We start from the raw sequence: 57671 nt of genomic DNA on the forward strand, positions 1-57671 counted from the left end.
TACGTCCATTACCAAACTCTCTGCTCCCGCTTTGCCATCCATATACGTTTGCAGGTTCGCCAGCTGGGTGCGCGCATCAAGCAGCTGAGCCAGCGGCTCGACTTTTTGTGCAATTCGGTCCGGTGAAAAATCATCCATGCTCTCGAAAGTGATATCCACCATTAATTGACCTTCACCGGTCAATGTATTTGGCACGGCGAAAGCAACACGCGGCTTCATTGCTTTCATACGTTCGTCAAAATTATCAATATCGATAATTAAAAACTTTCTGTCTGCAACAGGCGGTAACGGCTCCAGCGCTTTTCCGGATAAGTCAGCCAACACTCCCATAACGAAAGGCAATTCTATTTTCTTTTCGCTACCATAGATTTCGACATCATATTCAATTTGAACACGAGGCGCACGGTTCCTCGCAATAAATTTTTGCGCACTTCTTTTACTCGTAAGCATGGGTCACTCTTTTATAACATCAGTTTGAGAAACACAATGATTTATATCATTGCGATCCTATAAGGCTCAGGGATGTTTTCCAGAACCTTAATGCCGGGAATTAGCTTTCCTTGAGTTTTATTCATAAATTAGGTCAATTTCAGCCTGAGTCTCAACCTCACCCGCCGTTGCTTTTAAATTTCCATTTGCATAATAGCTGGCCGTATAACTGTGTTTAACCGTTTCACCAGAAGCGGATATATTATAACGCTGCATCGTCTCTAATTTATCAACTTTTATTACAGAAGCGTCTTGTTTTCTTAAACGGATCTGCACGTTTTTAGCATAGTCACTGCCCTGACTATTTAATAAGTTGCCAGTTCTGGCATCTGAACCTGCAGATCCTGTTTTAAAATATAAGGCAACCGTTCTGCTATAAGGGCAATTACTTAAACTTACCGAAAAGGGTGTGTGACCTGCTTCGTCACCATCATTGTTCAATGAGGAAGTCAGTATCGTTGGCAGGGTAATCGTATCTTCATTACCATTGCCGTTAATATCTACCTCGCAAGTTTCCTCAAGGTATTTCCCTGAAAAGTTAACGATGACATTACATTGATCGTCTTTGCATTTTGTTTCTGACCATACAGGATTCAGGTTTAGTGCCAGAAAAAAAGCGCAGCAGTAATTAAATCTTTTTCTTACCATGTCTGTCAGTGAACACATATTGCCTCCAACTGAGAAACGATTTGAGCATTGGCTTTTAGCTTACCAGCAAGCGTTTTATTTGCAGGGATGTAGCAAATATTTTGGTCATTATTACCTTTCGCGTAGAGATTCTCTTCCGCTGCATTCCAGCCACGCAGGAAGGCCATACCACTCTGTCCTACAATACTTTTCTCTACGCCGTCTTTATCGAACAAACGCGTGCTTATCGGCAGATATGTTCCTTTTTCATCACGAATGGTCAGCATAACCGGCGCACCAACTATCGTTTTCATTTTTACATAAAGTGAAGAACCTGCGCGTGGCACAACCATATGCTGACTTTCCAGGATATCGACATTATTCGATTCGCTAAAATTGCTTACGCTGACGCTATTTTCCCGATAAGGTGTAAGAGAAGGCATAATGGCATAGCCGTTCCAGTCAAATTGTGTTCCATAACCGTTCAATAGCTTCGCGCCTGCAGCGCCTTTGGCCTCAACAATGGCGAATGGCGCTTCACCAACCTGCGGGCCAAGGGTAATGCCGCCACGATGCGCAACCGCACTGCCGCTGGCAGCCAATGAGAACTGTCTGGCAGCGTGATTGTCCGCCGATGCCGTCATGCTATAGTTGCCGATCGGCGTGCGATAATTGATGTTGCCTGAGACTGTTTCCTGCGATTTTCCATGTCGGTATTTGGCGGCGGACGTTCCGACAGAATAGTTCAGCTCGTTTTGTTCGCCCTGGCTACCTGAAGCGTTAATATTGAATGCCGTTGAGTTCGTTGTGTCATGAACCAACGAGGTATAAATCGAACTGAATGCGGGCTGACTGTGCATTTGTCTGCCTAGCGGAATGCTCACCGATAAAAGCACGGTATTTACCGCTTTTTCGAACCGGTTAAATTCACGTTGCGCCGTGATCGAGTAAGAAAAATATCTCAACGGATGCATGAACGTAACCGCAAACTGTTTTGCTGCAGGCCGGTCGTCCCAGTAATCATAAAGACTCGCAGAGAAATTGAGCCGGGCTTTATCCCAAAGGCGCTGCCCCAGGTTCAACGTTAGCCTGTTGCGTACCCGATGCCCCATGATTTCTGACGTGTCCTGACGGCCGTATCGCTCAAGGCTGGCTTCCGGCAGCGTTAAGTAGCCTCTGGTGGAATAGCGATAGGCCGCTAACACCAGGTCCGTATCTGTCGGTGCGATATATTTTGAATAAGCGACGCTAAAGCTGTTGCCTTTGCTTTTTTTGCTTTCTTTAAGTTCACTCTGTGCATGAGTGACATCAACAGAAATGCCGCCTAACAACGTGTTGAACGCAGTACCCACAGCAGCTGCGCGATAATGTTCAGCAACCTGGAACCCGGTATAGGGCGTGATGATATTTGAAAGCCCATACTGGTAGATACCTTGTATCACTTTCGGTTTTTTTCTGAGCCTGTTATCACGAAGCTCACCTGCCGCTATGCCAAACTGAGAAATGCCTTTATGTAATAGCATCGGCGGCGCCGAGAACGGGATATTTTGTATACGCTCTCTGCCATCAGCTTCAGTGATAACCATTTGCAGGTTACCGCCATATCCCATAGCGCCAATATCATCAATTTCAAACTCGCCTGGCGGTACAATGGTTTCGTAAATAATTCTGTCGCGCTGGATGATTTTGACTTTAGCGTTGGTCTCAGCAATGCCGCGCAGTACAGGAACAAAGTTACGATAGCCCTCTGGCAACATTTTATCTTCAGACTGTAACTGCATACCGCGCAGGGAAAAACCATCAAAAACGATACCGCGCGTAGTGCTGTCGCCCAACGTTAAGCGACTTTTCAGCGCATCGATATCCGTTTCCGCATAGGTATAAAGGTTTTGACCAGGTGAACGCGTATTATTCATCCATGCCATGCTGGAACGTTTCCGGATACGCCAGCTGCCAACGTTAACGCCTGCCAGCCATCCCAGATAAGTATTATCGGAGTTGTATCTTCTTCCCCCGCCGCGCGTAGAGTTGTAGTAATTGACGTTGTAGTCCACGAATGCTGATGTCGCGCCGCTGTTCCAGAGAGAAGGATCAACATAGCCGCGCGGTTTTTTAATCAGATTTATTTGGGGAACAGCGATATCCAATTCAAAATCATTGCTGTTATAACTGGTGCTGCCGCCTTTAACGAAATTTTCAATGAAAAAACAGCTATCTTTGCTGGCAAGATTTTCATTATCAGGTTTGATGCCGATCCGTTGCAGCTCAGCTGCGGTAAAACAGGCTCGAGCATTACCCCCATTCTTTTCTGCAACAAACTTCACTCTGTAATGACCCTGGCTGGCCTGATTCAGCCTGACCAGCACAGGATACGTACCGGGATCAACCGGATTACCTTGTGAAAAGCGAGAAAGGTCAATATCAACACCACGAATAAAGCTGGCGTTGTATTCAACCGCGGTTTCGCTTGAAGGTTTGCCATTGCTGGCTGGCATATCAGCAAGTTCATTATTCTCACGGGCATAAAGTGAAGTGCATACCATGCTCGCTGTGATGCCGATAACGACTGTAGCCAGCTTTGAAAGCGTAAATTCCCTTCCAGCTACCTGATGCTTTCCTCTTCCTGAAATAAGCACACTAGCCTCCTGCTATGAATCAGAACCATCCCCTAAAACCAGGCAGTTTTCATCAATAAAATGCCTGAACATTCATGGAAAACGTTAATCGGCTTTATTTTCGGCTGACTCAACAACCGGCTTGTTATTATAATATTTTAATACAATGTCTTTAGCTGCACCGTAATCATTAATCAAATGCAAATGAATTTCCGCTGTTGCCTCTATTCCTCCCCCTTTTTTTTCTGGCGTAAATACTCTACTGGAGAAAGGTGGGATCATTTCTGTTTTTAATTCATTTTTATTATTTCCTTTGATGACATAACCACTTTCAAAGGAAAAATAATAGGGAGTAGGATTACCTACCGTTATTCCCTTCCCTTGTTTATAGATTTCCCATGTCAGTTTTTTAAATTCATCAGAGCTGCTACTGAACAGGCTTTGCGGGCGGTAGAAAATTTTGATTCTGGTGTTAAATGCCAGTTCCAGACGGGGCTTATCTTCTGAGCTTTTATTAACCGTGGGAATCTCCATCATATTGAACCAAAATACGGACTCCCGATCTTGCGGTAGCGTCATGCCGTTGTAAATCAGGCGAACGCTCTGCCCTTTACCCGGTTCTACGCGGTAAACCGGCGGCGTAGCCAGAAAAGGCACTTTCATTTCATTAATATTTTTATTGGTGGTGCCATCATCAACCCATACCTGCACCAGCGCAGGTTTGCTTCCCTTATTATTGGTACGGACAACCTGTTCTTTTTGATTGCCGGGAAAGATAATACGTGTGCCGCTGATGGTCATTGCCGCATTAACAGCATCAGACATTAATAAAAGGCCAATAAGCGCCAAAGTTTTTATGATATTCATGTCTGCTCCGGTGAAAAAAACAGCTTAATAAATTTCTCGAATTAAATTTTATAGAGAAATAAGAGCCGCCAGAAATGGCTGACGACTCTTAAAGCTTCAGCTTATTTATTACTGGTAGCTAAGCGTAAACTTCGCTACAGCCTTCACAAGACCTGCGGTAGTTGCTCCCGTTGCGTAGTAGCCGCCGTAGTAAGTCATTGTTGCCTTTTTATCGACAACATCATACAGAGTACCGGTTGAACCCAACGGCAGGTGCGCCTGATTGGCATCGTACAGGCGTACTTCAACATTGTTTGCTGGATTAGTTATTGCTGAGTCATTTTTAATATTGCCGGTAACTGAATTCAGGCCGGATGCGCCAATTGCCTCAAAATGAGCAGCAACTTTACTGATACCCGTCTCGCAATCTTTAACTTTAATGTCGAATTTTTTCGATCCCGCTTCAGTACCGGCTACAGCCAGGGATTTTGTACTCATAGTCGGCAAAGTAACGGTAATATCGACAGAATCGTCTTCCAGAGTACAGGTTTCAGCGATCAGCTTTCCGTTAAAAGTAACGGTTCCTTTACCATCCGTTGCAGCCGCATGTACTGGAGACACTGCCGCCATACCCAGAGCCGCAGCCACACACATAACCAACCTCAATTGTTTCATAATCGTTCCTTAATTTAATTCAGAAAATTTCACGTTAAGCAGAACGTTAATAAACGTCTGCGCTATCCTTATTTCACTTCCCGATTTTTCCTTTTATACACCCTCCCTTTTTGAGAGAACCTGTATTCCTTTTTCGCCCTCTCGGCAAAGTTTGATAACCTGGTTAGCTTCTGGTGACATGTTGCTTAACACGCAGCGACTTATTGCAGGTAAAATATTCTGTTCGATATAACGAATCAGCACTCTGGCGCCGGTTTCTGCAACCGCGCACTGGCTCACAATATATTCCACGACGTTATCGGCATATTCCAGCCTGAGCTGGTGATGCTGACTGAGCCTTTTAGCAATACGATCCAGATGCAAACGTACAATATAACCCAGAGAATCGTCCTGTAGCGGGTAATAGGGCACGATGCTTACGCGTCCCAAAAAAGCCGCAGGGAAAGTTTTCAACAGTTCGTTTTGCAGTGTCCTGCTTAATGCTTCTGCTTCCGGCGTGGTTTCCGGATCGCTGCACAGATTCGTGATCAGATCGCTGCTGGCATTACTGGTTAACAGAATAATGGTGTTTTTGAAGTCGATATAGCGCCCTTCGCCATCTTCCATCCAGCCTTTATCAAAGACCTGATAAAACAGCTCATGCACATCCGGATGCGCTTTTTCTACTTCATCCAGCAACACCACGCTGTAAGGCCTGCGGCGTACTGCCTCAGTGAGTACGCCTCCTTCCCCATATCCCACATAACCTGGCGGAGATCCTTTCAGGGAGGAAACGGTATGCGCTTCCTGATACTCACTCATATTAATGGTAATCAGGTTCTGCTCGCCGCCGTAAAGCTGGCTGGCGATCGCCAGCGCGGTTTCCGTTTTACCTACGCCAGAAGGCCCTACCAGCATAAATACGCCGGTTGGCTTATTAGGGTCGGCAAGACCTGCCCGCGCGGTTTGTATGCTTTCGCTGATCAACTGCAGTGCATGTTGTTGACCGATAACGCGTTCGGCAAGATGCTGAGGCAGTTCCATCACGGAACGGGTTTCATCCTTCAGCATCTGTCCGACCGGAATGCCTGTCCAGTCAGCCACAATGCTGGCGATGACCTCAGCATTCACCTCAGCCTGAATCAGTGGCTGCTCAGCGCGAATAGCATTTAACCGGGACTCCAGTTCCGCCAGCCGTTGGCGTTGCTCCTGGATAGCGCCTGAATCAGCAGCGTCCGCAATTATCGTCTTATCCAGCGCCTGGCGCGTCGCCACCAGCGCAGCCACTATTTCACGCTCTTCCTGCCAGCGCTGGCTTAATACATCAGCCTGGCGGGTATTTTCAGCGATATGGCTGTCCAATTTTTCCAGCCGCTCGCCCTCTCCCTTACCGAAATTGATCGCTTTCGCGACCAATGCACGTTCCGTTGCCGCCGTCTGCGTTTTGAATTTAATCTGCTGCAGCTCTGCCGGCAGTGCGAACTGCGCTACAGCCACGCGGGCGCATGCCGTATCCAACAGACTAATCGCCTTATCAGGCAACTGGCGTGCAGGAATATAACGATGGGAAAGTCTGACAGCAGCCTGCAGAGCTTCATCCATGATCCAGACGCCATGATGTTTTTCCAGCATTGGCACCAGACCACGCAGCATGGAGGTCGCCACCTCTTCAGAAGGTTCATGAACCTGAAGAACCTGGAAACGGCGCGTTAGTGCAGGATCTTTTTCGATATGACGCTTGAACTCGCTCCATGTCGTGGCGCCAATGGTGCGTAATTGTCCTCGCGCCAGCATGGGTTTTAACAGGTTCGCCGCATCGCCTGTGCCAGCGGCGCCGCCTGCGCCGACCAGCGTGTGCACCTCGTCGATAAACAGAATTACCGGTTCGGGCGAGGCGAGTGCTTCTTCCAGCACGTTTTTCAGACGCGCCTCGAACTCGCCCTTCATGCTTGCCCCAGCGGAGAGCGCAACAACATCCAATGTCAATAAACGCACGGAAGCGAGCGCTGGCGGTACGTCGCCAGCCACGATGGCAAGCGCCAGTCCTTCTACAACCGCGGTTTTACCGACGCCCGCTTCACCGGTTAACAAAGGATTGTTCTGTCGGCGACGCAGCAAAATATCGATCATGGTGCTGATTTCAGTTTCACGGCCGATAACAGGATCGATTTTCCCTTCACGCGCCAGCGCAGTCAGGTCAGTGGAATATTGCGCCAGCCCCGCCTGCTTGTTGCCCATGTTCAACGCCCCGCTCGCTTCGCCAGGCAACGCTTCGACAAGCGCGCTGCCGTCTGAAGCCATTTCATGCGCCTCTGGCGATTCGCGGGTAATGTATTGAAAATTCTTGGTTAGTTGCTCGAGCGCAATGCGCTCGAAAGCCGAAGAGATGGCAAAAAGCGCGCGACGCAGCTCCATCGTGGTGAGCATAGCCATTAACAAATGGCCGCTGCGAATACGACTTTCCGAACATTCGAGACTGGTATAAATCCAGGCGCGCTCGATAGCCAGTTCGATATGGTATGAAAAATCGGAGATACTGCTGGCGCCTGTCGGCAAGCGAGCCAAAGCCTGCGCCAGGCCGCGCTCCATAACATCGATATCAACTTCGAAAAAGCGCAAAATTTGTTTAAAATCACTGTCGCCCTGATGCCAGAGCTGGTTTATCCAATGAACCAGCTCTACGTAAGGGTTGCCACGCAATTTGCAGAAGGTGGTAGCGCTTTCGATGCTTTTGAAAAGCGTAACGTCCAGCTTTCCGAAAAGGTTTTTTCGACTAAAAGCCATATTTATACCAAATCCCTTTAATAAAGGTCGTAATGATCCGGTTACGACAGATAAATCCATTCAAAGCAACAACGGTGATTAAATCACTTAGCGAATTACATCCCTAAAACTAAAAAAGCAACGTGCTGTCACCGAAGAATAATAAATTCTCTTTTGTAAAAAGCAATACTTTTTTCAATCATTTCATTTATAGATTTCTAAAAAAACAACCCACCCAATTTATTATTAATTTTATTAAACAATAAGGAAAGTATAGATATTTAAAATAACTTATAAAAACAAAATAATTAAAATTCAAATTATTTAACTTTACCCGTTGGCTGTTTTTATTAAAAAACGCGCAAGAAAAAGAATTAGCAACTCCACCCAACTTTATAACAAAATGGTCGGGGCATAATGGCGATTATAAAGAGAGCATCTCAGCAGGCGGAACATAAAACCGTGCCTGAGTAACTATTGTCTGAGCAGGTTGAGCATGATATAAGAGAAAAGTTTGCTATTGTTTTCGCCTGAGTGTCAGAACAAAAAGCGAAAACCAATAGATTTTCTAAACATTCCAGAGGATAAATCTGGCTTCTTTTTTCCGCCTGGACTTTTCCCTCCGGTTGAATCCTGTTGTCAATGCCGGCCAAACCCGGAAATCAACAATGTACTCATTAAATATAATAAACAAAATAATTTATCCTTATGCTGAAAAAAATATTCAGGTAAACTCACAAAACCGATCATTATTTGACTAAGTGAAATTTAAAAAACAGCGTATTTTTTAATTTATTGTAAAGGTAACGTAAGCACAAATTTGCAGTCCAGGCTGGACCAGCAGTATTACAAGGGAACGTAAGTGGATCAGAAATTTCTTGATATTTATAATCAGGAACTCACCTTTATGCGGGAAATGGCCGGTGAGTTTGCGCAAAAACATCCAAAAATAGCCAGCCGACTTGGAATGCAGGGAATAGAAGTTGCTGACCCCTATGTCGAACGCTTAATTGAGGCTTTCTGCTTCATGGCTGCCCGTACGCAACTAAAGCTGGATGCCGAGTTCCCTCGCTTTACGCAACGTTTGCTGGACATTGTCTATCCCAATTATAACGCGCCGACGCCGTCAATGGGTGTGGTCCAACTTATACCGAATATGAATGAAGGGGATTTAACCCAGGGCTATGCTATCCCTCGCGACAGCGCTTTCTTTTCACGCATCCCACCCGGAGAAATGTCGCGCTGTGAATTCCGCAACAGCAATGAGGTGACGCTCTGGCCCATGGAAATCACCGAAGCGCGGCTGACCTCTGTTCCGCCAGATATTCCTAATCTGGAAAAGCATCGCATATCCTATTCGCGCCTGAAGGGCGCTCTACGTCTGAAGCTCAAACTTCAGGGCGATAAATCTTTTTCCCAGCTTGAAAGACTGGACAGGCTACCTCTCTATATTAATGGTGAAGAGAGCGTTGTTTCCCATATTTTTGAACTGATTCATAGCGGTCATGTCGCGATGATTATTCGCCATGTTCAGCAGGAAAAAACGGTTGATGAGATCATTAGCCGGGATGCCGTCAGTTATGAAGGTTTTCAGCCTGACCAATCCCTGTTGCCTCTGGAGTGGAATATGTTTCATGGCCATAATCTGGTTCATGAGTATTTTTCCTGCCGCCAGCGCTTTTACTTTTTCACGCTAAATCAGCTGAACAGAGGCACCAGGAATAATCCCGGTTCGGAAATGGAAATCATCCTGTTACTGGATCGCCTACCACAAAATTTGATTGGTCACGTTGACGCTAACAGGTTCCTGCTTTTCTGCACGCCCGTCATTAATCTGTTCCCGAAGCGGGTGGATAAAATCGAGATCAATCGTGCGCAAAATGATTTTCATGTCGTGCCCGATCGCAGTCGTCCGGTGGATTATGAGGTGTTCGCCATCCGCAAGGTAATGGGACAACAGGCGGAGAAAAGCGAAGAAGTGCTTTTTAACCCGCTCTTTCAGATGAAACACAGCGATATCGGTAATGCTGGCCGCTACTTTTCTGTTAAAAGAGAACCCAGAATTAAGCAGAACAATCGTCGTAAATATGACACCCGTACGCCTTATCTGGGAACGGAAATGTTTGTTTCTCTGGTTGATCAGAACGAAGCGCCATGGAGTGAGAATATTCGCTATCTTTCCGTTGAGGCGCTGGTTACTAATCGGGATCTGCCACGCTTGCTTATGCATAACGGCATGCCAGATCTGATCATGTCGGATGCCGTTCCCATTCATGCTGCGACCTTTCTTAGCCAGCCCAGCGCCCCGCGCCCTCCTTTTGCAACAGGTGAAGCTGCCTGGCGTTTGATTCGTCAACTCAGCTTTAACTATTTGCCTCTGTCTGATATGGAGCATAAGTCGGGCGGCGAGTCGCTGCGCAACATGCTGCGTCTGTTTATTAATGCTGCGGATCACGTTTCGTTATCGCAGGTAAACAGCCTTGTAGGATGTAAAACAGAGCCGGTGATTCGACGCCTGCCTGGAAAAGGGTTGCTGGTTTATGGCCGTGGCGTGCGCTGTGTATTGACTGTAGATGAAGAAGGTTTTTCTGGCATAAGCCCTTACCTGTTTGGCCTGGTTCTGGAAAACTATTTTTCACGCCACGCTGCGATCAATATTTTTACCGAAACGGCGCTGCAGTCCATGCAGCGAGGGTTAGTCGGGCGCTGGAATGCGCGCCCGGGAAAAAGAGGTTGTCTGTAATGGATCAGCAGCCCACGAATTCGATACCGTCAAACCGTCAGGATGTCTCTTTGTTTTCCGACTGGTATCAGCAAAATTTCCCCTGGGAAACCAGCTTTGTCAGCCTGATGCGCGCCATGGCCGCCCGTATGCCGGATATGCCCGCGCCAGGCAAAGCGATCCGTCCTTTCCAGGAACCTTTTCGCCTGGGTCAGATTGCGCAATTGGCTTTCGCGCCGCGTGAAATTGCCCGTATCAGGGAAACGGAAGGCAAGCTGGAAGTTGATCTGTTCAGTCTGGGGATATGGGGGCCGCAAGGGGCGATGCCCCTGCATTTTTCTGAACAAGCCTATGCCTGGTCGGAACATCAGGATCGAACGTTGACGAATTTCGTTAACATTTTCCACCATCGTGCGCTGTCTCTGTTTTACCGGGCATGGTTTATTTCTCAGGATACGGCTTCGCTCGACAGAAAGTCGGATGAACGCTTCGCCTTTTATACGGGTAGCCTGGCCGGCCTGGATCCAAAAGATATTGCCGACTCGTTGCTGCCTGTTCACCCTCGTCTTGCATCAACCTCGCATTTAATCCGTGAAGCACGTAACCCGGAAGGGCTGGCAGGCGCGCTCACTTACTATTTCGATATCCCGGTGAGGATAGAGGAATACGTTGAACAATGGATCTATTTAGACAAGAACGAGCAGAGCAGCCTGGGCGATTTTTCCTCTGCCGCGCTGCTGGGCGACGACGCTATTCTGGGCAATGCGATTCAGGACAAGCAGCACAAATTCAGGCTGGTGCTGGGTCCATTGAATTTCAGACAGTATGTTCTGTTCAGCCCCTGGGGGAATGATTTACCTGTTTTGCGCGAATGGGTGCGTAACTTTATCGGTTTGGAATATGCATGGGATGTACAGCTGGTTCTGGCCGCTGACGAGATTCCTGAAGCGACCCTGGATGGCACGCATCAACTGGGCTATGCGGCATGGCTTGAGAGAGATGAAAACAAAACGCCGGTAAAAGGGATGAGTTTCGAACCGGAATATTACCAATAGCATTTGAATTGCATTGCGCATTGGAAGCGCGTCAGAAAAGAAACAAGGAAACGATGATGCAAAAAAACGGATATTTTGATGCTGCGCTGCAGCCGCTCCCAGGGGACGCGCCCTGTGGACAGCCGCTTGATTACGAAGCGGACTTTATTCTTTTACAGTCCAGGCTACAACCCCGGCAGGAAATCGAATATGGCAACTTTGTTGAGGCGCCGGAACCGCTTAACTGGCGTGAAATCGAAAGCGACTGTTTAAAACTTATCGGCCGCAGTAAAGATATCAGGTTAATTATCGCGCTGATGCGATGTCGGCTACGCCAGGTTGGGCTTATTGCTGTTGAGGAAGGTCTGATCACGCTGCTGCGACTGTTGAAGCAGTTTCCCGACGATCTCTACCCTCAGCTCATTGATGAAGGAGAATTTGAACCCGTTATCCGCGCCAATGCGTTAGCTGAACTGGAAGATAACCAGGGATTTCTTGCTGACCTGCGTCAAAAAGAGCTTCCCCGAGCACTGGGGATGCAGATCACGATAAAAGCGCTGGAAAAATCCAAACTGACGCAGCATGAAGGAAGTGAATTTTCCGACGCGCAAATTAACGCCATGCTTGATGAATGGCAAAAACGCAACGATCGGGAAATTGCTGCATTACAGCAAGCTGGCTACTGCCTTAAAGAACTGAAAGCGATGCTGAATGAGATGCTGGGTGAACAAGCCCCAACGTTCTCAGCTTTAGAAAACATTTTAAAAATTTTTACAGGCGCTAAGTCCATACAACAGGCGAAAGAGGATCCGGCAATCTGTATTACCGATGAATCAATGCCACAGCCAGCCCCTGAACAAGATCCATATCAAGCCAAAGAAACGGAAAATGATACCGTCGTAACCAGCACCACAGACGAAGCCTGTCACGTTACCCCTGAATATAGCGATGCGCCGCAGCCTGAAATAATGGCGGCGCAGCGGGTGCAACCATTAGCTACTCGCGCCGACGCCCTTTCTCGCCTGCAGGAAGTGAGGGCCTGGTTTATCAGCAAAGAACCCAGTAGTCCGGTTATTTTATTGCTGGAGTTTACTGAAAAAATGATTGGAATGCGCTTTACGGAATTAGTTAAACATTTACCTTCAGAAATGATCGCCAGGCTGGAAGGAAACGATCATCAAAGCAACGAGGAGTAATCACCATGTCAGGAAGAAATCTTATATTGCTTATTTGTTTATTTTTCGCCCATCATGTACAGGCTATCTGCTATTTAGATCCTGCGTATGCAGGAAACCAAACGATGACGCTGCCGCCGATAACGCTTAAAATAGATGCGGATGCTGCTGCGGATATGTCTGTGCCGTTTTATAAAGCAGAAACACCGAGGTTAGGTACAAAAGTCAGCTGGATTAACTGTGAAAAAGGTTATAAAGTTGGGAGAGACGTTTATTATTTAACCGGCTTCGATCCCCAAAATAACTCCTATGCCACATCGGTTCCCGGAATAAGAGTCAGGCCTGTATTTTCAAACGGCGTCGCATATGGCTATTTCCCAAGAGAACAAGATGGCCCCTGTGATGTCACTGAGCCAACCATGAAATGCAGGATAAACGTTCCCGAGGCATCCCTTTTTGGGCTAGAATTTTACAAGAGTAATGAAAATTTGAAGTTATCTGATAAAAGCGGAAATATCGTGCTGTCTGCGGGCGATTTGCTTTATTACTGGATTGAATATAAAACCCCCGCTAACCAGACTTTAAAACTTTATATTAATGATATAAAAATAGTCAGCACGCCAGTCTGTAACGTCAGCGAAACCATCAACATTGATTATGGTCACGTGACTTCGCGTACGCTGACCACAGAGGGAATAGAAAAGCCGCTAGATTTTTATATAAACTGTAAAACCGATTACGGCACTTACTCAGCTTCTGCTCATATTAATACCGATACGCCCTCCTCCGATTCGAAGTATATCAAAGTCCAGGATGCGTCAGGATCCATCAACGCTCTGGGAATAAAAATTCAGGACAGCAAGGGAAAAGAACTGTTGTTAAACAGAGCGGATTCATTTGAGATAAAAAGCAATACTGCATCGGGTTCGCAAGCAAAATTCAACTGGAAAGCGATTTTATTCCCGGTAATGCCTGGCGTTCGTCCTGTTAGCGGCGCTTTCAAAGCACAAGCGCAGATTACGTTTACCATTAATTAAACAAAAGGGATTTTAGTCAGATATGTTTCGGATATTTGCCAGCATCGCCAGCTATCGGGACCCGGAATTAGTCCCGACGATAAAAAACCTGGTTAGCCAGGCTGCTTCGCCAGAAAAGTTACATGTTGCCGTATGCTGGCAAAACAATGAAAGTACAGAGATATTTCTGCAGGCAGGCATGAAGCTAATCAATACATCCATGCTGAATGACTTTGAACTGCTGGAATACAAACTTAACGGGGCGCGCATTGACATTATTAATGTGAGATATCACCGTAGCCAGGGTGCCTGTTGGGCCAGAAACATGGCGGAAAAGTGTTACGACAATGAAGCGTATTTTTTACAGATTGATTCTCACTGTCGCTTTATAGAGAGTTGGGATAGTGAAATGATCGTATTGTTGACAAGCTTGAAAGAAAAAAGCGCTAAGCCGGTGCTTTCGCATTATCCGACAGGTTATGACCCGGCTAATGAAGAGGAGAGGCTTAAAATTGATCAGATCAGCAGAATAGCCTTTCTGAAGTTCAATGATGACAGTATCCCTATCACTTTCCCTGTGTCATATAGCAGTGATACCCCTGTGCGCAGCATGTATCTCGCAGGCGGATTTATCTTTGCTGAAGGCTCGTTTGTAAAAGAAGTGCCAAACGACCCGCAAATATTTTTTTGCGGCGAAGAAATTATGATGTCTGCCAGAGCTTTTACCCATGGTTATGATATTTATACGCCACACAGAATTTTGTTGTGGCATTATTACAATCGTAAGAATGTAAAGGTTTGGGATGACCATAATAAGGAGGCTAAAAAAAATGGTCAAGTTGAGATGATCTGGTGGGAGAGGAACTGCCTTTCAAACAAAAGACTGCGTCATTTTTTTGATATAAAAAAAGATAACAATTGCGAGCTGGGTATTTATGCGCCAGGGTCAGTGCGTTCTCTGCGTGAATTTGAATATGCCAGCGGAATAAGCTTTAAAAAGCACGCAGTTCAGCCTGAAGTAATTAGTGAAGAACGTATTAATTTCTTCTCCACCCCACCGGTTAACAAAGAAAAATGGGAGGAAAGGCTTGTCTCACCCTATCAGAAAAAAATTATTATTGATAAAGACAAGCTTCTGTTCTCACCTGAACAGATCGAACACTGGCATGTTACGGTATTCAACAGCAGAAAACATCTAATTGATGAGCTGGTATTTACAGCAGAAGAACTCAAACAAAAGTTCGACTCCGCAGTGGAAGGTAAAGTGACATTAGAAATTAAATTCACTACTTACCCCTGCTATATCCCTGAAATTATCAGGATGATCCCCTGTTTTCCAGATTCCAGCTGGGGAGAGGCGGTAGAGATAAAATGGTAAACAGTGATTTTTATATAAAAAAAATCATCAGCATCAATACGCTTCTTTCTTTTAACGGAATTATTCCCTCTTTTTCTGCTTTTCAGCAGAAAATGGTGCGGCTGATAAGGCAACTTCAGATTTGCCTGCACAAAGAATGCGTTGCAGATGCAGATGTTCAACGGCTTTGCTGGCTTATTACGCTCTGGTTAGATAAACACACCGAGACCCGACTGGATCGCAAATTCTTTAGCTGGGGTGATTATTCGCTGGAGCATGCGCTGTATGGACATAAGAGCGGCGAAGATCATTTTGCCGTGGTTTTTACTGAAATGCTGGAGAATGCTTGCCAGCCTGCAAAGCGCTACGCCTGCCGCATCGCTCTGCTTTATTCTACGCTGGCTCCACAGGATAAAGCGTTAATAGCAGCACTGGCCAACGTTCCGGCCCATTTAGCACCGGATTCAGGCCCGGTTAAATCGACGCCAGTATTGCCGCATTCAATAATTGAGCCATCTGAGCCGTTATCAGCGCTGCCTGTTTCTGCGCCACTGCGCCATCGTATTGCGCTGCCTGAAGGTGCAGGCCTGCTCGCTGCTTTAATTATGTTATGGATACTGAGCATTTTTTATCTGGGAAGCTTGTTGTGATGGTTATTAAAGATAAAAAAATCAAAGCTGCCACGCTGGCGATTTTCTTGCTCGCCTCTCTTAGTCTTACTGCCATCTTTATTTTATCCCGGTCAGTTCTCCCCTGGTGGCTCTTTATCATTCCGTTATTTATGCTGCTTATGCCGCTAAAATCCAGCTTTGCCAGTGATAAACCAGAAGCCAGGGTAGAGCCTCCGTCTGAACAGCTAATAACGGTTCTGCCTAAAATCGTCATTCTGATTACGGGTCCCTGGGCTGCGCGCTGGTTTGATAAACAACCAGCTACTCTCGGCAGTCGTTTCGATCACCAAATCACCTGGCTGCTGACGCCCTCGGCCACAGATATCGCGTACCGTCTGGAAAAATTACACGAAACCGGGCAGCCCCTTGAGGTTTCGCTCTATTTTCCCTTTTTACCGGATGGTTTTGATAATGAATCCATTATAATTTCTCAACTTACGGCCTGGAAAAATTCGCTGTTTTGTCTGAACGTCGCTGAAAAACTTCCCTGTATTTTGGCGATCTACGCCCGGCTGAGCCATGAGAGGAAATCCCATAATCCTGACTATGTCTTTTGGTCAGGTAACATCGATCTGTCACAACGAACGGAAATGCGGGTAACCGATGCTATAGAGACAATGATGCATGACGCCCAACTCAGCCACAACGGCGAGCCCTGCCATGTTGAACAACGCAACGCCATGATGACCCTGCTATTTTCATGGATGAATGAAACGAAAATCATTGCCAGCCTGCAGACTTTTTTCGACGCGACAGGGCCGCTGAAGCTGAGCCGCATATTGGTTGCCGATCACGGGTATGGATTTAGCCGACATGGCGCCTGGTCTAACTGGATATGTGATAAATACGGGCTATTGCCGGGCCTGTCCTCCTCCGTTTCACGTCCGCCATTGCCTGGTTTACTGCTTCCAGCGAAACGGCAGCAGGAGCCGAAAACCATCGTGCCGCTAACAACAGCGTCAAAGGCAGCTAATCCCTGGTTTATCGGAAGCTATGCAGCAGCAATATTTCTCGCATTCTTGCTGCTTTTTAGCGTATGGAGACAGAGTGAAAGAATCTCAAAAGCACGGGAAAACCTTTATCAGTTCGAAAACCTCAATGTCGCTGCTATGGCTGAAAAAACTGCCAGGATGACGGCCATTAAACAGGACAAAACTCACTTAGTGGCCTGTGTAGAAAATTCTCTGTTGAATCTGATTTTATTTACCCGATCAACCTGTGAAAAACTATTAACTGATACTGAAAACGAAATAGCAAAATTTTATGCCGTCCCCCTTTATCAGTCGATCTCCCTGTTCGCCAGGGGCAGCGCCGTCCTGACGCCAGATAGTGAAAAGACCTTAACCGAATTAATTCCCTTAATCAGAAAAAATCCAGAGGTCCGATTTTTGATCACCGGACACTCTGATAATACCGGGACACCTGAGCTCAACCAGCAGCTATCACTGGACAGGGCTATAGCCGTACGCGATTGGTTAATCAAAGAAACGCATTCATCTGAAAACCAATTTATTACCAAAGGGGCTGCTGATGCCCGCCCTGTTGCGACAAACTTCACTGAAGATGGCCGGAAGCTCAACCGACGCGTTGAAATAAGACCTTTACCTTAAACACTATAAAAGCAGAAGAGTAGTTTCGTATGAGTATAAAAAATTTAACTTATACCCTTTATGAAGGGACCTTTATAACTGATGCGCCCGCACTGGAGGAAAGTGTCAATATTTTAAGGTATCGCGATCCAGACCAAAAAGAATACAACATCGTCATCAATCGTGCTTTTCTGGACGATGAGCAAACAGCCGAACAATATTGTGAACAAGAGATGGATGCGCTGCGCGACAGGCTGCCTGCCTTTGAGATGGAAGGGAAAATGCTGAAAAATGAAATCGGCCCCCTGAAATTACCGGTGATTCAGGTTGCTAATAAATATCTCTATGAGGGCGAATGGAACAGGCAGGTACAGTCGATTATCCAGCTTCCCTACCATAAAATAACTAATCCGAACAGCAATCACATCATTGTTTTTACACTTAATACCACTAATGAATTTACAGAATATCAACGTAAGCACTACGTAAAGATTATTAATTCCTTCAAGCCTTTTACCTCACCACTGAAGGTTGATATTTAGCAAACTTGCCCGGCAAATGAATGATAATTTTCCGGGCAGATTTTTGAATTTTATTACTTTTTAATAATGCTGTCGCAGCCGGAGAAGTATAATTCAGAAAGGTTACGCACTTATCTCATGGCAGGAAAGGATTTTCTAACCCTGTAAGCATGGCATTAAATTTTAAGAAAGCGTTATAAATTAAATCTGAATGCAAAACGCCAAGAAAATTCTTACAATGCTGCTGTTGTGTGTTTGCCTCTCATTTTCCGGAGTGAAAAGATGGCCAGTCATTTTGTACGATGGATGTGTAACCCGGAGATGCTGGCCGGGGATTTGACTCTGCCTCAGGAGGTAGTGGACAGCGCCCGGCAGCTTAGCGATAAACGCCGCGATCGTTTTATTGCTGCACGCCTGATGCTGGCTGAACTGCTGCGTCGGGTATATGGCATTACTACCTTGCCCGCCCTCATTACCAGCGCCAGCGGACGTCCCTGTTTTGCCGATCCCGAGCTGCCCGACTTCAATATCGCCTATGCAGGCAACATGGTGGGCGTCCTGCTGGCTGAAGAAGGCGAGCGCGCCGGGCTGGATATGGAAATCGTGCGCGCCCACAGCCGTCAGACACAAGAAAATTTGTTGCAGGGACTCTCTTCCGCAGAAAAAACCTGGATCAACGCGCAGCAGGACTTTATGGAAGCCGTTACGCAGATTTGGACGCTGCGTCAGAGCGTTTGCAAGCTGATCGGTGAAACGGAAAACGATGAAAATTCACTGCGTTTGCATCCCGCCTGGGGGCGCCTGCGCTCGACGCGTTATTCCGATATCCAGGCAATATGCGATACCGAACCGACATTAGTCTGGTCATGTGCCTTATCGCCCGCTACCGAGCGTCTGCATCTCTGGGAAATCGATCGCTATCATGAATGGAAGGTACTGCGCGAGCTGGAGCTGAATAAGCCGAACATGGGTCCACGCACCTTAAGGCTGACCAGCTTGCCAGGCGAGCGCGCTATGCCGCAGGAAGTCGACTATTAATTATCAGGCGAGCCGATGACGGCCCGCCCGATTGTTAATCAGTGTGCGTCAACAAAGGCAATTTTGAGCACGAAGAGTAGCGCAACCACCACAACGCACGGGCTGATTTCACGCCAGCGGCCGGTGCCCAGCTTCATCACGCAATAAGCAATAAAGCCCAGCGCAATGCCTTCGGTAATGGAGAAGCTGAACGGCATCATGGCCGCCGTCACGAAGGCGGGCACCGCTTCGGTCAGATCGTCCCAGCATACGCGTGACAGGCTGGCGGTCATCAGGACGCCAACGTAAATCAATGCGCCAGCCGCCGCATAGCCCGGCACCATCGCCGCCAGCGGCGAGAGGAAGATCACCAGCAGGAACAGAATGCCGGTGACCACCGCCATCAGGCCGGTGCGTCCGCCAATCGCCACGCCGGAAGAGCTTTCAATATAGGCGGTGACGGAAGAGGTGCCGACCAGTGCGCCGGTTACCGAGCTGATGCTGTCAACGTAGAGCGCCTGCTGCATGCGCGGGAAGGTGCCTTTCTCATCCGTCAGGCCCGCTTTATCGGTCACGCCAATCAGGGTGCCAGAGGAGTCGAACAGGTTAACCAGCATAAAGGAGAAAATCACACCCGCCATGCCGATATTCAGCGCGCCTTTCAAATCCACCTGACCCACAACCGCCGTGATCGATGGCGGTGCAGAAAAGACCCCGGTGAACTTTACGTCGCCCAGTAGCAGGCCAATCGCGGTCGTCACCACAATCGATACCAGTACCGCAGCATGTATATTGCGCGAGGCCAAAACGGCGATAATAAAGAAACCCAGCGCCCCCAACAGCACGCTGTGCGAGGTGAGATCGCCCACAGAGACCAGCGTATCGGCATTGGGCACGATGATGCCGGCATTTTTCAATCCCATCATCGCGATAAACAGACCAATACCCGCAGTAATACCCACACGCAGGCTGAGCGGAATATTGGCGATCATCCAGTAGCGCACGCGCAACAGCGTCAGGATTAACAGACCGAGCGCTCCCCAAAAGATGGCGCCCATACCGACCTGCCAGGAATAGCCCATCGCCCCTACCACTACGAAGGCGAAAAAGGCATTCAGCCCCATCGCCGGCGCTAAAGCGACCGGCAGATTGGCAACCAGTCCCATCAGGATACTGCCGAAGGCGGCGATCAGGCAGGTAGTGACAAATACCGCCTGGGTATCCATACCGGCCGCGCCCAGAATCTGCGGGTTAACGAAAACGATATAGACCATGGTGAGAAAAGTGGTGAAGCCTGCAATCACCTCTGTCCGCACCGTCGTGCCGTGTTCCTGTAGCCTGAACACACGCTGTAAAAGGGCCTGTTTACTCATGACATCTATCCAAAAGAAAAACTTATCGCCGCGTATCCTATAGATTTTGCGCCTGCTGCACACTGATTTTTCGCCATCGGTTGCCGGGGTCGCATTCCACGTGTATTGCGTTACAGTGTGGTAAAGCCCATAACCAACAGGATTGCGTCTGATGACCGTGAAATGTCTGTTTTTTGATTGCGACGGCACGCTGGTAGACAGCGAAATGCTCTGCACCCAGGCTTACGTCAATACCTTCGCCCTTTATGGTATCGAATGCTCGCTGCAGGAAATGTTTGAAAAATATAAAGGCGTGAAGCTGTACGACATCATAGACGACGTAGGCGAGACGCATCAGGCTGACTTACCGCAACAGGAAGTGGAAAGCGCCTACCGCCAGGAGGTGGCCCGTCTGTTTGATCTTCATTTGCAACCCATTAAGGGCGCAAAAACGCTGCTGGAGCAGGTAAAAGTGCCGATGTGCGTGGTTTCCAACGGCACGGTGAAGAAGATGCAGCACTCGCTGGGCCTGACGAAAATGCTGAGCTTTTTTGATGACCGGTTATTCAGCGGCTATGATATTGCGCGCTGGAAACCCGATCCGGCGCTGATGTATCACGCCGCGGAAAAGATGCAGGTTTCCATTGAGCACTGCGTTTTGATTGATGATTCTGAAGCAGGCGCGCGCGCGGGCATCGCCGCCGGTATTCCGGTTTTCTACTACTGCGCCGATACGCATAATCCGCCTATCGAACACCCTCTGGTAACCCGCTTCGATGATATGGCGCAGCTGCCCGCGCTGTGGCGCGAGCGAGGCTGGGCTATTGCCTGAAGCGTGCTGTTTGCCGCCGGAAAGGGAAAGCTTCTGCGGTTTCCCTTTCTAGCCGATCGCGCCCAATGTATCTTCTTTGCTCTGCTTCTTTGGTAGCAGGAACAGCGTAGCGACAATATCCAGCAAATAGATCAGCGCTAACAGCGTAATCGCCGCAACGAAAGAGAGTTTTGCTGCCAGCAGACCGATAACCAGCGGACCGAATCCCCCGACGCCGCGCCCCAGGTTAAACAATACGTTTTGCGCGGTAGCCCGCGCCTGCGGCGGAAAAGTATCAGAGATCAGCGCACCGTAGCCGCCAATCATACCGTTCACAAACATTCCCATCAGCGCGCCGGTAAACAGCATCACTGTGGGATCGCGGAGCTGCGCGTAGATGATTACCATCACCACGGCCCCGAACTGATAGATCAGGAAAATTTTCCAGCGGGCAAAGCGATCGGCCAGCACGCCAAACAGCCCGATGCCAAAGGTCATGCCCACAACCGTCACGGCTGTCCAGAGGCCAGATTTCGTCAGGCTGAAGCCAAAGCTGGACGACAGATAGCCAGGCATCCAGATCATCAATCCGTAATAGCCAAAGTTTTGCACCGAACAGAGAATGAGAATCCCGAGGCTCGCTTTACTGGTGGCGCGATCGCGGAACAGAAGCTTCAGGCGCGCCGGGAACGAAAGTAGGGGAACATGACGTACCTGTCGCGTATAGCCTTCCGGTTCGCCCATGCTGCGACGAATGAAGAAAGAGACGATGGCAGGCATCAAGCCAACCAAAAACATGCCGCGCCAGCCAATCATATTCAGCAGCGGCGGCGTAATAAAGGCCGCCAGCAGCACGCCGAGCTGCCAGCCGATTCCTACCCAGGCCGATGCACGATTGCGCTTTTCCACTGGCCAGGCTTCGGCAATCAATGCCATACCAATACCAAATTCACCGCCAAGCCCTACGCCCGCCAGTGTCCGGTAAGCCAGTAGATCCCAATACCCCTGCGCCACAGCGCAGAGGCCGGTAAAGACAGAAAACATCAAGATGGTGATGGTCAACACGCGAATACGGCCAAAACGATCGCTGAGATGTCCAAAGACGATGCCGCCCACTACCGCGCCAATCAATGTCCAGGTAACCAGCGATCCGGCCTGCGCGGGATCAAGCGCCAGTGACAGGCTGATGGCAGGCAGCATAAAGCCGAGGATGAGCAGATCGAAACCATCCATGGCGTAGCCGCTGATGGCCGCCAACATGGCTCTGCCAGGCGTCACGCTCCGCTTGCTGCTTGTAGAAATTGACATCGATCAGCACCTGATACGAGAAAAGTGCGTCAAGTATAAAGAGGGGGTGTCGGACAATCCAGACAGCAATCATCAGGTAGAGCCGTGATTCTGCGTTAACAGGATCACGGCAAAACCAGCATCAGGCGGGCTTGCTGCCGCCATCTTCTCCCGCCAGCAGCTGATCCAGCTTATCGCCGCCAACGTGACGGAAATCCTGACCCTTAACGAAATAGAAGATGATTTCGCAGATGTTCTGGCAGCGGTCACCGATACGCTCGATGGCGCGCGCGCAAAACAGCGCAGTCAACACGCTGGGAATGGTGCGCGGATCTTCCATCATGTAAGTCATCAGCTGACGGACAATACCCTCATACTCCTGATCGACTTTCTTATCTTCGCGATAAATCTCGATCGCCGCGTTGAGATCCATGCGGGCAAAAGCATCCAGCACATCATGCAGCATTTGTACGGTGTGGCGGCCCAGCGACTCAAGGCTCACCAGCAACGGCTGATGCTGCTGACCAAACTTCTCCAGCGCGGTGCGGCTGATCTTCTCCGCTACGTCGCCGATACGCTCCAGCTCAGAAATGGTTTTGATGATCGCCATCACCAGACGTAAATCGCTGGCGGTAGGCTGGCGCTTGGCGATGATGCGTACGCATGACTCATCAATCTCCACTTCCATCATGTTGACCTTCTGGTCGCCGTCGATCACGCGCTGCGCCAGTTCGCCATCCATATTGTGCATGGCGGTAATCGCGTCGGTGAGCTGCTGCTCCACCAGCCCACCCATGATCATCACCTGGGTGCGGATATGTTCCAGCTCAGCGTTGAACTGACCGGAGATGTGTTTATTCAGATTCAGGTTATCCATGTGTCTCTCCCGTCAAATCAGCCGTAACGGCCGGTGATGTAATCTTCAGTCTGTTTCTGGTGCGGCTTGGTGAACAGCGTATCCGTGTCGCTGTATTCGATTAACTCGCCCAGATACATAAAGGCGGTATGATCGGAACAGCGCGCCGCCTGCTGCATATTGTGCGTCACAATCACCACGGTGTAGTCCTGCTTCAGCTCGGTGATCAGCTCTTCGATGCGACCGGTGGAGATCGGGTCGAGGGCAGAGCAAGGCTCATCAAGCAGCAATACTTCCGGGCGGATAGCGATGCCGCGCGCAATGCAAAGACGCTGCTGCTGGCCGCCGGAAAGGCTGTAACCGCTCTGGTGCAGCTTGTCTTTGGTCTCTGTCCACAGGGCCGCTTTGGTCAACGCCCACTGCACGCGTTCGTCCATATCGGCGCGGGAAAGCTTTTCAAACAGGCGTACGCCAAAGGCGATGTTGTCATAAATCGACATCGGAAACGGCGTCGGCTTCTGAAACACCATGCCGACGCGGGCGCGCAGCAGGGCGATATCCTGATGAGAAGCCAGAATATTATCACCATCCAACAAAATCTCCCCTTCAGCACGCTGATCGGGGTAGAGGTTATACATTTTGTTGAAGGTACGCAGCAGCGTCGATTTGCCGCAGCCGGAAGGTCCGATAAATGCCGTCACCTGGTTTTTGGCAATCTCCAGGTTGATGTTTTTCAGGGCATGGAATTTCCCGTAATAGAAGTTCAAATCACGAACCTGAATTTTTCCGGGAGTTGAATTTACCATACTCATTGCTCATCTCTCTTGTGCAGCGCCGCCACTGGCCGCGCCGGAAATAAATTAGTGTTTGCCTTTGGCGAAAATCACGCGCGCTACAATATTCAGCAGCAGCACGCACAGGGTAATAATCAACACGCCCGCCCAGGCCAGGCTCTGCCACTCGGCAAAAGGACTCATAGCGAATTTGAAGATGGTGACCGGCAGGTTCGCCAGCGGCTGCATCATGTCGGTGCTCCAGAACTGATTCGAGAGCGACGTAAACAGCAGCGGGGCGGTTTCGCCGGCAATACGGGCAATAGCCAGCAGCACGCCGGTGATAATGCCCGACACGGAAGCTTTCAGCGTAATGGCGGAAATCATCTTCCACTTCGGCGTGCCCAGCGCATAGGCCGCTTCGCGCATGCTATCCGGCACCAGACGCAGCATGTTTTCGGTGGTACGGATGACGATCGGCACCTGCAACAGCGCCAGCGCAATCACGCCCGCCCAGCCGGAAAAGTGCTGCATTTTCGCTACCACCAGGGTGTAGACAAACAGACCGACCACAATTGACGGTGCTGACAGCAGGATATCGTTAATAAAACGAATCACCTCGGCCAGCCAGGATTTACGGCCATATTCAGCCAGATAGATGCCAGCCATAATGCCCAGCGGGGTGCCAATCACCGTTGACCAAACAATAAGCAGTCCGCTGCCCGCCAGCGCATTCGCCAGCCCGCCGCCCGCGGTATTCGGCGGCGGCGTCGATTCGGTAAACAGCGACAGCGACAAACCATCGATGCCGCGCGCCAGCGTGGTATAGAGGATCCAGACCAGCCAGAACAGGCCAAACGCCATGGTCAGCAGCGACAGCGTCAGGGCAATTTTGTTCTTGACGCTGCGCCAGGATTGCATTTTACGGCGTGACGCCTGCAATTCAGCACGCGCCTGCATTTCTATCGTCGTCATGAACGCGCTCCTTCACTTTTCGCCAGGCGCAGAATCATCAGCTTGGAAATCGCCAGCACGATAAAAGTAATCACAAACAGGATCAGCCCCAGCTCCATCAGCGCCGCCACATGAACGCCCGATTCCGCTTCGGCAAATTCGTTCGCCAGCGCCGAGGTAATGCTGTTGCCCGGCATAAACAGCGAGGCGTTATCGAGCTGGTAGGTATTACCGATGATAAAGGTCACCGCCATGGTTTCACCCAGCGCGCGACCCAGCCCCAGCATTACGCCGCCAATCACCCCGTTTTTGGTAAAGGGCAGCACGATGCGCCAGATCACTTCCCAGGTGGTGCAGCCGATGCCATAGGCCGACTCTTTCATCATCACCGGCGTCTGTTCGAAAACATCGCGCATCACCGAAGCGATATAAGGGATGATCATAATAGCGAGGATCACGCCCGCCGCGAGAATGCCGATGCCGAAGGCGGGGCCGGAGAACAGCTCGCCGATAATCGGAATATTGGCCATCACATCGCCGACCGGCGTCTGAAAATATTCAGCAAACAGCGGGGCGAAGATAAACAGTCCCCACATGCCATAAACAATGCTCGGAATCGCCGCCAGCAGCTCGATGGCGGTGCCCAGCGGACGACGCAGCCAGCCCGGCGCCAGTTCGGTCAGGAACAGGGCGATGCCGAAACTCACCGGCACGGCGATAACCAACGCGATGATGGAGGTCACGACAGTACCGTAGATCGGTACCAGCGCGCCAAATTGTTCGTTGGGCGCATCCCAGGTTTTGGTCCAGAGAAACGAGAAACCAAATTTCTGAATGCTCGGCCAGGAAGAGATGATCAGGGAGACGATGATGCCGCCCAGCAGCAATAGCACAACCAGCGCAGCCAGCTTAACCAGCGCACCGAAAATGATGTCCCCTTGCTTGCCCGGCGCTTTGAACGTCGGCTTAGTAGCAGCCATAGAAGTCTCAGTATTCAGAGGAAGTCAGGGCGACATCAATGCCGCCCGTTGTAACAGGCCGAACGGATTCGGCCTCTGGTATGCCATTACTGGTAAAGCGCTTTGCCGGAGCTGTCTTTGATATTGGATTTCCAGGCTGCACGGATCTGCTCGGTGACCGAATCAGGCAGCGTGGCGTAATCCAGGCTGGTGGCTGTCTTGCCGCCGTTTTTGTAAGCCCAGTCAAAGAACTTCAGCACTTCACTACCTTTATCAGCATTCGCTTGATCTTTGTAAACCAGGATGAAAGTGGTGGAGCTAATAGGCCAGGCGTCATTGCCTTTCTGATAGGTCAGATCCTGGGCAAAAGACTGGCTCCAGTCGGCGCCTTTTGCGGCATTGCTGAAGCTCTGCTCGTTCGGCGCAACCGGTTTGCCATCTGCATCAAGCAACCTGGTGTAAGTCAGGTTGTTCTGCTTGGCATAGGCATACTCAACGTAGCCAATGGAGCCAGGCAGACGCTGCACGAATGCGGCTACGCCGTCGTTACCTTTACCGCCCAGACCGGTCGGCCAGTTAACGGTGTTGCCTTTGCCGATTTTGCTGTTCCACTCTTCGTTCACTTTCGCCAGATAGCTGGTAAAGACGAAAGAGGTGCCGGAACCGTCAGCGCGACGAACCACGTTGATGTTGGTAGAAGGCAGCTTAACGTTCGGGTTCAGTTTGGCGATCGCCGGGTCGTTCCACTTCTTGATGTTACCGAGGTAGATGTCGCCAACGGTTTTGCCGTCCAGCGTCAGTTCGCCCGATTTGATGCCCGGCAGGTTGACTGCCAACACCACGCCGCCGATTACGGTCGGAAACTGGAACAGGCCATTTTTCTGCAGGTCTTCATCTTTCAGCGGCGCATCAGACGCACCAAAGTCGACAGTTTTGGCGATAATCTGCTTCACGCCACCTGACGAACCGATACCCTGGTAGTTAACTTTACTACCGGTGGCTTGCTGATATTCTGCTGCCCACTTGGCATAAACCGGCGCCGGGAACGTCCCGCCAGCACCGGTCAGGTCGGTGGCTGCAAAGGCAGAAACCGCGCTTACAGCGAGGGTGGCGGTGAGGATTCGGGCTACGGTGCTACGCATCAGTGTCATATTCCCTCCAGGGGAGCAAGGTCAGGCAAATTGCCGTTTTATAAGATTGTTGATTGCTGCTGGAGGCAAAATAGGACAGTTTAGTGACAGTAAAATGTAGGAAATATGACAGTTTTATGACAGCCCGGAAAGCAGAGCAGGTCCGTGGCTAATAAAGAAAAGAAATCCGCAAACCGGCCCAGTTTTATCCTGAGATAACATCAGTTTCGCTGGCGTCGTGCTGTTACGCGGCATTAATCAGCGCAAAAAAACGGCAAAAATCTGCACCCGCTTAAAGCGTTGCACCCGTATGGGGCCCGTTTATGATCTGTTAGTTTTTTCCACGCCTGTGTTTTTTCTGCAAAGTCAGCGTAGTAATCTTTGGCACTCATTTTGCAGTCTCATTTACAAGAACCTGGTCCCATTTATTGAGACTTAACCATGTCAATGTTAGAAACTACCGCCAGCATCCTTAAGTTGATGATTGCTCGTCAGGAGGGTATCCGCGTGAACGATGTGATAAATCAGCTCGGCATGCCGAAAAGCACTGCTTCGCGCGTGATGAGCCAGCTGGAATCCTATGGCTATCTGGAAAAAAATGAAGCGCAGGGCACTTTTCTGCCCGGTCCGCTGATTCTTTCCGCCTCTCATCTGGTAAGCCGCCAGGCGACGCTTAACGATTACGTCGACGCCGAGATGCATTCACTGTGCGAGCGCACCGGTTATACCGGCTATATCTCCATGCTCGATAATCAGGAGATTCTGGTGCTGCGCGTAATCCACGGACGCCACGCGCTGCCGGTAGTGACCTGGCCTGGTTCACGATCGCCCGCCTGGGGAACCTCAACCGGACGCGTATTGCTGGCGCGCCTGCCTGAACATCAGCTGCGGGATTTCTTCGCCAGCCCGCTGGTAGTGTCGCAACTGAGCGGTACGCCTTATAGCGAGTCGACATTGACCGCAGCCATAGACAAAGCGCGCGCGCTGGGATTTGCCACCGCAGTGAATGAATCGGTCGCCGATACCGCGTCGGTCAGCTGTGCGGTCGGCGATCCCGCCCGTCATGAAGCCGTGGCGTTTTGCCTCTCTTTTCCGCAGGCGCTTGCCACCCAGGATGAACTTCAGCGCATTGCTTCTTTATTAAAACAAACGGCCAACGCTATCGCGCAAAAAACGGGTGATACGCTGGTTACCCATCCGCTTTAGTGTTTTCACTTTGCCTGTGCCAGGAGAACTACCGTGAGTCACACTGTTCATACCGAGAAAAAGCCTGACGAACACGAAACGCACCCCAGCTGCTTTGCGCCCGCCACGCTGCTATTGCTGCTGGCGCTCAGCGTGTTTGGCGCCATTATTGGCGTCCAGCTGTTAACCACCCTGGGCGTGACGCCGAACACCGCGATTATTGGCGCGATGGCGGCGATGATCGTGGCGCGTATTCCGCTACAGAGCTTCGCCCGTTTCCGCTCGGTGCATATCCAGAACCTGGCGCAGAGCGCTACCTCGTCGGCCACCTTCGGCGCGGCCAACTCGCTGCTGCTGCCGATTGCGATTCCCTGGCTGTTTGGCCGTCAGGATTTAGTGATGCCGATGTTTATCGGCGTGTCGCTGGCGATGCTGCTGGATGGCTATCTGCTTTATCGTATGTTCAATACGCGCATCTTTCCGGCGGAAGGCGCATGGCCGCCGGGTATTGCCGCCGCCGAATCGATCAAGGCGGGGGATCAGGGCGGCAAGCAGGCGGCGCTGCTCGGCACCGGTATCGCTATCGGCGCGGTAGGCTCCTGGTTTAAATTTCCCATGGCGGCGCTGGGCACCGCCTTTATCGGCAACATCTGGGCGCTGGGGATGCTGGGCGTGGGCTTCCTGCTGCGCGGCTATTCGCAGCCGCTGTTTGGCATCGATATCAACAAGCTCTACATCCCGCACGGCGTGATGGCCGGGGCTGGCGTGGTCGCACTGTTCCAGATCGTTAAGCTGATCCGCACCAGCAAAACCGATCCCGCTTACGCCGGGCAGAACAACGAAGCGCTGCCCGCCGCACAGAATGCGCATGTGGGCAAAACGCTGCGCTTTGGCGCCATCGGCTTTTTAGTGATAGCGATGCTGATCGCCCTGGGCAGCGGCCTGTATGCCCATCTCTCGCTGCCGTGGCTGCTGGCGTTTGTGATCTACGCCGCATTCGCCGCCTTTCTGCATGAGATGATCGTTGGCCTGGCGGCCATGCACTCCGGCTGGTTCCCGGCTTTTGCCGTGGCGCTGATTACCCTGCTGATCGGCATCCTGATCGGTTTTCCGCCGGAAGCGCTGGCCATGCTATGCGGTTTCTCCGCCGCCACCGGCCCGGCGTTCGCCGATATGGGTTACGACCTCAAAGCGGGCTGGATCCTGCGCGGCAAAGGCGAGCACAGCCGTTTTGAGCTGGAAGGCCGCCGCCAGCAGCTGTTTGCCGCCATGCTGGCCTTTGTGGTCGCCATGCCGGTAGTGCTGTTTATCTTCAAGGACTATTTTAGCCAGGGCCTGGTGCCGCCAGTAGCGAAAGTCTATGTTGCGGCGATCAATGCCGGCGTTTCGATAGACATCGCCAAGTCTCTGTTAATGTGGGCCATTCCCGGCGCGCTGATCCAGCTGATCGGCGGGCCAGGCCGTCAGATGGGCGTGCTGTTGGCGACCGGCCTGCTGATCAACAACCCGCTCGCGGGCTGGGCCGTGATTATCGGCATCGTTATCCGTTCTGTGCTGTTACGTACAGGCGGTGAGTCGATGCGTAATAAAATGGAAGTGTTGGCGGCCGGACTGATTGCCGGTGATGCCCTGTTCAGCTTCTTTAGTTCCGTCCTGCCGGGCGGCAAAAAATAATTCTATTCTCCAGAGAAAAACGATGAGCTTACAACAGACACTACAGGTATTTGAGTTACTCGACAGCGCATACGCCAGCGGCCAGAAGGTTAAAGAGCTGTTGGCGGGCTACAGCGGTCTTGAAGTGAGCGTTAAAGAAGTCAGCGGACCGAAGGGTAAAACCGATTTTGTGAAGATCGTCATCCCCGGCGCCCAGGGAAAACGCAGCGGCGGCAGCGCGCCAACGCTGGGTATTGTCGGCCGTCTCGGCGGTATCGGCGCACGTCCGGGCCGTATCGGCATGGTTTCTGACGCCGACGGCGCCGTGGCGGCGGTAGCAAGCGCGCTGAAGCTGGCGGAGATGCAGCGACAGGGCGACAGCCTGCCTGGCGATGTGATCGTCACCACCCATATCTGCCCGGATGCGCCGACGCGTCCGCATGAGCCAGTGGACTTCATGGACTCGCCGGTAGAAACCGAAGATATGAACGAGCAGGAAGTTTCGGATGAGATGGACGCCGTACTCTCTATCGATACCACTAAAGGCAACCGCATCATCAACCACAAAGGTTTTGCCATTTCGCCCACGGTGAAAGAGGGCTACATCCTGCGCGTCTCAGAAGATCTGCTGCGCATCATGGAGATGACTACCGGTCAGCTGCCGGTCACCTTCCCCATCACCACTCAGGACATCACACCGTACGGCAACGGCGTTTATCACCTGAACAGCATTCTGCAACCCTCGATTGCCACCCGCGCGCCGGTGGTTGGCGTCGCCATTACCGCCGTGGGCATCGTACCGGGCTGCGGTACCGGCGCCAGCCATGAAACCGACATCGCCCTTGCCTGTAAATATGCGGTGGAAGTGGCGAAAGAGTTTACCCGCGGCACCTGTGCATTCTTTAACCGGGATGAATATCAGCACCTGCTGAATCTCTACGGTTCACTGGTGCATCTGCAAAAACGTCAACCGGGAGCCTGAGATGACGATCGGTAAAATCGGTACCCTGACCATTGGTCAGGCGCCGCGCAGCGATATCACGCCGATTCTCGACGCTGTCCTGCCCGCGCATGTAGCCTGTATCCACGCTGGCGTGCTGGACGGTCTTGATGATGCCACCATCGCCGAACGCTTTGCGGTACAGCCGGGCAACGCGGTGCTCACCTCACGTCTGCTCGACGGGCGTGCGGTGGTAATGGGCAAACCTGCGGTGGGTATTGCCGTGCAGGAAAAGATATTCGAGCTGGAACAGCAGGGCTGCGAGATTATCGTGCTGCTCTGTACCGGCGAATTCCACGGCCTGCACAGCCGCAGCGCCTGGCTGATCGAGCCGGACCAGATCCTGCCGCCGACGCTGAATGCGCTGGTGGGCACGCGCCGCGCAGGCATTCTGGTGCCGTTGGAATCGCAAATCGCCAGCGAGCTAAAGAAGTGGAAAGGGGCGGCAGTGACGCCGGTATTTGCCGTGGCGTCACCCTACACCGCGAGCGATGATGAAGTTGCCGCAGCGGCGCGGGCGCTGGCGGAGCAAGGCGCGGATGTGATCCTCACCGACTGCATGGGCTATACCGGCAGGCACCGCGACGTTTGCGCCCGCCACGTCACGCAGCCGGTGATCCTGTCTAACCAGCTGCTGGCCGATTTGCTGCGTAACCTGCTGTAAGAGGAGAGACGAGATGGAATTGCTGTTGCTGAGTAACTCGGTACTGCCGGGTTCAGGCTATCTGGAGTTTGCCGTGCCGGTGCTGCAAAAGCAGCTGGCCGGTCGTCGTAAGGTGCTGTTCGTTCCGTTTGCTGGTGTGACCCAGAGCTGGGACGCCTATAGCGACAAAGTGCGCGCAGCGCTGGCCTCGCTGAATCTGGAAATTTCCGGCATCCACGACGTTGCCGATCCGCAGGCAGCTCTGGCGGAAGCGGAGATCGTGATGGTAGGCGGCGGCAACACCTTCAATCTGCTGAAAGAGTGCCGCGCACGCGGCCTGCTGGAGCCGATTCGTCAGGCGGTAAAACAGGGCGCGCTGTATGTGGGCTGGAGCGCCGGTTCTAACCTGGCCTGCCCGACCATTCGCACCACCAACGATATGCCGATTACCGATCCCGGCGGCTTCGACGCGTTGAACCTGTTTCCGTTGCAGATCAATCCGCACTTTACCAACGCGCTGCCGCAGGGCCATCAGGGCGAAACGCGTGAGCAGCGCATCCGTGAGCTGCTGACGCTGGAACCGACGCTGGAGGTGATTGGCCTGCCGGAAGGAAACTGGATTTCAGTGAGCAACGGTTATGCGCAGCTGGGCGGCACGCATCCTACCCTGCTGTTCAGAGCTGATGAGCCAGCTATCACGCTGCCCGCCGATCACCGTTTTTTCTGACAGGGGTTACACATGCTGGGCATTATTCGGGTGTTAACTCATGACGATCCGGCATTTGTCGGAGAGCATGGTCGTCTGATTCAGCAGGAGTATGGCATTAATTCCATCAGCCGCTGCATTGCAGATCAGCGCAGCGGGATTTTTGATGCCGACAGTGAAGCGATCGCCGTACCTAAGATCATCAATCTGGGCCGCGAGCTGGAAGCGGAAGGCTGTAACGCGCTGTTCCTCAGCTGCGCGGCGGATCCGGGATTAGATGCGCTGCGCGAGGCGGTTGCCATACCGGTCATCAGCGCGGGCAGCGCCTCGGCCAGCGTGGCTGCGATGCTGAAGCGGCCGGTGGCGGTAATGGGCATCGGCGCCGCCGCACCCGCGCCGTTTCGCGCGTTGCTGGGCGAAAAGGTGCTTTACTCCCGTCCTGACGGGGTGTTTAACACCACGGGCCTGCTCTCGGCGCAGGGACAGGAAAGCGCGCTGGCCTGTGCCGACGCGCTTTATCGTCAGGGCGTGGAGGTGATCGCCTTTTCCTGCACCGGCTTCTCCACCATCGCACTGGCGGATGCGATTCGTTCGCGGCTGGGGAAAATCGCAGTAGATGCGGTAAGCGCCGCCGGGCTGTTTATCAGCCAGCTGGCGCCACGCTGAAAACTCAACGGGCCCGTCAGGGCCCGTTGACGTTACTCGACGGTAACGGATTTGGCGAGATTTCGCGGCTGGTCGACATCGGTGCCCTTGATCAGGGCGACATGATAGGAAAGCAGCTGCAACGGCACGGTGTAGAAGATCGGCGCAATCACTTCTTCCACATGCGGCAGAGAAATAATCTTCATGCCTGCGCTGTCGCTGAATCCGGCATCCTGATCGGCAAACACGTAAAGCAGGCCGCCACGCGCGCGCACCTCTTCGATATTGGACTTCAGCTTCTCCAGCATCTCATTGTTAGGCGCCACGACAATGACCGGCATATCGGCATCGATTAGCGCCAGCGGACCGTGCTTCAACTCGCCTGCCGCATAGGCTTCCGCATGGATATAGGAGATCTCCTTCAGCTTCAGCGCCCCTTCCATGGCGATGGGATACTGATCGCCGCGGCCAAGGAACAGCGCATGATGCTTATCGGAGAAGCCTTCCGCCAGGTTTTCAATCACCTTATCCTGCGCCAGCATCTGTTCGATACGGCTTGGCAATGCCTGAAGCCCGTGAACAATCTCATGCTCGATTTCCGCCGCCATGCCATGCAGACGACCCAGCTTCGCCACCAGCATCAGCAGCACGACCAGCTGCGTGGTAAAGGCTTTGGTCGAGGCGACGCCGATTTCGGTGCCCGCTCTGGTCATCAACGCCAGGTCAGATTCACGCACCAGCGACGAACCGGCCACGTTACAGATAGCCAGCGAGCCGAGATAGCCCAGCTCTTTTGACAACCGCAGCGCCGCCAGGGTATCTGCGGTCTCACCCGACTGCGACAGCGTAATCAGCAGACTGTTCTTACGCACCGCGGACTTGCGATAGCGGAACTCAGAGGCGATCTCCACATCGCAAGGCATGTTAGCCAGCGACTCAAACCAGTAGCGCGCCACCATGCCGGAGTTATATGAGGTGCCGCAGGCGATGATCTGAACATGTTCAACCTGGCTCAGCAGCGTTTCCGCTTCTGGTCCCAGCTCGCTGAGATCCACTTCGCCATGACTGAAACGACCGGTTAAGGTGTTTTTGATCGCCATCGGCTGTTCGTAGATCTCTTTCTGCATGTAATGACGATAAGCGCCTTTGTCACCGGCATCGTATTGCACGTTGGATTCGATCTCTGCGCGCTGCACCTTGTTGCCCTGCGCATCCACAATGGTCACTTCGCGGCGGGTAATCTCCGCGATGTCGCCCTCTTCCAGATAGATAAAGCGGCGGGTCACCGGCAGCAGCGCCAGCTGGTCAGAGGCGATAAAGTTCTCGCCGACGCCGCGGCCAATCACCAGCGGGCTGCCGGAGCGGGCAGCGACCAGCAGCGAGGGGTCGCGGCTGTCCATGATCACCATGCCATATGCGCCGCGCAGCTGCGGGATCACACGCAGCACCACATCACGCAGCGAGCCGCCCTGCTTCTGCTCCCAGTGCACCAGATGCGCCACCACTTCGGTGTCGGTTTCAGACGCAAAGTGGTAACCGCGTTCGATCAGCAGTTCACGCAGCGGCTCATGATTCTCAATAATGCCGTTATGTACGATAACGATATGTTCAGAGATATGCGGATGGGCATTGGCTTCTGAAGGCTCGCCGTGCGTTGCCCAACGGGTGTGGGCAATCCCGGTGCCGCCAATCAGCGGATGCTCTTCCGCCGCTTCCGCCAGCTTCTGTACTTTGCCGAGACGACGCAGGCGCGTGACGTGCCCTTGTCGATCCACCACGGCCAGACCGGCCGAGTCATAACCGCGATATTCGAGACGACGCAGACCTTCCAACAGAATTTCTGCAATATCGCGCTGCGCTATTGCGCCAACAATTCCACACATAATGTTTTCCTGACTTTATGGCTTTTCGCCATTTCGTTGTCATGCGACCTGATAGTCCGGCTTTGCCGGTTCCCCGAGCCTTGTAGAGAGTGGGGATATTTTTATAGGTAAAACAACGGCCGACAGATGCCGACCGCAAAACGTTACTTTTTCTTCACCGGACGCTGCCAGCCCGCTTTCTGATTCTGCTCTTTGCGGTTATAAACCAGCTCAGCGCCAATGACATCTTTCATCACCGTGGTGCCGGCGGCGATCGTAGCGCCGCTGGCGACGCTGACCGGCGCAACCAGTTGGGTGTCGGAGCCGACAAAAACGTCGTCGCCGATAAGGGTTTTCGACTTATTCGCGCCGTCATAGTTACAGGTGATAGTACCAGCGCCGATATTCACGTTGGCGCCAATCTCCGCATCGCCCAGATAGGAAAGATGACCGGCCTTGGAGCCTTTGCCGAGACGGGCTTTCTTCATCTCAACGAAGTTGCCGACATGCGCCTGCTCCGCCAGCTCGCTGCCGGGACGTAAGCGGGCAAAGGGACCCACGGTACAGGCCGCCGCCAGATTAGCATCCTCGATCACCGAATAAGCGCTGATTTCGCAGTCGTCGCCGATAACGCTGTTTTTAATCACGCAGCCTGTACCGATTTTCACGCGATTGCCCAGCGTGACCTGGCCTTCAATAATCACGTTGGTATCGATTTCCACATCGCGCCCGTGCTCCAGCTCGCCGCGCAGATCGAAGCGAGCCGGATCGCGCAGCATCACGCCCGCCAGCAGCAGCTCTTCGGCGCGGACGGCCTGGTAAGCGCGTTCCAGCGTTGCCAGCTGCAGGCGGTTGTTGACGCCGTCGGTTTCGCTGATGCGCGCCGGATGTACTGCGGCGATTTCACGGCCTTCGCGGTGGGCGAGGGCGATAATATCGGTGATGTAGTATTCACCTTGCGCATTGTTATTGGTGAGCTGCGCCAGCCAGCGCTTCAGATCGCCGCCGTTGGCGATCAGGATGCCGGTGTTGATCTCCTGAATCGCCAGCTGTTCCGGCGTGGCATCTTTTTGCTCCACAATACCGACGATGACGTTGTTTTCACGCACGATACGTCCATAGCCGGTGGGGTTATCCAGCACCACCGTCAGCAGACCGATGCCGCCCTGCGGCTTCGCCTCACGCAGGCGCTGTAGTGTCTTTTGAGTGATGAGCGGCACGTCGCCGTAAAGCATCAGGATATCTTCGTCATCAGCGAAATGCGGCGCAGCCTGCTGCATCGCATGACCGGTTCCCAGCTGTTCCGCCTGTAACACCCAGCTGAGTTCATTATCCGCCAGCGTCGACTTGAGCCGATCGCCGCCATGGCCGTAAACCAGATGAATATGGCGCGCGCCGAGACCTTTTGCGGCGTCGATCACGTGCTGAACCATGGGCTTGCCTGCCAGAGTGTGCAGAACTTTAGGAAGATCGGAATACATACGGGTGCCCTTACCGGCCGCAAGGATCACCACACTCATTACGCTGTTAGACATAACTATCCTGACTGATTTATTACAGATGAAAGGTAAACGGTTTCCTCCTGAGATTACTACATTTTTCTCAGTCCGAAATTAGGCGCTCTCCCGGTTGCGGCGTTGAGATAAAAAAAATGCCAGCCCAAGGGCTGGCATTTCATGACGCATAAAGCCTGATTACATCGCTTTTTTGGTCAGCTCGATAACGCGCAGTTTCGCGATGGCTTTCGCCAGCTCTGCAGAAGCCTGAGCATAATCTACGTCGCCGTGAGTGCTGTTCATGTGCTCTTCCGCCTGACGCTTCGCTTCCAGCGCGCGCGCTTCGTCGAGATCGGTACCGCGAATCGCGGTATCCGCCAGTACGGTGGTGCTGCCCGGCTGCACTTCCAGCACGCCGCCAGAGAGGTAAATAAACTCCTCTTCGCCGTGCTGTTTCACGATACGAACCATACCAGGCTTGATAGCGGTCAACAGCGGCGCATGGCCAGGGAAAATCCCCAGCTCGCCTTCGCTGCCGGACACCTGAATATGCTGCACCAAGCCGGAGAACATTTTCTGCTCCGCGCTGACCACATCCAGCTGATAAGTCATAGCCATATCAATCCTCCCGGGAAACTGAAATTACAGTTTCTTCGCTTTTTCCACGGCTTCGTCGATGGAACCAACCATGTAGAAAGCCTGCTCAGGCAGATGGTCGAATTCGCCTTCCATGATGCCTTTAAAGCCACGGATGGTATCTTTCAGCGAGACGTATTTACCCGGAGAACCGGTGAATACTTCGGCCACGAAGAACGGCTGAGACAGGAAGCGCTGAATCTTACGCGCACGCGCCACCAGCAGTTTATCGTCTTCAGACAGCTCGTCCATACCGAGGATGGCGATGATGTCTTTCAGTTCCTGGTAACGCTGCAGCAGCGACTGCACGCCACGCGCGGTGTCATAGTGCTCCTGACCCACAACCAGCGGATCCAGCTGACGGCTGGTTGAGTCCAGCGGATCAACGGCCGGGTAGATACCCAGTGACGCGATCTGACGGCTCAGCGTAACGGTTGAGTCCAGGTGAGCAAAGGTGGTTGCCGGTGACGGGTCAGTCAAGTCATCCGCAGGAACGTAAACGGCCTGTACGGAGGTGATTGAACCGGTTTTGGTGGAGGTAATACGCTCCTGCAACACACCCATCTCTTCTGCCAGCGTCGGCTGATAACCTACCGCTGAAGGCATACGACCCAGCAGTGCGGATACTTCCGTACCGGCCAGGGTATAACGATAGATGTTATCGACGAACAGCAGCACGTCACGGCCTTCATCACGGAATTTCTCCGCCATGGTCAGACCGGTCAGGGCCACGCGCAGACGGTTACCCGGCGGCTCGTTCATCTGACCATAGACCAGCGATACTTTGTCCAGAACGTTGGAGTCGGTCATTTCGTGGTAGAAGTCGTTACCTTCACGGGTACGCTCGCCCACACCGGCAAATACCGAGTAACCTGAGTGCTCGATCGCGATGTTACGGATCAGCTCCATCATGTTTACGGTTTTACCTACGCCCGCGCCACCGAACAGACCGACTTTACCGCCCTTCGCGAACGGACAGATCAGGTCGATAACTTTGATGCCGGTTTCCAGCAGTTCCTGCGAGCTGGACAGCTCTTCGTAAGAAGGCGCTGCGCGGTGGATTGACCACTGCTCAATCGCGGCGCCGTCTTTATCTTGCAGCTCGCCTTTCATGTCGATCGGCTCGCCCAGCACGTTCATGATACGGCCAAGCGTTGCGACGCCTACCGGTACCTGAATCGGCTTTTGCAGGTCAGTGACTTCCAGGCTGCGCTTCAGGCCGTCAGACGAACCCATGGCGATGGTACGCACCACGCCGCCGCCCAGCTGCTGCTGCACTTCCAGCACCAGACGAGCATCACCATTTTTAACCTCGAGGGCGTTGTACACTTGCGGTACTGCGTCCTGAGGGAACTCGACGTCAACAACGGCGCCGATGATCTGGACAATCTTTCCAGTTGCCATCTTGAATCCTCTACCTAATTCATTACCTGGTTAAACCGCGGAGGCCCCCGAGACAATCTCGGTAAGTTCCTGGGTGATGCTGGCCTGACGAGCTTTGTTGTATACCAACTGCAGCTCTTTGATCAGGTTGCCGCCGTTATCGGTTGCAGCTTTCATCGCCACCATACGCGCGGCCTGCTCGCTGGCCAGGTTTTCCACAACACCCTGGTAAACCTGCGATTCGACGTAACGACGCAGCAGAGTATCCAGCAGCGCTTTCGGATCGGGCTCGTACAGATAGTCCCAGGTCTTTTTCTTCATCTCTTCTTCGCCTTCTGCTGGCGGTAACGGCAGCAGCTGAACGACATTCGGAGTCTGAGACATGGTGTTGTTAAATTTGTTGCTGACGATATAGAGCTTGTCGATGCGGCCTTCATCGTAGGCCTGCAACATCACTTTTACCGGGCCGATCAGTTCGGAGAGGGAAGGGTTGTCTCCCATTCCGGTAACCTGCGCCACGACATTGCCACCAACAGAACCAAAGAATGAGAGACCTTTAGAGCCAATAATCGCCAGATCGCTCTGAACGCCCTTATCGGACCAGGTTTTCATTTCTGCCAGCAATTTTTTGAACAGGTTAATGTTCAAACCACCACAAAGCCCGCGGTCGGTAGAAACGACCAGATAGCCGACGCGCTTAACGTCGCGCTCTAGCAGGTAAGGGTGCTTGTATTCCAGATTCCCTAACGCAAGGTGACCGATCACTTTGCGCATGGTTTCTGCATACGGACGGCTGGCCGCCATGCGTTCCTGCGTTTTACGCATTTTGGAGGCGGCGACCATTTCCATCGCTTTGGTGATCTTCTGCGTATTTTTTACGCTTCCGATCTTACTACGTATCTCTTTTGCGCCGGCCATTAGCTTCTCCTCAAAGCCTTGCGGCCTGCCTTTTCAGACAAGCCGCCAGACATTACCAGGACTGGGTTGCTTTGAACGTATCGAGGAGGCCTTTCAGCTTCTCTTCGATGTCGTTGTTGTAGTTGCCAGTTTGGTTGATTTCCTGCATCAGCTCGGCGTGTTCGCGGTCAGCGAAGGCCAGCAGCGCAGCTTCGAAGCTGCCAATTTTCGCCAGTTCAACGTCGTTCAGGTAACCACGCTCAGCGGCAAACAGAACCAGACCCTGCTGCGCGACGGACATCGGCGCATACTGTTTCTGCTTCAGCAGCTCGGTCACTTTCTGACCATGACTCAGCTGTTTACGCGTCGCGTCATCCAGATCGGAAGCGAACTGAGAGAAGGCTGCCAGTTCACGATACTGCGCCAGCGCGGTACGGATGCCGCCGGACAGTTTCTTGATGATCTTGGTCTGAGCAGCGCCACCCACACGGGATACGGAGATACCCGGGTTCACCGCCGGACGAATACCGGAGTTGAACAGGTTGGATTCCAGGAAGATCTGACCATCGGTGATGGAAATCACGTTGGTCGGAACGAACGCAGAAACGTCACCAGCCTGGGTTTCGATGATCGGCAGCGCGGTCAGTGAACCGGTTTTGCCTTTCACTTCGCCCTTGGTGAAGTTTTCAACGTACTCAGCGCTTACGCGAGAAGCACGCTCCAGCAGACGAGAGTGGAGATAGAAAACGTCACCGGGGAACGCTTCACGACCCGGCGGACGACGCAGCAGCAGAGAGATCTGACGGTAAGCGATAGCCTGCTTGGAGAGGTCATCGTACACGATCAGCGCATCTTCGCCGCGGTCGCGGAAGTATTCGCCCATGGCGCAACCGGCATAAGGCGCCAGGTACTGCAGCGCAGCAGATTCAGACGCGGAAGCCACCACGACAATGGTGTTTTCCAGCGCGCCGTGCTCTTCCAGCTTACGCACCACGTTAGCGATGGTGGAGGCTTTCTGACCGATAGCGACATAAACGCATTTGATGCCGGAATCACGCTGGTTGATGATCGCATCGATCGCCATCGCGGTTTTACCGGTCTGACGGTCGCCGATCAGCAGCTCACGCTGGCCGCGGCCGATTGGGATCATCGCATCGACAGATTTGTAGCCGGTCTGTACAGGCTGGTCTACGGACTGACGGTCGATAACGCCCGGCGCAATCACTTCTACCGGTGAGAAGCCGTCGTTGTCGACAGCGCCTTTACCGTCGATCGGCTGGCCCAGGGTGTTAACCACGCGGCCCAGCAGGCCGCGGCCAACCGGTACTTCAAGAATACGGCCAGTACACTTCACCTTCATGCCTTCGGCGAGGTCAGCGTACGGACCCATTACCACTGCACCTACGGAGTCGCGCTCGAGGTTCAGGGCGATAGCGTAACGGTTGCCCGGCAGGGCAATCATCTCACCCTGCATCACATCGGCCAGGCCGTGTACGCGGATGATACCGTCGCTTACAGAAACAATCGTACCTTCGTTGTGAGCTTCGCTCACGACATTGAACTGAGCAATGCGCTGCTTGATCAGTTCGCTGATTTCGGTGGAATTCAGTTGCATATGCTCCAGTCCCCTTAAGACTGCAAGGCGTCTGCCAGACGCTCAAGACGGCCGCGCACGCTGCCATCAATCACCAGATCACCCGAACGGATGATCACGCCTGCCATTACAGACTTATCTATTTTGCAATTCAGCTTAACTTTGCGTGACAGACGTTTTTCCATCGCGGCGCTGATTTTGGTCAGCTGGTCGTCACTCAGCGTACTGGCGGAAATGACATCCACTTCCGCAATCGCTTCATAAGCGTCACGCAGTTGAATGAATTGTTCCAGTACAGCCGGAAGCGCTGTCAAACGTCCGTTTTCCGCCATCACCTTGATCAGGTTCTGCGCGGGTTCATCGAGTTGATCACCACAGATTGCGATGAAAGAGGCGGATAAAGCTTCCGGCGCCATGGCACCGGAAAGGAGATCTGCCATCTGCTCATTACGAGCCACTTCTGCGGCAAACGCCAGCATATCTTGCCAGCGTTCGATACTTTGATGCTCAACAGCAAAGTCAAAAGCTGCTTTGGCGTAGGGGCGAGCTACAGTAATCAGTTCAGACATCAGCCCCTCCCTCCTTACAGTTCAGCGACCAGTTTATCAACGATGTCGCTGTTAGCAGCTTCATCCACGGAACGTTCGATGATCTTCTCGGCGCCAGCCATTGCCAGCAACGCGACCTGCTTGCGCAACTCTTCACGCGCACGTTTACGCTCGGCATCAATTTCCGCCTGCGCCTGTGCGATGATCTTGTTACGTTCCTGCTCAGCTTCAGTTTTCACTTCGTCCAGAATCTGTGCACGACGCTTGTTAGCCTGCTCGATAATGACCTGAGCTTCTTCTTTGGCTTTTTTCAGCTGATCGGTCGCATTAGCCTGCGCGAGATCCAAATCTTTCTTCGCGCGTTCAGCAGAAGCAAGGCCTTCAGCAATTTCTTTCTGGCGCTTTTCGATGGCAGCCATAATCGGCGGCCATACGTACTTCATGCAGAACGCGACAAACAGGATGAACGCGATGGCCTGGCCGAGGATTGTTGCGTTAATGTTCACAGCACAATGCCTCTTGTTAAGTTAACTTACTCTGCCGTTATCAGCGATAAGCGGCAGAATCCGTTCATCATCGCAGCGGGTGCGACAAATGAACAAACGGCTACTAAGCGACAGCAAACATCACATAGAGACCCAGACCAACAGCGATCATCGGGATAGCATCCACCAGACCCATTACAACAAAGAACTGCGTACGCAGCAGAGGAATCAGGTCAGGCTGACGTGCAGCGCCTTCCAGGAATTTTCCTCCGAGGATGCCGATACCGATCGCAGCACCGATTGCCGCCAGACCCATCATCACAGCGGCAGCCATGTACAGCAGATCCATATTCAGGTTTTCCATGACAGTCTCCAGTTTGTTTCAGTTAAAAGCAGTAGTGTTGAGAAAAAAATCAATGTTCTTCAGATGCCATCGAGAGATAGACGATCGTGAGGACCATGAAAATGAAAGCCTGCAGCGAAATGATCAGGATGTGGAAAATGGCCCACGGCACATTCAGCACCCATTGACTCCACCACGGCAACAGACCCGCAATCAGGATAAAGATCAGCTCACCCGCATACATGTTGCCGAACAGTCGCAGACCGAGAGAAACCGGTTTGGACAGCAGGCTAACACCTTCAAGAATCAGGTTGATGGGGATGAAGATCGGGTGATTAAAAGGTTGCAGCGTCAGCTCTTTAGTGAAGCCGCCTACACCTTTCATTTTGATGCTGTAGAACAGAATCAAAATAAATACGCCCAGCGCCATAGAAAGCGTGATGTTCACGTCTGCGGACGGCACGACGCGCAGCGCCGGCAGGCCTAACACATGCTCGCCGATATACGGCAGCAGATCGATAGGCAACAGATCCATGAAGTTCATCAAGAAGACCCAGACAAAAATCGTCAGAGCCAGCGGGGCGATAACTTTGCTTTTACCGTGGTACATGTCACGCACGTTGCCATCAACGAAGCCGACGATCAGCTCGATAGCCGCCTGCATTTTTCCTGGCACGCCGCTGGTGACGCTTTTCGCCACTTTACGGAACAGGACCAGAAATACCACGCCCAGCAAGACAGAGAAAAACATGGAATCCAGGTTTATCGTCCAGAACGTTGCCGGTGCGTCGTGTGCATTAACCAACTCGAATGTACGCAGATCAAGCTGAAGATGTTTCAGGTGATGACCTATGTAATCCTGCGGCGTTGAGATTTCTCCTGCGGCCATGATACCTCTTACCCTTTGTTGTTAATTACAGCCGGTGCAACAATCTGAACCACCAGCACCGATAACCAGGTGAGTCCGAGCGGCCAAAACACCGCCCCGAGCACGCCTAACGCCACAATGAGAAAAATAATAGTGGCAAACACTTTGAGCACTTCACCGAGAGCGAAGCTCCAGGCTACACGCCCTTTAGCGGGTGTTTGCGCCTGCAGGCGCCAGGCTAAAAACATGAACATTACGTTTGGCAGCCAGGCTGCCGCTCCGCCTGCAAGAGCAGAGGCGCCCCATGTGACATCTTTCAGGGCAAAGAGCGCGCCGATTATGACAAAGGTCACCAGCTGAATAAGCAGCACGGTTCGGGCTAATTTCACACTGTAAAGAGACACTGACATGACGCTGATACTCTCCTGCCCCGATAGGGGTATGTCGCGTGTCGTATAAGACTGCCTTTGCTCTTTTGAGTCAAGCAGCAAAAGCCGTGCAAATTATACGGGCCGCACCTGCGATTTCAATCGGTAAGTAGCGAAAAGGTGAACAATTATTTAAATTTCTTTCCGGACGGCTATTTTTTCAAAGATCCCTCCGCCAAAGAAAGAAGCTTGCCTGCTGAAATTCGCCTGTTTATCTGGATTTAAAGCGTGCGTCAGATCACATAATAAGCATTCATGCTACAGCATAATCTCTGTAAACCTCATAATGCCTGTTTGTCTTTTCCTGTAAAAACATTACATTTCATTTAGTTGGAAATTAATGGCGTCGCGAAACGCCATATTTTCGATAAAAACACTCTATTGACATCATACGCGGCAATAACAACGTTAATTTGATATTACGTCCGCCAATTTATCGCGGTGTTATATTTTCCTTCGTGACTATCTGTTTACTAAAACAGCGGGCATGAAGTGATCATCCTGCTAAATAAATGTAAATTAAACGTTAAATGTAACAGAGCTTTTCGGATAATTTCGGCGCGCCGATTTAACCTCTTTTCCATTTTTATTGGAATAAAGCAGGAAAAATCTTTTGAACCAACTGCTGCTTTTTTGTTCGCATCACAGATTAAGGTAAATGCTTTTAACCCTGATAATTTCATGGCTATTGCCGTTTAATTACCACCAGATGGCGCTCCCCTTCCAGCTCCGGCACTTTTAATTCGATAACGGCGTCGAGAATAAACCCGGCAGGCAGGGTAGCGATTTCATCATCCGGACGGACGCCTTTTAATGCATAAAAGCTGCCGTGTGCCGCAGGAAGATGATGACACCAGCTCACCATATCATTCAGGGAGGCGAAGGCGCGGCTGATTACGCCATCAAAAGGCGGTTCCGCCGGGAAATCCTCCACACGGCTCTGCACCGGCGTCACGTTGTTTAATCCCAGCTCATGCTGCACCTGACGCAGAAAGCGTACGCGCTTGCCAAGGCTGTCCAGCAGCGTGAAATGCGCCTGTGGCCGTACAATAGCCAGCGGAATGCCCGGCAGCCCTGGTCCTGTGCCGACGTCAATAAAACGTTCGCCCTGCAGATGCGGCTCCACCACAATGCTGTCCAGAATATGGCGCACCAGCATCTGCTGCGGGTCCCGCACCGAGGTCAGGTTATAAGCCTTGTTCCACTTGTGCAGCAGCTCGACATAAGCCACCAGCTGTTGTTTTTGTTGATCGGAGAGGGAAATTTTTGCAGCGTTAAGCAACGCGGAGAGTTTGTTAATCACGAAACCATTCCAGTCAGCGTGGGCGAGTTTCCCCGCCCCGTTTCAAATCAGGCGCTTTTACGCAGCAGACCTTGTTTTTTCAGGTAAATCAGCAAAATAGAGATTGCAGCTGGCGTAATGCCGGAGATGCGCGACGCCTGACCAATCGAGTTTGGCTTATGGTCATTGAGCTTGGCGATCACCTCGTTTGAGAGGCCGCTGACCTGACGGTAATCCAGATCCACCGGCAGCAGGGTGTTCTCGTTGCGCTGTTGGCGATCGATCTCTTCCTGCTGGCGCGCAATGTATCCTTCATACTTCACCTGGATCTCAACCTGCTCTGCCGCCTGCGCATCGGTGAGTGCCGGGCCAAAGGCGCTCAGCGTAGTCAGTTGAGCATAGGTCAATTCGGGACGACGCAGCAGATCTTCACCGCTTGCCTCTTTTGTCAGACCGGCGCTCAGCAGCGCGTTCACCTCAGCGACGTTTTCCGATTTCGGATGCACCCAGACGTCACGCAGACGCTGGCGCTCCTGCTCAATCGCTTCCAGCTTCTGGTTGAAGCGCGCCCAGCGGGCATCATCCACCAGGCCCAGCTCGCGTCCGGCTTCGGTCAGACGCAGATCGGCATTGTCTTCACGCAGCATCAGACGATACTCCGCCCGCGAGGTAAACATGCGGTACGGCTCTTTGGTGCCAAGCGTGCAGAGGTCGTCGACCAGCACGCCGATGTAAGCCTGATCGCGACGCGGCGCCCAGCCCTCTTTGTCCGCTGACAGGCGCGCGGCATTCAGACCCGCCAGCAGCCCCTGCGCGGCAGCTTCTTCATAACCGGTAGTGCCGTTAATTTGTCCGGCAAAGAACAGGCCCTGAATATATTTGCTTTCCAGCGTCGGCTTCAGATCGCGAGGATCAAAGAAGTCATACTCGATGGCGTAGCCCGGACGGACGATCTTCGCGTTCTCCAGTCCTTTCATCGAGCGGACGATCTGCATCTGCACATCGAACGGCAGGCTGGTTGAGATGCCGTTCGGGTAAATTTCGTTGCTGGTCAGCCCTTCCGGCTCCAGAAAAATCTGATGGGCGTTGCGATCGGCAAAGCGCATCACTTTGTCTTCGATCGAGGGGCAGTAGCGTGGGCCGATCCCTTCAATGATCCCGGCATACATCGGGCTGCGATCCAGGTTATTGCGGATCACTTCATGGGTTTGCTCGTTAGTGTGGGTGATCCAGCAGGGTACCTGCTGCGGATGCTGCGACACATCGCCCATAAACGAGAAGACCGGCATCGGCGTGTCGCCGTGCTGAGGCGCCAGCGCAGTAAAGTCGATGGTGCGCGCGTCAATACGCGGCGGCGTGCCGGTTTTCAGACGACTAACGCGCAACGGCAACGCACGCAGGCGCTTAGCCAGCGGAATGGAAGGGGGATCGCCTGCACGACCGCCGCTGTAGTTATCCAGACCGATATGAATTTTGCCGTCCAGGAAAGTACCGACGGTCAGCACCACAGATTTGGCGCGGAATTTCAGGCCCATCTGCGTCACTGCGCCTACAACCCGATCGTTTTCAACGATCAGATCGTCAACGGCCTGTTGAAAGATCATCAGGTTGGGCTGATTTTCCAGCGCGGTACGTACTGCCTGACGATAAAGCACGCGATCCGCCTGCGCACGGGTGGCGCGCACCGCCGGGCCTTTGCTGGCGTTTAGTATCCTAAACTGAATGCCGGCTTTATCGATCGCGGTGGCCATCAGGCCGCCCAGAGCGTCCACTTCCTTGACCAGATGTCCTTTGCCAATGCCACCAATCGCCGGATTACAGGACATTTGTCCAAGCGTATCAATGTTATGGGTGAGTAACAGGGTTTGCTGACCCATTCGGGCAGCGGCCATCGCGGCTTCTGTGCCCGCATGACCACCACCGATTACGATGACGTCAAAAGGATCTGGATAAAACATGGAAGGTACCTCGTTAATGGACGGTCAGGGATCGTTGCCCTGGGCGGTGGATTCTACTGAAAATCTTTCTGCGGTGAAAGCGTCGGGATCCTGGGGTTTAAAAGAAAGGATCTTTATATTTTATGTATGATCTTCTGTTAGATCTCTTATTAGGATCGCCATCCTCTGTGGATATCTGCTATATCATTTAAGAAAACAAAGGATTAGAGAGGATCGCTTGCTGTGAATGATCGGTGATCCTGATCCGTATAAGCTGGGATCAAAATGGCAGGTTATGCACAGGTCAAAAAAGCCACAGCGGTTGTTCTTTGGATAACTACCGGTTATCAGCAGCAATCAAGCATAGTTATCCACAGATAAAGGCAATTAAAAACAAAATAAACAGCGTAATAAACTGGGGATCCGGCGAAATTCCCGATCCCCTGCCAGAAAGGATCCGCTTAAATCTGCGTTTTCCAGCCCATCACCCACTGCTCTGCCGGATCTTCGGGGATCTCATGTTCCAGCACGTCAATTTCTAAACGATCGCCGATGCGTATCGCGCCACGTGACTGCAACAATGCGTCCAGCGTTTTGATTGCGCCGCAAAACAGATCATATTCACGGTTGCCGATACCCACCGCGCCAAAGCGGACAGCGGAAAGGTCGGGCTGCCGATCGTTGATCGCCTCATATAAAGGCAGCAGGTTGTCCGGCAGCTCGCCAGCGCCATGCGTTGAGCTTACGATCAGCCAGATGCCTTCCAGCGGGAGCTCATCCAGTTCCGGCCCGTGCAGCACTTGTGTAGAGAAGCCCGCCTCCTGCAGTTTTTCTTCCAGATGTTCCGCTACGTATTCGGCGCTTCCCAGCGTACTGCCGCTAATCAAGGTTATATCGGCCATGAAACTCTCCCTTGCTAAAGGCGAGCATTGTACGCTGTGATCAAGCAGTGATCCACCTGTGGAAAACAAGGTTATTAAAAACAGGCGATCCACGCCAGGCAAGGCTGCCCGGCGGATCCGTTTGGGATAAGTTTGTGCACAAAGCGCAGCGGGTCAGGGTTTGATCGTACGCATGATGGGGTTTTGCAACGAAATCAACGTTTCGGTGGACTGGATTTCATCGATGGTTTGGATCTTGTTGATCAGCACCTGTTGCAGGGCATCGATGGAGCGGCACATCACTTTAATAAAGATGCTGTAGTGACCGGTGGTGTACCAGGCTTCCACCACTTCATCCAGCGCTTCCAGCTTGCTCAGCGCGGCGGGATAGTCACGGGCGCTTTTCAGGATAATGCCGATAAAACAGCAAACGTCAAAGCCGAGCATGCGCGGATCGATCTCGACGCGGGTGCCGAGAATAATTCCCGCCTGCTTCATTTTTTCCACGCGCACATGAATGGTGCCGGGGCTGACGTTGAACTGCTTTGCCAGCTCGGCATAGGCGGTACGCGCATTATCCAGCAGCGCATTAAGAATGCCGCGATCCAGGTTATCCAGCTGAAGGTGCTCTGCCATATCCGTCCTCTTGCTATTTCTTCTTCTGTGAACTGAGAAGAATGTGCAGCAAAACGCCGGGATTGGCAACGCGGGACGCTACGGGCAGCGCTCTGCAACGCCACCCGTATTGCTTTAGCGCTTACGCCACACGGTGACCTGCGCCAGCGTATGCTGGAATTTTCTCGCCGTTTCGCGGATTACAAAAGGCAGATCCTGCGGCGCGGCGATTTCCTCAAAGTCTGCCGCCAGCAGGCGTTGCAGGGCCTGCAGGGTAGTCAGCGCCTCGCCGTTTTCACGGATGCCGCCCAGCCAGTTCTCCTTCGGCGTAAACTCTTCCAGCCAGGTATAGGGCGAAGAGAGCACCAGCACGCCGCCCGATCGGATCATCGGCGTAATATCCTGCAAAAAGCGTTTCGGCTGACGTAACCGATCGATAAGGTTTGAGGCGAGCACCAGATCGTATTGATTGGGCTGCGGCTTCAGGTTGCAGGCATCCCCCTGCACGAAGTGAATGCGTTCAGCCTGCTCTGCGCCGAGCGCAAAATCTTTCAGCCGCACCTGGCGATATTCCACCAGCTCGCCCTCTTCCGGCATAACGTAACGGAAATCTTCGCCGCTGGTCAGCTGGAGCGCGACATCGATAAAACGCGCGGAGTAATCCATGCCAACGACGTTATCAAAGTGACGCGCCAGTTCAAAGCTGGCGCGTCCGGTAGCGCAGCCGATATCCAGCGCATTTTCACGCTGCTCGCAGAAGCACAGCGCGAGTTCGACCAGCGCTTCGGCATAGTTCGCCACGCCGAAGTAGCGCGGACCGTACTGAAAGTCGAGGTACTGCGAAACCATGCTGTCGGTTTCGTACGGATTGAGCGTCATGGTTTCTTCGTGCGAAGAAACCACATAGCGAAAACCGGCGTGCTGGAAAAAGTGACGACGGAAAGCGTAGCGCGATGACTTCAGCGCCTCGTTGCCAGTAGAGATCCAGCTGCCGCCTTTGATCAACGCATGTTTGCCGTCAAAAGTCGGCGTGGAAAAGTCATCATACAGCGGATGCACTTTGAACCCTTCGAAACCGTTGATCGGCGTGGTTGTCCATTGCCAGACATTGCCTACTACATCGAAAAAATCGCCCTGCGGGAAAAGATCCACCGGACAGGAAGAGGCCCAGTACGCGAGGTTGATATTGCCGGGCGCCTGTCGCCAGTCAGGCTGATCGCCTTCCACCTGTTCACGCAGCTGATACCACTCGGCCTCACAAGGCAACTGGATTGATTTGCCGGTTTCGTCCGCTTTCCAGCGGCAGAAGGCGGCGGCTTCCAGCTGATTCACTTCTGCCGGCCAGTCCCAGGGCATCGGAACTTCCCCGGTCATCAGGCGCAGCTTGAGCTGTTCGGGGTGATTTTTATCACCGACCCAAAAGGTAGGCATCTCAGCTTTGGCGAAATCGCGCCAGCCCCGGCCTTCGTCATCCCACCAGCGGGCGTCGTTATAGCCGTCCGCGGCGACAAAATCGAAAAACTCGGCGTTGCTGACCAGCATTTTGCTGGCTTTGAACGGCTTCAGTTCGCTATGCAGCGTGCCATATTCATTGTCCCAGCCGTAGGTGTCATCGGTCTTGCCCTGCGCCACGCGGCCGCCGGGCATTGCCACCAGACTATTATGCGGCACTTCCTGACGAAGATGACGCGCCTGCGGGCAGGCTGGCCACTGCGGCTGCGGTCGCACCCATTCAATTGGCAGCTGGCGTATCAGGACGCTTGAGGTTTCAAGGTGAATACGCTCATGCTCAATCCCCATCAGGATCGCCCAGGCAGGGCTGTCCCAGCCGATCGGCAGCTCCAGCGGCATGGTGCGGATAAATTCGCTCACCAGACTTTTGACTTTGCCGCGATAATCGCGAACCGCCTCCACGGCAGGCCAGCTATAGTGGCTGTCGTTAAGATCGTCCCAGCTCATCTCATCCACGCCGATCGCCATCATCGCTTCGATATGGGCGTCGACACGGCTGTCAAAATAGCCGCCAGCCATCAGCTTGTTCATATAAAAAGTGGCGGTATGGCCAAAATAGAAGATCAGCGGATGGCGTAGCGGGATAGCCTTGTTGTAGTAAGCGCGCTCGTTGCTGAGGCACTCAAACAGGCTTTCATACAGTTCCCAGGTTTGAGTGAAGTAACTCAGCAGCTCAGCGCGTTTTTGTTCTGTGTTCTGGCCGGAGAGGTAAGGCGTACGAGTTGGAGCAGGAAGGGCGCTGTGTGGTTGCGGTGTTGTCAAAATGAACTCCAGATTGCCGGTTCGTTAAAATAATCATTCAATATAGCAAATCAGGATTTCAGTAATCTGACTCAGCGACGCCAGCGCCGCAGTAAACGGCTTTTCAGACCGGTATCGAAGCGCCATATATGGTCGAAAATCCGCAGTATGCCTGGCTTGCCGTAAGCTGACATAGCAACGGCGTGAAAACGTTGCTGATTGTGTCGCTGACGCAATTTGACCGTTTTGATCACCTCATCCGGCAGGCGTTGAGCAATAAAGTCGGAGATAACCACCGCATCCGCTTCCTGCCACGGCAAGCCTTCCATGCGCGCTACTACCGCGCTGAGGCAGGCCGCCAGATCGGTGCCGCCGCGAAAACGCTGGCTGAGAAAACGAATCGCCTGTTCCAGGCCGTTATCGGCGGTCAGCTCATAGCCAATCACCTCGTGCGCAAAAAGCATGATGTAGCAACGGCGTTTGTCGGCCAGCGCCACTTTTAGCAGCGCCAGGCAGAACGCTTTGGCGCAGCGTTCGTTAAAGCCGCCCATCGAGCCTGAAGTATCAACGCAGACAATAAAAGGCCCGCGCGGCTGCGCTTCATGCTGCTGGTGGCTGGCCGGGCGCAGGGTCACTTTGTCATGCCAGGCATCCCCCTGTAGCCGATAGGTCAGCAGACGTTTCTCTACCAACCGGCGATAAAATTCCAGCTCCAGCTCGCTGATGCTGAGCGCAGCCAGTTCCGGCGGCAGCAGACGCAGCACGTCGTCGCTTTGATGGATGCCGCTGACCTCTTCCGGCACCTGATCGGGATCGCGCACCCGCTGATGAAAGGCTTCGCGCGGCGAATCCGGCGACGGCACCGATTTAGCCTCGCGGCTGCGTCCCAGCTGCTGCGCCAGTTTCATCAGCTCCGGCTGCTGCGCCAGAAAATCACCGTATTGCAAAATCAATTGATAGTCGCTGCGCTGCAACGGCGCTTTGCTCATATCCCACAGCCGACCGGCAGCCGATTCATCATCCTCGCCCAGCAAAGGCGCCAGCTGCCCGCTCAGCGCCATACGCTGTTGCAGCTCGGCCAGTAATCGTTCGCGCTGCTGCTCCAGCAGCTGTTCATTTAGCGTCAGGGTTTGCAGCGTCAGGCTCAGCCGCCAGCGCTGCAGAAATAAACTGTGCTGCGCTGTGCTGAGTCTCTGCGCATCGGTATGCAGCAGCAACTTGTGCGCCTCGGCAAGAAAGGGAGAGGGCAGGGATGACAGCCCGGAGAGGATATCGGGCAGTTGCTGATTGAACTCCCGATCGTCCCACAGCTGCGCGCGCTGGAAAAGGGTAAACTCCTGCAACAGCGCGCCGGGCACCGGCGTCGCTTTCAGTTCCTCGATAATTTCCGACTTCCAGCGTGGGATGTCGCGTATCAGCGCCTGCTTCATGCGCGGAAATTTTTCAAAAAACAGCGCCAGCTGCGGCGAGGCGAGCAGGGCGACGATCAGGTCTTCAACCAGCTCGGTTTCAGCAATAGAAAGCAGAGAGCTGAGCGCCTCCAGCGAAATCATTGTCGTGCCTGTTTCAGCTGTTCCGCTACGTCCTGTAGGCTGGTTTCGATACGCGCCAGCCAGTCGTCGCTGATAAACAGGCAACGCTGATGCTGGCTAAAAAGATGACGCTGCGCGCGCAGCTGGGTGTCCAGTTCATCCAGCGCCTCGACGATTTCATCGGGCAAGGCGGTGTTCTGGGCGATACCCGGCAGCGTCAGGCGCGTGGATTGCAGGCTCACATCGCGTAGCGTCAGACAGCTCTGGGCATCGACCATCAGATCCAGCGTCTGCGGGAAACCGATGCCGTTCAGCTTGCCGCGCGCCTCGCCCCCTTTTTGCAGCCAGTGGTTGAGCGCCTCGCGGCTGATTACCACATGCATCACCTGAATATCATGCAGCATCAGCGGCTGCTGCAGCATCAGCGTCAGCTGTTCATCATTTACCCCTTGCGGCAGATCGTAATGGGGTTTACGGCTGAACATGCCGCTGTGTTTCTCCAGCGTGATGGCCTGCGCCACGCTCTGCTGCTGTTGCAACACCAGGCGGCGCGCTTTGATCTGTTGCAGTTTGAGCAGCATCGGCTGCTGCTGCCAGGCCTGCTGGGTCATCAGCGTGTCGATTTCCCGATCGAGCAGCTGCATCGACGCCACGTCATACCACAGGCAATCTTTCAGCAGCACCAGATCAATAGAGGCGATGGCGGTGCGCCCACTGTAAAAGGCGCTGGCCTGCAACAGATGGATCGCTTTTTTCCAGCGGCGATCGGAAATGTAAGGCGCTGCGGGTAAACTCTCCAGCTGCTGGCGCAGCTGGAAGATCAATTCAAAAACATGGTCGGGCAGGCTGACCTGCGCGATCCCTTTCTGCCACAGTTGATACTCTTCATCGCTGATGCGCAGGGCATCAGCGACCGGATTGCTGCTTTCATCCTGCTGGTGGGTCAACATGCTGCGGAAGTTCTGCTTTTCATGCACGTTATCCAGCCAAAGGCGAATCAGCATGCGGTCATACAGCGCGTCCAGGCCGCTTTCCGCTTCGGGCAGCTCGTTGGATGCGGTGACCAGCAGGCGCATGGGAATCGTCTCTTCGCAGTCGCCGTTGCGAAAGCGTCGCTCATTGATGGCGGTGAGCAGGGTATTCAGGATCGCCGGACCCGCTTTCCAGATCTCATCGAGAAAAACGATTTCCGCGTCAGGCAGATAGCCTTTTGTCAGGCGCTGGTAGCGGCCTTCATCTTTCAACGCCTGGATGGAGAGCGGGCCGAAAACCTCCTCCGGCGTGGAGAAGCGCGTCATCAGATATTCAAAGGCGCGCGCGTGGCGAAAGGCGTATTTCAGGCGACGGGCAATCAGACTTTTCGCGATGCCCGGCGGTCCAAGCAAAAATACGCTCTCGCCGCACAGGGCGGCCAGCAAACAGAGGCGAATGGCATGATGTCGTTCATACAAGCCTTTCTCTAACGCATTACTGAGGCGAGAAATTCTTTCTGCCAAAAGATGGGGTTGAGCCATAATCACTTCATCGTCCTTCAGATTTTGGTGCCGTCGCGTTTTGGCAATCGCTTACTCTACTGATTATCATGCGAGAATGCGTTGATAGCCGTCTGCTTTTTTGTTTCAGAAAATTGAAAGTATTCTCCGACCGCAAAGCCCCTTTGTTTCCGCCGTTCCGGGTTGCGGGAGCGGGTTCGATCCGCAACAGGGGTAGGCTTTTCAGGGAATATGTGCATACTGTGCGTTTTTTGATGGCCTGAGCGATGGGCGGCATTGTTGCCATCCGCTCCAACAAAAGATAATTCTATGAGCTCGGATAACAAGCAGTCTCTTGGTGCGACAACACTGGCGGCTATCGGTGTGGTGTACGGCGATATCGGTACCAGTCCGCTCTATACCCTGCGTGAATGTCTCTCCGGCCAGTTTGGTTTTGGCGTGGAGCGGGAAGCCGTGTTTGGTTTTCTTTCCCTGATTTTCTGGCTGCTGATTCTGGTGGTTTCGCTGAAGTACATCAGCTATGTGATGCGTGCCGATAACGCGGGCGAAGGGGGCATCCTGACCCTGATGTCGCTGGCGGGACGCAATACTGGCGCCAGGGCGACCGCCATACTGGTTATTATGGGCCTGATTGGCGGCAGCTTCTTCTATGGCGAGGTGGTGATCACTCCGGCGATTTCGGTGATGTCAGCGATTGAAGGGCTGGAAATTGCCGCGCCTGCGCTTGATAGCTGGATCGTTCCGCTTTCCATCGCCGTTCTTACCATGCTGTTCGCGATCCAGAAACAGGGCACCGGTATTGTAGGCAAGCTGTTCGCGCCGGTGATGCTGCTGTGGTTTATCGTGCTGGCGGTGCTGGGGATTAACGGCATTGTGAAAAATCCCGAGGTGCTGCAGGCGCTGAATCCGGCCTATGCCGCTAACTTTTTCATTCATTATAAAACCATCTCTTTCTTCGCGTTGGGCGCGGTGGTGCTGTCGATTACCGGCGTGGAAGCGCTCTACGCGGACATGGGCCACTTCGGCAAAAAACCTATCCGGCTCGCCTGGTTTTGTGTGGTATTGCCGTCGCTGGCGCTGAACTATTTCGGTCAGGGCGCGCTGCTGCTGCAACACCCGGCAGCGATCAAAAACCCCTTTTTCCTGCTGGCACCCGACTGGGCGCTGATACCCATGCTGATTCTGGCGACGCTGGCGACGGTTATCGCCTCGCAGGCGGTGATCTCCGGCGTCTTTTCCCTGACGCGTCAGGCGGTACGTCTGGGCTATCTGTCGCCGATGCGCATTATTCACACCTCGGAGCAGGAATCGGGGCAGATTTATATTCCGATCATCAATTGGGTGCTCTATTTCGCCGTGGTGATTGTGATTGTCAGCTTTGAACACTCCAGCAATCTGGCTGCTGCCTACGGCATTGCGGTGACGGGCACCATGGTGCTGACTTCGATTCTCTCCTGCACCGTAGCGGTGAAAAACTGGCACTGGAATAAAATTGCCGTGTCGCTGATTTTGCTGCTGATGTTGTGCATTGATGTGCCGCTGTTCTCCGCGAATCTGGTGAAAGTTTTCTCTGGCGGCTGGCTGCCGCTCTGCCTTGCTTTGTTGATGTTCCTGATCATGACCACCTGGAAGAGCGAGCGTTTCCGCCTGCTGCGTCGCATGCATGAACACGGCAACTCGCTGGACGCGATGATTAACTCGCTGGAGAAATCGCCGCCGGTGCGCGTGCCGGGCACCGCAGTTTATATGTCGCGCGCGCTTAACGTGATCCCGTTTGCCATGCTGCATAACCTCAAACATAACAAGGTGCTGCATGAGCGCGTGGTGCTGCTGACGCTGCGTACTGAAGACGCGCCTTACGTGCATAACGTGCGTCGTGTAACTATCGAACAGCTTTCACCTACCTTCTGGCGCGTGGTCGCTATCTACGGCTGGCGCGAAACACCAAACGTAGAGGAGATTTTCCACCGCTGCGGGCTGGAAGGATTGAACTGCCGCATGATGGAAACGTCGTTCTTTATGTCGCACGAGTCACTGATCATGGGGAAACGCCCCTGGTATCTGCGCCTGCGCGGCAAGCTGTTCATGGCTTTACAGCGTAACGCGCTGCGCGCGCCGGATCAGTTTGAGATTCCGCCAAATCGCGTTATCGAACTGGGAACGCAGGTCGAGATCTGATTTCTCTACTGTACGCTCTTCGGGCCACCCGGAGAGCGCTACCAATACAGCGCAACACAAAACCCCCCGCCTGAACGATTCCTGAACTGCACCTGCATGCCGTGCAGCTGAGCAACGTCACGGACAATCGAAAGCCCCAGCCCACTGCCACTTTTCTCCTGGCCCGGTGGACGCCAGAAGCGTTCTCCCAGTCTTGCCAGATCATCCTCACTGACGCCTGGTCCGTTATCTGCTATCTGCAGGGAATGTGCACGTAAAGTAATATCCACTTTGCTACCCGATGGCGTATAGCGAATCGCGTTCTCAAGCAGGTTGCGTACCAGCAGCGACAGCAGCAGAGGATGACCGGTCATCATGGGTTCCGCCTCTGTATGCGGGCGCAGCATGATATTTGCCTGTCTGGCGCTGGCGGATTGCTGCAAAACAACTTCCTGAACCAGCCTGTTTAGCGCGACAGGCTGAAAGGTTTTACGCTTATCATCAGCCTCAACACGAGAAAGCGTTAACAGCTGATCCACCAGGCGCGTTGCGCGGATAATGCCTGCATCCAGCTGTTGTAAGGCTCGCCGCCGCATCTCGTCATCGTCATCTGCTAGCTGGACAACCTCGCTCTGTACGCGCAGCGCCGCCAGCGGGCTACGCAGTTCATGCGCGGCATCGGAAATAAAACGGCGTTCGCGTTGCAGCATAAGCGTAATGCGCGAGAACAGGCCGTTCAACGCCTCAACCAGCGGTCTGATCTCTTTCGGCAGACGCGAAGTGAGCAACGGTGTTGCATCATCAGGCACACGCTGACGGAGCTGGCGAGCAAGCTTTTTTAGCGGAAGTAGTTCATAGGCTATCAATCCCAATAGCATGAGCAGCATCAGTGGCAGTGCAATCAACCAAGGGATCACGCTGCTTTTCACCAGTTGCGCCGTCATGTCGTCACGGTATTCCCCTTCCTGACCAACAACGACGCGCACGCGTTGATCCGGGCTTGTCAACCACAGCAGACGCCAGCGATCATCGTCGTCCTGCAATTGTCCGTCGGTAAAACCGTTATAGTCAGGATTGAATATCAGTGCCTTGCCGTTGTCGCCATCATTCAGCAACATCCTGCCGTCACGGCTGAAAATGGCAAACGCCAGCGCGTCATCCTCCAGCTGTCCACGATGATGGCGCAGCAGCGTCTTGCTTTTCGGTAGCGTTGCTGCATTACCGTTGAGCGAGGCGACATCCAGCGTCAACAGCCGTTTGGCAAACAGCATTTGTTGGGTATCAAACAATTCATTAATCTTTTCCCGGGTCTGATACCAGGCACTCAGGCTGGCGCTGCCCCAGCAGATAAGCGTCAGCAAAATAAAGCCGATCATCAGGCGAATAAACAGGCTCATCACTCTTCTCCCAGCCTGTAACCAATGCCATGTACGGTGCGGATAAAAGTGCTGCCCAGTTTCTTACGCAGATGATGAATATGTACTTCTACCGCATTGCTGGAAACCTCTTCATCCCAGCTGTAGAGTTTTTCTTCCAGATAGGCACGCGTCAGGATGCGTCCCGGATTACGCATAAACAGTTCCAGCAACGCCAGCTCACGGCTTTTCATCACAACCGGCTCGTCGCCAAGCAGCACGCTGTGACTATCGGGCAACAGCACAACGTTACCGTGCTGCAACTCAGGCTTCAGCTGACCATATCGCCGTCGAATAAGCGCCTGCAGACGGGCAGCCACTTCGCTCAGGGCAAAAGGTTTGCACAAATAATCATCCGCGCCCTGCTGCAAACCTTCAACACGCTCATCGAGCGCGTCACGAGCAGTGAGGATCAACACGGGTTCATCCCGGCCCTGCTGACGCCAGTGATGAAGTATTTCCAGTCCGTCCCGCTCGGGCAGAGTTAAATCCAGCAATACCGCATCATAAGGCGCG

Annotated in this window: 50 protein-coding genes (2 of these 50 cut by a window edge); 17 read left to right on the forward strand and 33 right to left on the reverse strand. The window is 52.8% G+C overall.

What is annotated here, in order from left to right; genetic code table 11:
- The 6 genes from tssB to tssH all read right to left on the reverse strand — a co-directional run.
- Positions 1-450, reverse strand: partial view of a type VI secretion system contractile sheath small subunit gene (tssB, locus tag ABU178_RS18790; protein WP_397217776.1) — the 5' portion only. The gene continues 96 nt to the left of window position 1, outside the view; 450 of the gene's 546 nt are visible here — the first part of the coding sequence; the start codon lies at positions 448-450; its stop codon lies beyond the left edge, outside the window.
- A gap of 117 nt (positions 451-567) precedes the next feature.
- A complete protein-coding gene (locus ABU178_RS18795) occupies positions 568-1155 on the reverse strand; it encodes a fimbrial protein (RefSeq protein WP_397217778.1) in 588 nt (195 codons plus the stop codon).
- Complete coding sequence (locus ABU178_RS18800) at positions 1143-3752, reverse strand: fimbria/pilus outer membrane usher protein (RefSeq protein WP_397217780.1); 2610 nt, start codon at positions 3750-3752, stop codon at positions 1143-1145. The genes ABU178_RS18795 and ABU178_RS18800 overlap by 13 nt, the downstream gene beginning before the upstream one ends.
- 84 nt (positions 3753-3836) lie before the next feature.
- The gene (locus ABU178_RS18805; RefSeq protein ID WP_397217782.1) at positions 3837-4598 is read right to left on the reverse strand and encodes a molecular chaperone; all 762 of its coding nucleotides are present in this window, start codon (positions 4596-4598) and stop codon (positions 3837-3839) included.
- 108 nt (positions 4599-4706) lie between these two features.
- Complete coding sequence (locus ABU178_RS18810) at positions 4707-5252, reverse strand: fimbrial protein (RefSeq protein ID WP_397217784.1); 546 nt, start codon at positions 5250-5252, stop codon at positions 4707-4709.
- A gap of 93 nt (positions 5253-5345) precedes the next feature.
- The gene (gene tssH, locus ABU178_RS18815) at positions 5346-8015 is read right to left on the reverse strand and encodes a type VI secretion system ATPase TssH (protein WP_397217786.1); all 2670 of its coding nucleotides are present in this window, start codon (positions 8013-8015) and stop codon (positions 5346-5348) included.
- Between the two features lie 841 nt (positions 8016-8856).
- On the opposite strand from tssH, the gene tssF reads away from it, so the two are divergent.
- The 9 genes from tssF to ABU178_RS18860 all read left to right on the forward strand — a co-directional run bounded on the left by tssF (position 8857) and on the right by ABU178_RS18860 (position 19117).
- Positions 8857-10737 carry a type VI secretion system baseplate subunit TssF gene (gene tssF, locus ABU178_RS18820; protein ID WP_397217788.1) on the forward strand — a complete coding sequence of 627 codons (1881 nt, stop codon included), beginning with the start codon at positions 8857-8859 and terminating at the stop codon, positions 10735-10737.
- On the forward strand, positions 10737-11771 hold the full coding sequence (gene tssG, locus ABU178_RS18825) for a type VI secretion system baseplate subunit TssG (RefSeq protein ID WP_397217790.1): 1035 nt from the start codon (positions 10737-10739) through the stop codon (positions 11769-11771). The genes tssF and tssG overlap by 1 nt, the downstream gene beginning before the upstream one ends.
- A gap of 56 nt (positions 11772-11827) precedes the next feature.
- Positions 11828-12946 carry an ImpA family type VI secretion system protein gene (locus ABU178_RS18830; protein WP_397217792.1) on the forward strand — a complete coding sequence of 373 codons (1119 nt, stop codon included), beginning with the start codon at positions 11828-11830 and terminating at the stop codon, positions 12944-12946.
- Between the two features lie 5 nt (positions 12947-12951).
- Positions 12952-13962: a fimbrial protein gene (locus tag ABU178_RS18835; protein WP_397217794.1), complete on the forward strand. Its 1011-nt coding sequence runs from the start codon at positions 12952-12954 to the stop codon at positions 13960-13962.
- A 22-nt stretch (positions 13963-13984) separates the two neighbouring features.
- Positions 13985-15319: a GlcNAc-transferase family protein gene (locus tag ABU178_RS18840; RefSeq protein WP_397217795.1), complete on the forward strand. Its 1335-nt coding sequence runs from the start codon at positions 13985-13987 to the stop codon at positions 15317-15319.
- A complete protein-coding gene (locus ABU178_RS18845) occupies positions 15313-15948 on the forward strand; it encodes a hypothetical protein (protein ID WP_397217797.1) in 636 nt (211 codons plus the stop codon). Before ABU178_RS18840 ends, ABU178_RS18845 begins: the two co-directional genes overlap by 7 nt.
- A complete protein-coding gene (locus tag ABU178_RS18850) occupies positions 15948-17579 on the forward strand; it encodes an OmpA family protein (protein ID WP_397217891.1) in 1632 nt (543 codons plus the stop codon). Before ABU178_RS18845 ends, ABU178_RS18850 begins: the two co-directional genes overlap by 1 nt.
- A 29-nt stretch (positions 17580-17608) precedes the next feature.
- Complete coding sequence (locus ABU178_RS18855; RefSeq protein WP_397217798.1) at positions 17609-18100, forward strand: DcrB-related protein; 492 nt, start codon at positions 17609-17611, stop codon at positions 18098-18100.
- 261 nt (positions 18101-18361) lie between these two features.
- The gene (locus ABU178_RS18860) at positions 18362-19117 is read left to right on the forward strand and encodes a 4'-phosphopantetheinyl transferase family protein (protein ID WP_397217800.1); all 756 of its coding nucleotides are present in this window, start codon (positions 18362-18364) and stop codon (positions 19115-19117) included.
- A 38-nt stretch (positions 19118-19155) separates the two neighbouring features.
- On the opposite strand, the gene ABU178_RS18865 is transcribed toward ABU178_RS18860, so the two are convergent.
- Positions 19156-20469 carry an NCS2 family permease gene (locus ABU178_RS18865; RefSeq protein ID WP_397217802.1) on the reverse strand — a complete coding sequence of 438 codons (1314 nt, stop codon included), beginning with the start codon at positions 20467-20469 and terminating at the stop codon, positions 19156-19158.
- Positions 20470-20620: 151 nt separating this feature from the next.
- Here ABU178_RS18865 and yieH point away from each other — a divergent pair, with 151 nt between their 5' ends.
- Entirely contained in the window at positions 20621-21280 is a 660-nt protein-coding gene (gene yieH, locus ABU178_RS18870; protein ID WP_397217804.1) for a 6-phosphogluconate phosphatase, read from the forward strand.
- Between the two features lie 48 nt (positions 21281-21328).
- On the opposite strand, the gene ABU178_RS18875 is transcribed toward yieH, so the two are convergent.
- The 6 genes from ABU178_RS18875 to pstS all read right to left on the reverse strand — a co-directional run bounded on the left by ABU178_RS18875 (position 21329) and on the right by pstS (position 27239).
- The gene (locus ABU178_RS18875) at positions 21329-22567 is read right to left on the reverse strand and encodes an MFS transporter (protein ID WP_397217807.1); all 1239 of its coding nucleotides are present in this window, start codon (positions 22565-22567) and stop codon (positions 21329-21331) included.
- 121 nt (positions 22568-22688) lie between these two features.
- Positions 22689-23423 (reverse strand): phosphate signaling complex protein PhoU, encoded by a 735-nt coding sequence (gene phoU / locus ABU178_RS18880; protein ID WP_397217809.1) that lies wholly within the window; start codon positions 23421-23423, stop codon positions 22689-22691.
- Between the two features lie 17 nt (positions 23424-23440).
- Positions 23441-24214 carry a phosphate ABC transporter ATP-binding protein PstB gene (gene pstB / locus ABU178_RS18885; RefSeq protein ID WP_312240117.1) on the reverse strand — a complete coding sequence of 258 codons (774 nt, stop codon included), beginning with the start codon at positions 24212-24214 and terminating at the stop codon, positions 23441-23443.
- A 48-nt stretch (positions 24215-24262) separates the two neighbouring features.
- Positions 24263-25150 (reverse strand): phosphate ABC transporter permease PstA, encoded by an 888-nt coding sequence (gene pstA, locus ABU178_RS18890; protein ID WP_397217811.1) that lies wholly within the window; start codon positions 25148-25150, stop codon positions 24263-24265.
- A complete protein-coding gene (pstC, locus tag ABU178_RS18895) occupies positions 25147-26109 on the reverse strand; it encodes a phosphate ABC transporter permease PstC (RefSeq protein ID WP_397217813.1) in 963 nt (320 codons plus the stop codon). Before pstC ends, pstA begins: the two co-directional genes overlap by 4 nt.
- An 86-nt stretch (positions 26110-26195) precedes the next feature.
- The gene (pstS, locus tag ABU178_RS18900; protein WP_397217815.1) at positions 26196-27239 is read right to left on the reverse strand and encodes a phosphate ABC transporter substrate-binding protein PstS; all 1044 of its coding nucleotides are present in this window, start codon (positions 27237-27239) and stop codon (positions 26196-26198) included.
- A gap of 420 nt (positions 27240-27659) precedes the next feature.
- Between pstS and ABU178_RS18905 the strand changes: the two genes are divergently transcribed.
- From ABU178_RS18905 to ABU178_RS18930, 6 genes are all read left to right on the forward strand, one after another.
- Positions 27660-28424 (forward strand): IclR family transcriptional regulator, encoded by a 765-nt coding sequence (locus ABU178_RS18905; protein WP_397217817.1) that lies wholly within the window; start codon positions 27660-27662, stop codon positions 28422-28424.
- Between the two features lie 108 nt (positions 28425-28532).
- Complete coding sequence (locus ABU178_RS18910) at positions 28533-30077, forward strand: OPT/YSL family transporter (protein ID WP_397217893.1); 1545 nt, start codon at positions 28533-28535, stop codon at positions 30075-30077.
- A 22-nt stretch (positions 30078-30099) separates the two neighbouring features.
- Positions 30100-31038, forward strand: coding sequence for a DUF1177 domain-containing protein (locus ABU178_RS18915; protein ID WP_397217820.1), 939 nt, complete (start codon positions 30100-30102; stop codon positions 31036-31038).
- 1 nt (position 31039) lies between these two features.
- Positions 31040-31720 carry an AroM family protein gene (locus ABU178_RS18920; protein WP_397217822.1) on the forward strand — a complete coding sequence of 227 codons (681 nt, stop codon included), beginning with the start codon at positions 31040-31042 and terminating at the stop codon, positions 31718-31720.
- Between the two features lie 13 nt (positions 31721-31733).
- Positions 31734-32426 (forward strand): dipeptidase PepE, encoded by a 693-nt coding sequence (gene pepE, locus ABU178_RS18925; protein WP_397217825.1) that lies wholly within the window; start codon positions 31734-31736, stop codon positions 32424-32426.
- 12 nt (positions 32427-32438) lie between these two features.
- Positions 32439-33071, forward strand: a complete 633-nt coding sequence (locus tag ABU178_RS18930) for an aspartate/glutamate racemase family protein (RefSeq protein WP_397217827.1) — start codon at positions 32439-32441, stop codon at positions 33069-33071.
- Between the two features lie 32 nt (positions 33072-33103).
- Here the strand turns inward: ABU178_RS18930 and glmS are convergent, their stop codons facing one another.
- From glmS to ravA, 18 genes are all read right to left on the reverse strand, one after another.
- Entirely contained in the window at positions 33104-34933 is a 1830-nt protein-coding gene (gene glmS, locus ABU178_RS18935) for a glutamine--fructose-6-phosphate transaminase (isomerizing) (protein WP_397217829.1), read from the reverse strand.
- A gap of 143 nt (positions 34934-35076) precedes the next feature.
- Positions 35077-36447: a bifunctional UDP-N-acetylglucosamine diphosphorylase/glucosamine-1-phosphate N-acetyltransferase GlmU gene (gene glmU, locus ABU178_RS18940; protein WP_397217831.1), complete on the reverse strand. Its 1371-nt coding sequence runs from the start codon at positions 36445-36447 to the stop codon at positions 35077-35079.
- Positions 36448-36606: 159 nt separating this feature from the next.
- Positions 36607-37026 (reverse strand): F0F1 ATP synthase subunit epsilon, encoded by a 420-nt coding sequence (locus ABU178_RS18945; RefSeq protein WP_397217833.1) that lies wholly within the window; start codon positions 37024-37026, stop codon positions 36607-36609.
- A 24-nt stretch (positions 37027-37050) separates the two neighbouring features.
- Positions 37051-38448: a F0F1 ATP synthase subunit beta gene (atpD, locus tag ABU178_RS18950; protein ID WP_397217835.1), complete on the reverse strand. Its 1398-nt coding sequence runs from the start codon at positions 38446-38448 to the stop codon at positions 37051-37053.
- Positions 38449-38478: 30 nt separating this feature from the next.
- A complete protein-coding gene (gene atpG / locus ABU178_RS18955; protein ID WP_397217837.1) occupies positions 38479-39345 on the reverse strand; it encodes a F0F1 ATP synthase subunit gamma in 867 nt (288 codons plus the stop codon).
- Positions 39346-39397: 52 nt separating this feature from the next.
- Positions 39398-40939 (reverse strand): F0F1 ATP synthase subunit alpha, encoded by a 1542-nt coding sequence (atpA, locus tag ABU178_RS18960; RefSeq protein WP_397217839.1) that lies wholly within the window; start codon positions 40937-40939, stop codon positions 39398-39400.
- A 14-nt stretch (positions 40940-40953) separates the two neighbouring features.
- Positions 40954-41487 carry a F0F1 ATP synthase subunit delta gene (gene atpH / locus ABU178_RS18965; RefSeq protein ID WP_397217841.1) on the reverse strand — a complete coding sequence of 178 codons (534 nt, stop codon included), beginning with the start codon at positions 41485-41487 and terminating at the stop codon, positions 40954-40956.
- A gap of 14 nt (positions 41488-41501) precedes the next feature.
- The gene (gene atpF / locus ABU178_RS18970) at positions 41502-41972 is read right to left on the reverse strand and encodes a F0F1 ATP synthase subunit B (protein ID WP_397217843.1); all 471 of its coding nucleotides are present in this window, start codon (positions 41970-41972) and stop codon (positions 41502-41504) included.
- Positions 41973-42075: 103 nt separating this feature from the next.
- Complete coding sequence (gene atpE, locus ABU178_RS18975; protein ID WP_003849523.1) at positions 42076-42315, reverse strand: F0F1 ATP synthase subunit C; 240 nt, start codon at positions 42313-42315, stop codon at positions 42076-42078.
- Between the two features lie 49 nt (positions 42316-42364).
- Entirely contained in the window at positions 42365-43183 is an 819-nt protein-coding gene (gene atpB / locus ABU178_RS18980) for a F0F1 ATP synthase subunit A (protein WP_397217845.1), read from the reverse strand.
- Positions 43184-43191: 8 nt separating this feature from the next.
- Positions 43192-43572 carry a F0F1 ATP synthase subunit I gene (atpI, locus tag ABU178_RS18985; protein ID WP_397217846.1) on the reverse strand — a complete coding sequence of 127 codons (381 nt, stop codon included), beginning with the start codon at positions 43570-43572 and terminating at the stop codon, positions 43192-43194.
- Between the two features lie 703 nt (positions 43573-44275).
- Positions 44276-44893 carry a 16S rRNA (guanine(527)-N(7))-methyltransferase RsmG gene (rsmG, locus tag ABU178_RS18990; RefSeq protein ID WP_397217848.1) on the reverse strand — a complete coding sequence of 206 codons (618 nt, stop codon included), beginning with the start codon at positions 44891-44893 and terminating at the stop codon, positions 44276-44278.
- 47 nt (positions 44894-44940) lie between these two features.
- Positions 44941-46830 (reverse strand): tRNA uridine-5-carboxymethylaminomethyl(34) synthesis enzyme MnmG, encoded by a 1890-nt coding sequence (gene mnmG / locus ABU178_RS18995; protein ID WP_397217850.1) that lies wholly within the window; start codon positions 46828-46830, stop codon positions 44941-44943.
- Between the two features lie 440 nt (positions 46831-47270).
- Positions 47271-47711 (reverse strand): FMN-binding protein MioC, encoded by a 441-nt coding sequence (mioC, locus tag ABU178_RS19000; RefSeq protein ID WP_397217852.1) that lies wholly within the window; start codon positions 47709-47711, stop codon positions 47271-47273.
- Between the two features lie 153 nt (positions 47712-47864).
- Positions 47865-48326, reverse strand: a complete 462-nt coding sequence (asnC, locus tag ABU178_RS19005) for a transcriptional regulator AsnC (protein ID WP_312240139.1) — start codon at positions 48324-48326, stop codon at positions 47865-47867.
- Positions 48327-48440: 114 nt separating this feature from the next.
- Positions 48441-50579, reverse strand: a complete 2139-nt coding sequence (gene ovoA, locus ABU178_RS19010) for a 5-histidylcysteine sulfoxide synthase (RefSeq protein WP_397217854.1) — start codon at positions 50577-50579, stop codon at positions 48441-48443.
- 71 nt (positions 50580-50650) lie between these two features.
- Entirely contained in the window at positions 50651-52111 is a 1461-nt protein-coding gene (gene viaA / locus ABU178_RS19015) for an ATPase RavA stimulator ViaA (protein ID WP_397217856.1), read from the reverse strand.
- Entirely contained in the window at positions 52108-53604 is a 1497-nt protein-coding gene (ravA, locus tag ABU178_RS19020; RefSeq protein WP_397217857.1) for an ATPase RavA, read from the reverse strand. Before ravA ends, viaA begins: the two co-directional genes overlap by 4 nt.
- A 288-nt stretch (positions 53605-53892) precedes the next feature.
- Here ravA and kup point away from each other — a divergent pair, with 288 nt between their 5' ends.
- Positions 53893-55761: a low affinity potassium transporter Kup gene (kup, locus tag ABU178_RS19025; RefSeq protein ID WP_397217859.1), complete on the forward strand. Its 1869-nt coding sequence runs from the start codon at positions 53893-53895 to the stop codon at positions 55759-55761.
- 38 nt (positions 55762-55799) lie between these two features.
- On the opposite strand, the gene qseC is transcribed toward kup, so the two are convergent.
- Positions 55800-57137, reverse strand: coding sequence for a quorum sensing histidine kinase QseC (gene qseC, locus ABU178_RS19030; RefSeq protein ID WP_397217861.1), 1338 nt, complete (start codon positions 57135-57137; stop codon positions 55800-55802).
- Positions 57137-57671 carry the 3' portion of a quorum sensing response regulator transcription factor QseB gene (gene qseB, locus ABU178_RS19035; RefSeq protein ID WP_397217863.1) on the reverse strand. 125 nt of this gene lie beyond the right edge of the window, so the window shows 535 of its 660 coding nt (coding positions 126-660); its start codon lies beyond the right edge, outside the window; the stop codon is at positions 57137-57139. The genes qseC and qseB overlap by 1 nt, the downstream gene beginning before the upstream one ends.

The organism is Pantoea osteomyelitidis (genome assembly GCF_044342975.1).
GTDB classification, from domain to species: Bacteria; Pseudomonadota; Gammaproteobacteria; order Enterobacterales; family Enterobacteriaceae; genus Pantoea; species Pantoea osteomyelitidis.

What these genes read in the sequence shown, in the direction of transcription:
- atpD (WP_397217835.1), bottom strand. Translation starts at nt 38,448, where the DNA reads ATGGCAACTGGAAAGATTGTCCAGATCATCGGCGCCGTTGTTGACGTC.
- viaA (WP_397217856.1), bottom strand. Translation starts at nt 52,111, where the DNA reads ATGATTTCGCTGGAGGCGCTCAGCTCTCTGCTTTCTATTGCTGAAACC.
- atpG (WP_397217837.1), bottom strand. Translation starts at nt 39,345, where the DNA reads ATGGCCGGCGCAAAAGAGATACGTAGTAAGATCGGAAGCGTAAAAAAT.
- mnmG (WP_397217850.1), bottom strand. Translation starts at nt 46,830, where the DNA reads ATGTTTTATCCAGATCCTTTTGACGTCATCGTAATCGGTGGTGGTCAT.
- asnC (WP_312240139.1), bottom strand. Translation starts at nt 48,326, where the DNA reads ATGGCAGAGCACCTTCAGCTGGATAACCTGGATCGCGGCATTCTTAAT.
- atpE (WP_003849523.1), bottom strand. Translation starts at nt 42,315, where the DNA reads ATGGAAAACCTGAATATGGATCTGCTGTACATGGCTGCCGCTGTGATG.
- atpH (WP_397217841.1), bottom strand. Translation starts at nt 41,487, where the DNA reads ATGTCTGAACTGATTACTGTAGCTCGCCCCTACGCCAAAGCAGCTTTT.
- ABU178_RS18840 (WP_397217795.1), top strand. Translation starts at nt 13,985, where the DNA reads ATGTTTCGGATATTTGCCAGCATCGCCAGCTATCGGGACCCGGAATTA.
- ABU178_RS18875 (WP_397217807.1), bottom strand. Translation starts at nt 22,567, where the DNA reads ATGTCAATTTCTACAAGCAGCAAGCGGAGCGTGACGCCTGGCAGAGCC.
- yieH (WP_397217804.1), top strand. Translation starts at nt 20,621, where the DNA reads ATGACCGTGAAATGTCTGTTTTTTGATTGCGACGGCACGCTGGTAGAC.
- pstB (WP_312240117.1), bottom strand. Translation starts at nt 24,214, where the DNA reads ATGAGTATGGTAAATTCAACTCCCGGAAAAATTCAGGTTCGTGATTTG.
- phoU (WP_397217809.1), bottom strand. Translation starts at nt 23,423, where the DNA reads ATGGATAACCTGAATCTGAATAAACACATCTCCGGTCAGTTCAACGCT.
- ABU178_RS18810 (WP_397217784.1), bottom strand. Translation starts at nt 5,252, where the DNA reads ATGAAACAATTGAGGTTGGTTATGTGTGTGGCTGCGGCTCTGGGTATG.
- mioC (WP_397217852.1), bottom strand. Translation starts at nt 47,711, where the DNA reads ATGGCCGATATAACCTTGATTAGCGGCAGTACGCTGGGAAGCGCCGAA.
- ABU178_RS18830 (WP_397217792.1), top strand. Translation starts at nt 11,828, where the DNA reads ATGCAAAAAAACGGATATTTTGATGCTGCGCTGCAGCCGCTCCCAGGG.
- ABU178_RS18850 (WP_397217891.1), top strand. Translation starts at nt 15,948, where the DNA reads ATGGTTATTAAAGATAAAAAAATCAAAGCTGCCACGCTGGCGATTTTC.
- ravA (WP_397217857.1), bottom strand. Translation starts at nt 53,604, where the DNA reads ATGGCTCAACCCCATCTTTTGGCAGAAAGAATTTCTCGCCTCAGTAAT.
- ABU178_RS18805 (WP_397217782.1), bottom strand. Translation starts at nt 4,598, where the DNA reads ATGAATATCATAAAAACTTTGGCGCTTATTGGCCTTTTATTAATGTCT.
- pstC (WP_397217813.1), bottom strand. Translation starts at nt 26,109, where the DNA reads ATGGCTGCTACTAAGCCGACGTTCAAAGCGCCGGGCAAGCAAGGGGAC.
- glmU (WP_397217831.1), bottom strand. Translation starts at nt 36,447, where the DNA reads ATGTCTAACAGCGTAATGAGTGTGGTGATCCTTGCGGCCGGTAAGGGC.
- pstS (WP_397217815.1), bottom strand. Translation starts at nt 27,239, where the DNA reads ATGACACTGATGCGTAGCACCGTAGCCCGAATCCTCACCGCCACCCTC.
- ABU178_RS18860 (WP_397217800.1), top strand. Translation starts at nt 18,362, where the DNA reads ATGGCCAGTCATTTTGTACGATGGATGTGTAACCCGGAGATGCTGGCC.
- atpI (WP_397217846.1), bottom strand. Translation starts at nt 43,572, where the DNA reads ATGTCAGTGTCTCTTTACAGTGTGAAATTAGCCCGAACCGTGCTGCTT.
- ABU178_RS18905 (WP_397217817.1), top strand. Translation starts at nt 27,660, where the DNA reads ATGTCAATGTTAGAAACTACCGCCAGCATCCTTAAGTTGATGATTGCT.
- atpB (WP_397217845.1), bottom strand. Translation starts at nt 43,183, where the DNA reads ATGGCCGCAGGAGAAATCTCAACGCCGCAGGATTACATAGGTCATCAC.
- ABU178_RS18795 (WP_397217778.1), bottom strand. Translation starts at nt 1,155, where the DNA reads ATGTGTTCACTGACAGACATGGTAAGAAAAAGATTTAATTACTGCTGC.
- ABU178_RS18845 (WP_397217797.1), top strand. Translation starts at nt 15,313, where the DNA reads ATGGTAAACAGTGATTTTTATATAAAAAAAATCATCAGCATCAATACG.
- ABU178_RS18855 (WP_397217798.1), top strand. Translation starts at nt 17,609, where the DNA reads ATGAGTATAAAAAATTTAACTTATACCCTTTATGAAGGGACCTTTATA.
- tssG (WP_397217790.1), top strand. Translation starts at nt 10,737, where the DNA reads ATGGATCAGCAGCCCACGAATTCGATACCGTCAAACCGTCAGGATGTC.
- pepE (WP_397217825.1), top strand. Translation starts at nt 31,734, where the DNA reads ATGGAATTGCTGTTGCTGAGTAACTCGGTACTGCCGGGTTCAGGCTAT.
- ABU178_RS18865 (WP_397217802.1), bottom strand. Translation starts at nt 20,469, where the DNA reads ATGAGTAAACAGGCCCTTTTACAGCGTGTGTTCAGGCTACAGGAACAC.
- kup (WP_397217859.1), top strand. Translation starts at nt 53,893, where the DNA reads ATGAGCTCGGATAACAAGCAGTCTCTTGGTGCGACAACACTGGCGGCT.
- ABU178_RS18915 (WP_397217820.1), top strand. Translation starts at nt 30,100, where the DNA reads ATGAGCTTACAACAGACACTACAGGTATTTGAGTTACTCGACAGCGCA.
- ABU178_RS18835 (WP_397217794.1), top strand. Translation starts at nt 12,952, where the DNA reads ATGTCAGGAAGAAATCTTATATTGCTTATTTGTTTATTTTTCGCCCAT.
- tssH (WP_397217786.1), bottom strand. Translation starts at nt 8,015, where the DNA reads ATGGCTTTTAGTCGAAAAAACCTTTTCGGAAAGCTGGACGTTACGCTT.
- pstA (WP_397217811.1), bottom strand. Translation starts at nt 25,150, where the DNA reads ATGACGACGATAGAAATGCAGGCGCGTGCTGAATTGCAGGCGTCACGC.
- atpA (WP_397217839.1), bottom strand. Translation starts at nt 40,939, where the DNA reads ATGCAACTGAATTCCACCGAAATCAGCGAACTGATCAAGCAGCGCATT.
- glmS (WP_397217829.1), bottom strand. Translation starts at nt 34,933, where the DNA reads ATGTGTGGAATTGTTGGCGCAATAGCGCAGCGCGATATTGCAGAAATT.
- ABU178_RS18920 (WP_397217822.1), top strand. Translation starts at nt 31,040, where the DNA reads ATGACGATCGGTAAAATCGGTACCCTGACCATTGGTCAGGCGCCGCGC.
- qseC (WP_397217861.1), bottom strand. Translation starts at nt 57,137, where the DNA reads ATGAGCCTGTTTATTCGCCTGATGATCGGCTTTATTTTGCTGACGCTT.
- ABU178_RS18945 (WP_397217833.1), bottom strand. Translation starts at nt 37,026, where the DNA reads ATGGCTATGACTTATCAGCTGGATGTGGTCAGCGCGGAGCAGAAAATG.
- ABU178_RS18930 (WP_397217827.1), top strand. Translation starts at nt 32,439, where the DNA reads ATGCTGGGCATTATTCGGGTGTTAACTCATGACGATCCGGCATTTGTC.